Origin of the sequence: Streptomyces sp. NPDC058459 (genome assembly GCF_042721685.1) — a bacterium.
In the GTDB taxonomy this organism is placed as follows: Bacteria; Actinomycetota; Actinomycetes; order Streptomycetales; family Streptomycetaceae; genus Streptomyces.
The window spans coordinates 1-44,547 of the sequence record NZ_JBHXLV010000029.1 but is presented as its reverse complement, the minus strand read 5'-3'; the positions used below and the strand labels follow the sequence as shown (position 1 = coordinate 44,547).

41 protein-coding genes and 2 pseudogenes are annotated in these 44,547 nt (G+C 72.5%); 14 read left to right on the top strand and 29 right to left on the bottom strand.

Annotation, left to right across the window (positions count from 1 at the left end; genetic code table 11):
- Positions 1-95: 95 nt before the first annotated feature.
- The 6 genes and pseudogenes from mmsB to ACFWN1_RS08685 form a co-directional block, all read right to left on the bottom strand.
- Positions 96-1,328 (bottom strand): multiple monosaccharide ABC transporter permease, encoded by a 1,233-nt coding sequence (gene mmsB / locus ACFWN1_RS08710; RefSeq protein WP_384359397.1) that lies wholly within the window; start codon positions 1,326-1,328, stop codon positions 96-98.
- Positions 1,325-2,875, bottom strand: coding sequence for a multiple monosaccharide ABC transporter ATP-binding protein (gene mmsA, locus ACFWN1_RS08705; protein ID WP_384359396.1), 1,551 nt, complete (start codon positions 2,873-2,875; stop codon positions 1,325-1,327). Before mmsA ends, mmsB begins: the two co-directional genes overlap by 4 nt.
- Before the next feature lie 32 nt (positions 2,876-2,907).
- On the bottom strand, positions 2,908-4,026 hold the full coding sequence (gene chvE / locus ACFWN1_RS08700; RefSeq protein ID WP_384359395.1) for a multiple monosaccharide ABC transporter substrate-binding protein: 1,119 nt from the start codon (positions 4,024-4,026) through the stop codon (positions 2,908-2,910).
- A gap of 67 nt (positions 4,027-4,093) precedes the next feature.
- A pseudogene (locus ACFWN1_RS08695) lies at positions 4,094-5,063 on the bottom strand (hypothetical protein).
- Between the two features lie 86 nt (positions 5,064-5,149).
- Positions 5,150-6,139, bottom strand: coding sequence for a zinc-binding dehydrogenase (locus ACFWN1_RS08690; protein WP_384359394.1), 990 nt, complete (start codon positions 6,137-6,139; stop codon positions 5,150-5,152).
- Positions 6,136-6,327: pseudogene (locus tag ACFWN1_RS08685) on the bottom strand (mandelate racemase/muconate lactonizing enzyme family protein); the annotation flags it as partial. The pseudogene ACFWN1_RS08685 and the gene ACFWN1_RS08690, both read right to left, overlap by 4 nt.
- 272 nt (positions 6,328-6,599) lie before the next feature.
- Between ACFWN1_RS08685 and ACFWN1_RS08680 the strand changes: the two are divergent.
- The gene (locus ACFWN1_RS08680) at positions 6,600-7,391 is read left to right on the top strand and encodes a hypothetical protein (RefSeq protein WP_384359393.1); all 792 of its coding nucleotides are present in this window, start codon (positions 6,600-6,602) and stop codon (positions 7,389-7,391) included.
- Positions 7,392-7,678: 287 nt separating this feature from the next.
- A complete protein-coding gene (locus ACFWN1_RS08675) occupies positions 7,679-8,842 on the top strand; it encodes a serine hydrolase domain-containing protein (protein WP_384359392.1) in 1,164 nt (387 codons plus the stop codon).
- Between the two features lie 90 nt (positions 8,843-8,932).
- On the opposite strand, the gene ACFWN1_RS08670 is transcribed toward ACFWN1_RS08675, so the two are convergent.
- Positions 8,933-9,955: an NADP-dependent oxidoreductase gene (locus ACFWN1_RS08670; protein ID WP_384359391.1), complete on the bottom strand. Its 1,023-nt coding sequence runs from the start codon at positions 9,953-9,955 to the stop codon at positions 8,933-8,935.
- A gap of 95 nt (positions 9,956-10,050) precedes the next feature.
- Here ACFWN1_RS08670 and ACFWN1_RS08665 point away from each other — a divergent pair, with 95 nt between their 5' ends.
- Both ACFWN1_RS08665 and ACFWN1_RS08660 read left to right on the top strand, forming a co-directional pair.
- Positions 10,051-10,503: a MarR family winged helix-turn-helix transcriptional regulator gene (locus tag ACFWN1_RS08665; RefSeq protein WP_384359390.1), complete on the top strand. Its 453-nt coding sequence runs from the start codon at positions 10,051-10,053 to the stop codon at positions 10,501-10,503.
- Positions 10,504-10,532: 29 nt separating this feature from the next.
- Positions 10,533-11,354: an EI24 domain-containing protein gene (locus ACFWN1_RS08660; RefSeq protein ID WP_384359389.1), complete on the top strand. Its 822-nt coding sequence runs from the start codon at positions 10,533-10,535 to the stop codon at positions 11,352-11,354.
- A gap of 152 nt (positions 11,355-11,506) precedes the next feature.
- On the opposite strand, the gene ACFWN1_RS08655 is transcribed toward ACFWN1_RS08660, so the two are convergent.
- Both ACFWN1_RS08655 and ACFWN1_RS08650 read right to left on the bottom strand, forming a co-directional pair.
- Entirely contained in the window at positions 11,507-12,478 is a 972-nt protein-coding gene (locus ACFWN1_RS08655; protein WP_384359388.1) for an aldose epimerase family protein, read from the bottom strand.
- Between the two features lie 15 nt (positions 12,479-12,493).
- Positions 12,494-13,375 (bottom strand): SGNH/GDSL hydrolase family protein, encoded by an 882-nt coding sequence (locus tag ACFWN1_RS08650; protein WP_384359387.1) that lies wholly within the window; start codon positions 13,373-13,375, stop codon positions 12,494-12,496.
- 266 nt (positions 13,376-13,641) lie between these two features.
- Here ACFWN1_RS08650 and ACFWN1_RS08645 point away from each other — a divergent pair, with 266 nt between their 5' ends.
- Positions 13,642-14,136: a DUF3145 domain-containing protein gene (locus ACFWN1_RS08645; RefSeq protein ID WP_384359386.1), complete on the top strand. Its 495-nt coding sequence runs from the start codon at positions 13,642-13,644 to the stop codon at positions 14,134-14,136.
- A gap of 82 nt (positions 14,137-14,218) precedes the next feature.
- Here the strand turns inward: ACFWN1_RS08645 and fabF are convergent, their stop codons facing one another.
- The 14 genes from fabF to ACFWN1_RS08575 all read right to left on the bottom strand — a co-directional run bounded on the left by fabF (position 14,219) and on the right by ACFWN1_RS08575 (position 29,158).
- A complete protein-coding gene (gene fabF, locus ACFWN1_RS08640) occupies positions 14,219-15,481 on the bottom strand; it encodes a beta-ketoacyl-ACP synthase II (RefSeq protein ID WP_384359385.1) in 1,263 nt (420 codons plus the stop codon).
- An 83-nt stretch (positions 15,482-15,564) separates the two neighbouring features.
- Entirely contained in the window at positions 15,565-15,813 is a 249-nt protein-coding gene (locus tag ACFWN1_RS08635) for an acyl carrier protein (protein ID WP_225839890.1), read from the bottom strand.
- A 91-nt stretch (positions 15,814-15,904) separates the two neighbouring features.
- Positions 15,905-16,936 (bottom strand): ketoacyl-ACP synthase III, encoded by a 1,032-nt coding sequence (locus tag ACFWN1_RS08630; RefSeq protein WP_384359384.1) that lies wholly within the window; start codon positions 16,934-16,936, stop codon positions 15,905-15,907.
- A 16-nt stretch (positions 16,937-16,952) separates the two neighbouring features.
- A complete protein-coding gene (locus tag ACFWN1_RS08625) occupies positions 16,953-17,891 on the bottom strand; it encodes an ACP S-malonyltransferase (protein ID WP_384359383.1) in 939 nt (312 codons plus the stop codon).
- 89 nt (positions 17,892-17,980) lie between these two features.
- Positions 17,981-19,189, bottom strand: coding sequence for a PucR family transcriptional regulator (locus tag ACFWN1_RS08620; RefSeq protein ID WP_384359382.1), 1,209 nt, complete (start codon positions 19,187-19,189; stop codon positions 17,981-17,983).
- Positions 19,190-19,341: 152 nt separating this feature from the next.
- A complete protein-coding gene (locus ACFWN1_RS08615; protein WP_384359381.1) occupies positions 19,342-20,175 on the bottom strand; it encodes a PIG-L deacetylase family protein in 834 nt (277 codons plus the stop codon).
- A complete protein-coding gene (locus ACFWN1_RS08610; RefSeq protein WP_384359380.1) occupies positions 20,172-21,497 on the bottom strand; it encodes a glycosyltransferase family 4 protein in 1,326 nt (441 codons plus the stop codon). The genes ACFWN1_RS08615 and ACFWN1_RS08610 overlap by 4 nt, the downstream gene beginning before the upstream one ends.
- The gene (locus tag ACFWN1_RS08605; protein ID WP_384359379.1) at positions 21,494-22,399 is read right to left on the bottom strand and encodes a sugar phosphate isomerase/epimerase family protein; all 906 of its coding nucleotides are present in this window, start codon (positions 22,397-22,399) and stop codon (positions 21,494-21,496) included. Before ACFWN1_RS08605 ends, ACFWN1_RS08610 begins: the two co-directional genes overlap by 4 nt.
- On the bottom strand, positions 22,396-23,868 hold the full coding sequence (locus tag ACFWN1_RS08600) for a YcaO-like family protein (RefSeq protein WP_384359378.1): 1,473 nt from the start codon (positions 23,866-23,868) through the stop codon (positions 22,396-22,398). The genes ACFWN1_RS08605 and ACFWN1_RS08600 overlap by 4 nt, the downstream gene beginning before the upstream one ends.
- Positions 23,865-24,695, bottom strand: a complete 831-nt coding sequence (locus ACFWN1_RS08595) for an MBL fold metallo-hydrolase (protein WP_384359377.1) — start codon at positions 24,693-24,695, stop codon at positions 23,865-23,867. Before ACFWN1_RS08595 ends, ACFWN1_RS08600 begins: the two co-directional genes overlap by 4 nt.
- A complete protein-coding gene (locus tag ACFWN1_RS08590; RefSeq protein WP_384359376.1) occupies positions 24,692-25,831 on the bottom strand; it encodes a Gfo/Idh/MocA family protein in 1,140 nt (379 codons plus the stop codon). The genes ACFWN1_RS08595 and ACFWN1_RS08590 overlap by 4 nt, the downstream gene beginning before the upstream one ends.
- The gene (locus ACFWN1_RS08585; protein ID WP_384359375.1) at positions 25,828-26,982 is read right to left on the bottom strand and encodes a class I SAM-dependent methyltransferase; all 1,155 of its coding nucleotides are present in this window, start codon (positions 26,980-26,982) and stop codon (positions 25,828-25,830) included. Before ACFWN1_RS08585 ends, ACFWN1_RS08590 begins: the two co-directional genes overlap by 4 nt.
- Positions 26,979-27,947: a hypothetical protein gene (locus tag ACFWN1_RS08580; RefSeq protein WP_384359374.1), complete on the bottom strand. Its 969-nt coding sequence runs from the start codon at positions 27,945-27,947 to the stop codon at positions 26,979-26,981. The genes ACFWN1_RS08585 and ACFWN1_RS08580 overlap by 4 nt, the downstream gene beginning before the upstream one ends.
- The gene (locus ACFWN1_RS08575) at positions 27,944-29,158 is read right to left on the bottom strand and encodes an inositol-3-phosphate synthase (protein ID WP_384359373.1); all 1,215 of its coding nucleotides are present in this window, start codon (positions 29,156-29,158) and stop codon (positions 27,944-27,946) included. The genes ACFWN1_RS08580 and ACFWN1_RS08575 overlap by 4 nt, the downstream gene beginning before the upstream one ends.
- Positions 29,159-29,392: 234 nt before the next feature.
- On the opposite strand from ACFWN1_RS08575, the gene ACFWN1_RS08570 reads away from it, so the two are divergent.
- The gene (locus ACFWN1_RS08570) at positions 29,393-30,046 is read left to right on the top strand and encodes a pirin family protein (protein ID WP_384359398.1); all 654 of its coding nucleotides are present in this window, start codon (positions 29,393-29,395) and stop codon (positions 30,044-30,046) included.
- Here ACFWN1_RS08570 and ACFWN1_RS08565 read toward each other — a convergent pair.
- Both ACFWN1_RS08565 and ACFWN1_RS08560 read right to left on the bottom strand, forming a co-directional pair.
- Positions 30,043-30,864 carry a serine hydrolase domain-containing protein gene (locus ACFWN1_RS08565; RefSeq protein WP_384359372.1) on the bottom strand — a complete coding sequence of 274 codons (822 nt, stop codon included), beginning with the start codon at positions 30,862-30,864 and terminating at the stop codon, positions 30,043-30,045. The genes ACFWN1_RS08570 and ACFWN1_RS08565 overlap by 4 nt on opposite strands.
- A gap of 19 nt (positions 30,865-30,883) precedes the next feature.
- The gene (locus ACFWN1_RS08560; RefSeq protein ID WP_384359371.1) at positions 30,884-31,354 is read right to left on the bottom strand and encodes a GNAT family N-acetyltransferase; all 471 of its coding nucleotides are present in this window, start codon (positions 31,352-31,354) and stop codon (positions 30,884-30,886) included.
- 112 nt (positions 31,355-31,466) lie between these two features.
- On the opposite strand from ACFWN1_RS08560, the gene ACFWN1_RS08555 reads away from it, so the two are divergent.
- Together ACFWN1_RS08555 and ACFWN1_RS08550 are read left to right on the top strand one after the other, a co-directional pair.
- Entirely contained in the window at positions 31,467-31,922 is a 456-nt protein-coding gene (locus ACFWN1_RS08555; protein ID WP_384359370.1) for a MerR family transcriptional regulator, read from the top strand.
- A complete protein-coding gene (locus ACFWN1_RS08550; protein WP_384359369.1) occupies positions 31,919-32,938 on the top strand; it encodes an aldo/keto reductase in 1,020 nt (339 codons plus the stop codon). The genes ACFWN1_RS08555 and ACFWN1_RS08550 overlap by 4 nt, the downstream gene beginning before the upstream one ends.
- Before the next feature lie 23 nt (positions 32,939-32,961).
- On the opposite strand, the gene ACFWN1_RS08545 is transcribed toward ACFWN1_RS08550, so the two are convergent.
- From ACFWN1_RS08545 to ACFWN1_RS08535, 3 genes are all read right to left on the bottom strand, one after another.
- Complete coding sequence (locus ACFWN1_RS08545; protein ID WP_384359368.1) at positions 32,962-33,795, bottom strand: DUF4429 domain-containing protein; 834 nt, start codon at positions 33,793-33,795, stop codon at positions 32,962-32,964.
- 66 nt (positions 33,796-33,861) lie between these two features.
- Positions 33,862-35,082, bottom strand: a complete 1,221-nt coding sequence (locus ACFWN1_RS08540; RefSeq protein WP_384359367.1) for an alpha/beta hydrolase — start codon at positions 35,080-35,082, stop codon at positions 33,862-33,864.
- 126 nt (positions 35,083-35,208) lie between these two features.
- Complete coding sequence (locus tag ACFWN1_RS08535; RefSeq protein ID WP_384359366.1) at positions 35,209-35,835, bottom strand: TetR family transcriptional regulator; 627 nt, start codon at positions 35,833-35,835, stop codon at positions 35,209-35,211.
- 121 nt (positions 35,836-35,956) lie between these two features.
- Between ACFWN1_RS08535 and ACFWN1_RS08530 the strand changes: the two genes are divergently transcribed.
- Positions 35,957-37,573: an MFS transporter gene (locus ACFWN1_RS08530; protein ID WP_384359365.1), complete on the top strand. Its 1,617-nt coding sequence runs from the start codon at positions 35,957-35,959 to the stop codon at positions 37,571-37,573.
- 117 nt (positions 37,574-37,690) lie between these two features.
- On the opposite strand, the gene aceE is transcribed toward ACFWN1_RS08530, so the two are convergent.
- Positions 37,691-40,447 carry a pyruvate dehydrogenase (acetyl-transferring), homodimeric type gene (gene aceE, locus ACFWN1_RS08525; protein WP_384359364.1) on the bottom strand — a complete coding sequence of 919 codons (2,757 nt, stop codon included), beginning with the start codon at positions 40,445-40,447 and terminating at the stop codon, positions 37,691-37,693.
- A 417-nt stretch (positions 40,448-40,864) separates the two neighbouring features.
- Here aceE and ACFWN1_RS08520 point away from each other — a divergent pair, with 417 nt between their 5' ends.
- The 5 genes from ACFWN1_RS08520 (at position 40,865) to ACFWN1_RS08500 (ending at position 44,477) form a co-directional block, all read left to right on the top strand.
- Positions 40,865-41,305 carry a DUF3052 domain-containing protein gene (locus ACFWN1_RS08520; protein WP_018545328.1) on the top strand — a complete coding sequence of 147 codons (441 nt, stop codon included), beginning with the start codon at positions 40,865-40,867 and terminating at the stop codon, positions 41,303-41,305.
- A 137-nt stretch (positions 41,306-41,442) separates the two neighbouring features.
- Positions 41,443-41,901 carry a peroxiredoxin gene (locus ACFWN1_RS08515; protein ID WP_384359363.1) on the top strand — a complete coding sequence of 153 codons (459 nt, stop codon included), beginning with the start codon at positions 41,443-41,445 and terminating at the stop codon, positions 41,899-41,901.
- Positions 41,902-42,001: 100 nt separating this feature from the next.
- Entirely contained in the window at positions 42,002-42,577 is a 576-nt protein-coding gene (locus ACFWN1_RS08510) for a TerD family protein (protein ID WP_384359362.1), read from the top strand.
- Between the two features lie 100 nt (positions 42,578-42,677).
- Positions 42,678-43,256 carry a TerD family protein gene (locus tag ACFWN1_RS08505; RefSeq protein ID WP_384359361.1) on the top strand — a complete coding sequence of 193 codons (579 nt, stop codon included), beginning with the start codon at positions 42,678-42,680 and terminating at the stop codon, positions 43,254-43,256.
- A 75-nt stretch (positions 43,257-43,331) separates the two neighbouring features.
- Entirely contained in the window at positions 43,332-44,477 is a 1,146-nt protein-coding gene (locus ACFWN1_RS08500; RefSeq protein WP_384359360.1) for a DUF475 domain-containing protein, read from the top strand.
- Positions 44,478-44,547 lie beyond the last annotated feature (70 nt).

The window sequence follows — 44,547 nt, the reverse complement described above, 5'->3', positions numbered from 1 at the left end:
GCGCGGGGGGGCGCGGGCCACCCATGCATACGGAGGACTCCGGGATGGTGTTCAACTCACCGCCGCTGTGACCTCCCTCACCCGGCGTACGCCCCTCACGTCTCCGACCTGCGCTTGTTCCACACGTCGAAGCCGACCGCCAGCAGCAGCGCCAGCCCCTTGATCACCTTCTGCCAGTCGGTGCCGACGCTCAGCAGGTTCATCCCGTTGTTGAGCACCCCGAGGACGAGCCCGCCGATGATCGCGCCGAGGACCGTGCCCACCCCGCCGCTCATGGAGGCCCCGCCGATGAACGACGAGGCGATGGCCTCCAGCTCGAAGTTGACGCCCGCCTTCGGCGAGGCCGCGTTCAGCCGGGCCGTGACCACCAGTCCGGCGAGTGCCGCGAGGACGCCCATGTTCAGGAAGACCAGGAAGGTGACCTTCTTGTCCTTCACCCCGGACAGCTTCGCCGCGGGCAGGTTGCCGCCGATCGCGTAGATATGGCGGCCGAACACCGCGTTGCGCATCAGGTAGCCGTAGCCGACGACCAGGGCGCCCAGCACGATCAGGATGATCGGGGCGCCCTGGTAGCTGGCGAGCAGCAGGGTCAGGGCGAGGATCGCGGTGACCAGCGCGGCCAGCTTCAGCGCGAACAGCTTGAACGGCGGCACCAGGAGCGCGAACTCCTCCTGCCTGCGCCGCCCCTGGACCTCCTGCCAGACCACGGCCGCGATCAGCGCGAGGCCCAGCAGCAGCGTGGGATTGTGGTAGTCGGTGTCGGGGCCGAACGAGGGCAGGAAGCCGTTGCCGATCTTCTGCAGCCCGTCCGGGAACGGCCCCAGGGTCTGCCCCTTCAGCAGGATCTCCGTCAGCCCCCGGAACACCAGCATCCCGGAGAGCGTCACGATGAACGAGGGGATACCGAGGTAGGCGATCAGATACCCCTGCGCCGCCCCCGCCACCGCGCCCATCAGCAGGCACAGCACCAGCGCCAGGGGCCAGGGCACGTCGTGCCGTACGTTCAGCACCGCCAGGAACGACCCGACGAACGCGGTCAGCGAGCCCACCGACAGATCGATGTGCCCCGAGATGATCACCATCATCATCCCGATCGCCAGGACCAGGATGTAGCTGTTCTGCAGTACCAGGTTGGAGACGTTGCGCGGCAGCAGCAGGTCGCCGTTGGTCCACACCGCGAACAGGACCACGATCAGGCCGAGCGCGATCACCATCCCGTACTGGCGCATGTTGCGGCGCAGGCCGTCCAGTACCAGCCGGGGCAGGCCCGGCCCGGCGGGCGGTCCGCCGTGCTCCGGCGGGGCCGGGGCCGTCACGTCCGCGCTCATGGCGTCACCTCTTCGTCTCGGGTCATCAGGCGCATCAGCGCTTCCTGCGTGGCGTCCGCCCGTGGCACCTCACCGGTCAGCCGGCCGGCGGCCATGGTGTAGATCCGGTCGCACATGCCGAGCAGTTCGGGCAGCTCGGAGGAGATGAAGACCACCGCCCGGCCCTCGGCCGCGAGCCGCCCGATCACGGTGTAGATCTCGTACTTGGCGCCCACGTCGATGCCCCGCGTCGGCTCGTCCAGGATCAGCACGTCCGGGTCCGCGAAGATCCACTTGCTGAGGACGACCTTCTGCTGGTTGCCGCCCGAGAGCCGGCCCACCGGCTCCAGCACGGTCGGCGCCTTGATGTTCATGGCGGTACGGAACCCCTCCGCCGCCCGCCGTTCGGCGCGCTCGTCCACGATTCCGCGCCGGGCCACCTTGCCGAGCGCGGTCAGCGAGACATTGCGGTGCACGGTGTCGATGAGGTTCAGCCCGTAGTGCTTGCGGTCCTCGGTGACGTACGCGATCCCGTGCCCCACCGCCTCCGCCACGGTCCGGGTACGGATCTCCCGGCCGTCCTTCAGCACCGTGCCCCCCGTGTACCGGCCGTAGGAGCGGCCGAACACGCTCATCGCCAGCTCGGTGCGGCCCGCGCCCATCAGCCCGGCGATGCCGACGATCTCCCCCCGGCGCACCTCGATGGACACGTCGTCGACGACCTTGCGCTGCTGGTCGATCGGATGCCGGACGGTCCAGCCGCGCACCTCCAGCGCCGGGGCCGCACCCGACTCCGGCTCATGCGGGGGGCGCTGGGGGAAGCGGTGGTCGAGGTCGCGGCCGACCATGCCCGCGATGATCCGCTCCTCGGTGGTCTCCGCCGCCCGTACGTCCAGCGTCTCCACCGTGCGTCCGTCCCGCAGCACGGTCACCGAGTCGGCGACCCGGCGGATCTCGTTCAGCTTGTGCGAGATCACGATGCAGGCGATGCCCTGGGCCTTCAACTCCAGGATGAGGTCCAGGAGTTTGCCGCTGTCCTCGTCGTTCAGGGCCGCCGTCGGCTCGTCCAGGATCAGCAGCCGCACCGACTTGGCCAGCGCCTTGGCGATCTCCACCAACTGCTGCTTGCCGACCCCGATGTCCGCCACCCGGGTCTCCGGATGCTCGTCAAGACCCACCCGGCGCAGCAGCTTCGTGGCGTGCCGCAGGGTCTCGGTCCAGTCGATCAGACCGCGCCGGGCGTGCTCGTTGCCGAGGAACAGGTTCTCCGCGAGGGAGAGATAGGGCACCAGTGCCAGCTCCTGGTGGATGATGACGATGCCCTGCCGCTCACTGGCCCGGATGTCCCGGAACCGGCACTCCTCGCCCTCGAAGCGCACCTCCCCCTCGTAACTGCCGTACGGATGAACGCCGGAGAGCACCTTCATCAGGGTGGACTTCCCGGCGCCGTTCTCCCCGCAGATGGCGTGCACCTCGCCGGGCAGGACGGTCAGGGTGACGTCGGCGAGGGCCTTGACACCGGGGAAGGTCTTGACGATCGAGCGCATCTCGAGCACGGGTCCCGTCATGGCCGCGCCTTCCAAGTCGTGGGAGCCGGCCATCACTTGAGCTGGGACTCGGTGTAGTAACCGCCGTCGACCAGCACCTTGCGGTAGTCGTCCTTGTCGACGCTGACCGGCTGGAGGAGGTAGGCGGGCACGACCTTGGCACCGTTGTCATAGGTCTTGGAGTCGTTGACCTCGGGCTTCTTGCCACGCAGGGTGGCGTCGACCATGTTCGCGGCGACCTCGGCGAGCTTGCGGGTGTCCTTGTAGACCGTCTGCGTCTGCTCCCCGGCGATGATCGACTTCACCGAGGCCAGCTCCGCGTCCTGCCCGGTGACGACCGGCAGCGGCTTGCCCTTGCCGCCGTAACCGTCCGACTTCAGCGCGGACAGGATGCCGATGGAGATGCCGTCGTACGGGGAGAGCACCGCGTCCACCCGGCCGGACCGGTAGGCGGAGGTCAGCACGTCCTCCATGCGGTGCTGGGCGGTGGTGCCGTCCCAGCGCAGCGTGGTGACCTGGTTGAGCGCGGTCTGCCCGGACCACACCACGAGCTGCTTCTTGTCGATGTACGGCTGGAGCACCTTCATCGCGCCGCCGAAGAAGTACTTGGTGTTGTTGTCGTCGTTGGACCCGGCGAACAGCTCGATCGAGAACGGCCCCTTCTTGCCGCTGTCCAGTCCCAGCTTCCGCACGATGTAGGTGCCTTGCAGCTCGCCGACCTTCTCGTTGTCGAAGGAGGCGTAGTAGTCCACGTGACTGCTGCCGAGGATCAGCCGGTCGTAGGCGATGACCGGGATATGGGCGTCGGCGGCCTCCTGGAGCACGTTGTCCAGGGACTTGTTGTCGATCGCCGCGACGATCAGGCCCTTGACGCCCTGGGTGATCAGGTTCTCGATCTGGGCGACCTGCTGGTCCGGGTCGTCCTCGCCGTAGACCAGCTTGGTCTTGTACCCCTTGGCGCGAAGGTTCTTGACAACGTTGCCACCGTCCGCGATCCAGCGTTCGGACGACTTGGTCGGCATGGCGACGCCGATGGTGCCGCCCTTGCTGTCGCCGCCCTTGTCCTCAGCTCCGCCCTCCCCGCTCTGCCCGCAGGCGGTCAGGGTGAGGGCGAGTACGGCGGTCGCGGCGAGGGCGACTCTGCGGGGGCGTGTGGTGTACCGGTCGCGCATGGAGAACCGTCCTAGTTCGTCTCGGTGTTGAGCAGGTCGGGCCGTGCGTGGTGCGGGGTCGTACGGGTCACGCGGTCGTGGGGAAGCGGCGCAGGGGGCCGGGGAGGCGGGTGCCGAGCGGGGCCGTGCCGCCGTCGGCTCCGTGCCGGGCCAGCAGGTCCAGCGCGAGCCGGCCGCGCCGTACCCGCTCGCGCGCGGTGTCCAGGGTGACGCTTCTGAGGTGGGCGCCCCACGGGTGGACGCCGGGCGCCTTCGACAGGCCGAACTTCGGATACAGCGGGGCGCCTCGCCGGATCAGCTCGGCCACCTCGTACATCCGTACCTGGCCGCCGAGGTCGTCCGGCGCCTCGATGTACAGGTCCATGGGGGCGCCGGACACCCGGCGGATCTCGGTGAGATGGTCCAGGGTGAGATCGCCGGGCACGTTGATCGAGTCGGCGCCCAGGCGCTCGAACACCGCGTAAGGAGACCGGGTTGACCGGGCCGATCTGCGCGGAGACCTTCAGCGTGGTGTCCGCCGGGAGCACCCCCGACTCCCGCGCCCGGTGCAGCGCCCACAGCACGCCCTCGTCGGCCACCAGCAGGCAGCGCACGCCCAGTCCGGTCGCGCGTACCACGTCCTCGACACAGCCGGCCACCGCGTCGTGGCCCCGGGCGCGCGGGCCGCCGCCGCGCGAGTCGGAGCGCACCGCGCCGCCGGTGTCCCAGGTGCCGCGCGGCCCCGTGAACAGGCACAGCTCGATGCCGCGTTCCCGGGTCGCCCCGGCCGTCTCGGTGATCTCGGCGTCCGTGAGCATCCAGACGCCGCTGCCCCGGCTGATCCGGTGCACCGGCACGTCCAGCCGCGCCGCCTCGGCCAGCACGACGGCCGGCGCCTCCGGCCCCTCGCACGACGGGATCTCGGTACGCCAGCTGCCCCCGCCGGGAAAGCGGTGCGGGGAGGCGTCGGCCGGGTCGGGGGCGGGCGCGCCGAGCCCCAGAGCGGCGAGCGCCTGCTCACCGGGCCTGCGGACCGCCGGAGCGGAAAGGTCGGTCACGGACTGCCTTTCGTGTTCGGTGTGCCGGACAGGGTGTGGATCTCCGGTCGGCCCCAGGGACCTCCCAGGGGTCGCGTACGCGCAGGTCAGGGCAGCAGCAGCACCTTTCCGGGCCCCGTTGTCCCGACCGCCCGCGCGAACTCGGTCAGCGGCAGCCGGTGCGTCACCAGGGGCAGCGGGTCCAGCAGTCCGGCCCCGAACAGCCGGACCGCGTGCGCCCAGGCCGCCGCGGGCGCCCCGAAGACCGTGCGCACCTCCAGGCGCCGCACGACGAGGTCGGCCGGGTCCAGGCCGACAGCACCCGGCGCCGGGATGCCGGTCAGCACCAGGCGCCCGCCGCGCCGGAGCAGTGCGGCGGCCGTACGCACGGCCTCGGCGGAGCCCGCGGCCTCGATCACCACGTCGTGGCCGCCGGGCAGCTCGGAGCCGCTCACGGCGAAGTCGGTGGCACCGAACTCCTCGGCCAGTTGCTCCCGTTCGCGATCGAGGCCCACGACCAGCAGCCCGGCGGGCGAGACCGCCGCGAGGAACCGCACCGCGAGCATCCCGAGCGTCCCCGTGCCGACCACCGCGACTCGCTCGCCGGGCCGGACGTCGGCCAGCAGAGCGGCGGCCGCGACACAGGCGGCCGGCTCCAGCAGGGCGGCCGCGGTGAGGTCGGCGTCGTCGGGCAGGGGGTGCAGCAGCCGGGCGGGCAGCGTGAGGGTCGGCGCCATCGCGCCGGGGCGGGTGAAGCCGGTCTCGTCGTACCCCGCCTCGCACAGCGTGGTGTCGCCCGCGTGGCAGCGGGCGCACACCTGGCAGTTGCGGAAGCCCTCGCCGGCCACCTTGCGGCCGACCAGCTCCGCCGGCACCCCGGCACCCACCTCACGGACCGTGCCGGACCACTCGTGGCCCGGGACCACGGGGTAACGCACGTACTCCGGAGGCCGGTTGCCCCGGTACAGCTCTCGGTCGCTGCCGCAGACCCCCACCGCGTGCACGGCGACCAGCGCCTCGCCGGGGCCGGGCGTACGGGGCGTGTGGGGTTCGAGCCGGTGCGCGCCGGGCGCCCGCACCACCACCTGGACGCTCACCGGGTCTCCTTCGGCCGCCGCCGCTCCCAGCCCTCGGCCCACAGGTCGAACCGGGCCTGCCGCTGCGGGAACTCGGCCGCCGCGTCGGTGTCCAGCTCGACGCCGGGACCCGGGGCCTCGGAGAGGTGGAAGTCGCCGTCGACCACCTCCGGGGCGCCCTTGACCACGTTCTTGATCTCCGCGTCCGTGTGGACCCGCGCGTAGGTCAGATTGCGCCAGGGCGTGCCGACCACATGGGTGCTGATTCCGGTGATACGCACGCCCGTCCACCCCTCGGTGTTCGAAATTTCGTCATGCGTTCGAAATACTGGCGCGACAGTAGGGAGGTGGTGCGGGGGGTGTCAATGGGGCGAACACATGACGGTCCCGGCGAAGGCGTGTTCACGGCAGCTCTCCCGCACGAAACCTTCACAGTGGCACCTGGGAACGTGACCCGCGCGGAATCTAGTCTTCCCGCGTCATGGACTATTGCCACCCGTGCCGACGGCACCTCAACGGCGCCCTTGCCTGCCCCGGCTGCGGCGCGCCCGCCCTGACAGCCGTCGCGCCGGTCGACACCGTCCCCGCGGCGGCGGACCCCCACGGTTGGAACACCCCCGCACCCCCGGCGGAAGCCGCCTCCGCACCGCCGAGGGTGCCGCGGCGGCGGGACCGGCGCGGCGTCTACGAGCCGCCCGCCGTGCCCGCCGCACCCGTGCCCGCCGCGCCCCACCCCGGTGACGACGCCCCGGACCCCGCCCTCGACGGCAGCCGCCGCGAACGCAAGGCAGCCGCCAACCGCCGCCGCGGGCGCCGCACCCTTCTGGTGGTGACCGCGCTGGTGCTGGCGGCGGCCGCGCTGGGCCTCGCCGAAGTCGGCACCGGCGCGCCCGTCTCCTCCGACCCGCCCGCCGCCTCCGGCGACGCCTCCCCGGACGACGGTGCCGCCTCCGCCTCCCCGGCCCCGGCCGGCGCCCCGGCCGCCACCGGCTCGCCCGGCGCGTCCAGCACCCCCGGCACCCCGGCCGCACCGTCGGACTCGCCCTCCGCTTCGCCGTCCGGGCCGGCCCCGGAGAAGGCGTCCGGGTCCCCGTCGTCCGAGCCGGTCACCCCGCGCCCCGCCACCACCCCCCGGACCCCGGCCCCGGCCCCCGCCGGCCCGGCGCCCGCCCAGCCCACCCCCACCCCCACGGCGGCCCCCACCAGCGCGAAGCCCACCCCGGCCCCCACCCCCACCAAGCCCTGCGACCGCTTCCTGTGGTGGTGCGCGTAGGGGGTGCCGGGCCTCCCGCGGCGTCCCGGCGGATGACGTGTGGTGGACGCCCGGGTGCCGGGTAGGCGGACCCCGACGAGACCAGCCGCCCAGGTTCCGGTTGCCGGCCCTGTGCCGCTCCGGCCGCCGTGTCATCGGCCGTCCGGAGCGACGGTGACACCGAGCGGGCCGCGCGGCGGTTGAGTCGAACACGTACATCTCGCCGTACACGACCTCGGAACCACGTCGGCCGGACCCGGCGCCGTGCGAGGAGGAGCAGCGAGCAGCGGCTCAGTTGAGGAGAACGGATGAGGCAGAACAGCACCGTCCAGGGCACGGTCGCCGAGGGATTCGAGGCGGTACGCGAGGAGTTCACCGCCTTCGTCACCGGTGAACAGCCGGACTACGAAGGCCAGTTGTGCGCCTATGTGGACGGCCGCCGGGTCGTCGACCTGTGGGCCGGTGAGGATGTCAACGGCGGCTCGCTGTACGGCGTCTTCTCCTCCACCAAGGGTGCCGCGCACCTGGTCACGGCGCTCCTGGTCCAGGACGGCACACTGGAACTGGACCGCAAAGTCACCTACTACTGGCCCGAGTTCGGCGTCGAGGGCAAGGGCGTCCTTACCCTGCGCGAGCTGCTCGCGCACCGTGCCGGACTGGTCGGCACCGACACCGGCTTCAGCGCGGCCGAGCTGGCCGACGACCGGGCGATTGCCGAACGCCTCGCCGACCAGCGCCCGTTCTGGCGCCCCGGCAGCGCCTTCGGCTACCACGCGCTGACCATGGGCGCCCTCACCGGCGAGGTCGTCCGCCGGGCCACCGGTCACACCGTCCAGGAGCTGTTCGAGGAGCGGGTGCGCGTCCCCTACGGGCTGGACTTCCACCTCGGGCTGCCCGCCTCGCGCGAGCCTCGCTTCCGCGCCACCCAGCCGATGGTGCCCACCCCGGCCCAGCAGGCGGAGGCCGAGCTGCGCCGCACCGGCCCCCACAGCCTCCCCTCCATCGCCCTCAACCAGCACGCCCCGGACCCCACCGACCTGCGGTCGCTGCCCAACGACCGCGCCGTCCGCGCGAGCGGCCCCGCCTCCGTGGGCGGCGTCGCCTCGGCGCGCGGTCTGGCCGGGATGTACGCGGCGATGATCAGCGAGGTGGGCGAGAAGGCGCCGCTGCTGAAGAGCGACATCCTGGCGGAGTTCGGGCAGCCGCACTCGGTCGGCCATGACCTGGTGGACCGCGCCCACGGGGTGTTCGGTCTCGGCTTCGAGTGCACGGCCGACGTCCGGCACCCGTTCCTCGGCGCGGGCACCGTCGGCCACAGCGGCGCGGCCGGCTCGCAGGCGTTCGCCGACCCGCGCGCCGGGCTCGCCTACGGCTACACCCGCCGCCGCTTCGCCTACCCGGGCGGCGCGGCCCAGGAGAACGACCGGCTGGCCGCCGCCGTGCACCGGGCGGCGCTCGCGGCCAGGTCATGACCCGGCGGAGGCCGCACCCCACGTCCAGGGACGCGGCCTCCGCCAGGACCGGCGACCGGCACCGGCCTCACGTCACCGGCGGGTCCGGGATCAGAGCCTGACGATCATCTTCCCGGTGTTGTCGCCGCGCAGCACCCCGAGGAACGCCTCCAGCGTGTTCTGGATGCCGTCCACGACCGTCTCGCGGTACTTCAGCCTGCCCGAGGCGACCAGGGGCGCGATCTCGCGGACGAACTCCGGCTGGAGGTCGTAGTGGTCGCCGACCAGGAAGCCCTCGATGCGGCCGCGGGTCTGGATCAGCCGGGTGAGGTTGTTCGGGCCGGGGGCGGGCTCGGTGTTGTTGTAGACCGAGATCGCGCCGCAGACGGCGATCCGGCCGTGCAGGTTCAGCTCGGCGACGGCGGCCTGGAGGTGGTCGCCGCCGACGTTGTCGAAGTACACGTCGATGCCGTCCGGGGCGGCCTCGCGGAGCTGCTCGCCCACCGGGCCGTCCTTGTAGTTGAACGCGGCGTCGAAGCCGTACTCGTCGACCAGGAGCCGGACCTTCTCGTCGGACCCGGCGGAGCCGATGACCCGCGAGGCGCCCTTCAGCCTGGCGAGCTGCCCGACCTGGCTGCCCACCGCTCCGGCCGCGCCGGAGACGAAGACGATGTCGCCCTCATTGAACCCGGCGGTGCGCAGCAGACCCGCGTACGCCGTCAGCCCGGTCATGCCGAGCACCCCGAGGTACGTCGACAGGGGCGCGGCGTCCGGGTCGACCCTGACGGCCTTCTTCGCGTCCACCGCCGCGTACTCGCGCCAGCCGAGGAAGTGCAGCAGGTGGTCGCCGGGCTCGATGCCGTCCACGTCGGAGGCGACGACCACGCCCACCGCGCCGCCCTCCATCGGCGCGTCCAGCTCGAAGGGAGCCGAGTAGGACTTCGCGGCACTCATCCGGCCCCGCATGTACGGGTCCACCGAGAGGTACTCGTTCCGTACCAGCACCTGGCCCTCGCCCGGCACCGGCAGCGGGACCTCGGCAAGCGTGAACTCCTCGGGCTTCGGCCAGCCCACCGGACGCCGCAGCAGGTGCCACTCACGGCTCACGGCGGGAAGGGCGGGGGAGTCGGACATATGGGGAGCCTTCTCTCGTCACATTACTTCAGTACCTGAAACAACCATGCGCCTGAATATTTCATCATGTCAAGTAACCCCGTATCCTGGACGGCATGTCCACCCCGCCGCCGCGTCCCCCCGTGCGTCACCGCGCCGCCGATCCCCTGACCATGGAGGTCGTCGAGCTGATCGGCGACGTCGTGGCCCGCTTCTACGCGGACTACGAGGAGGCCGCGGCCTCCCACACGCTCACCGGACCCCAGGCCCGCCTGCTCAGTCTCCTTGCCCTGGAGCCGCTGCCCATGCGCAAGCTCGCCCAGCGGCTGAAGTGCGAGCCGTCCAATGTGACCGGGATCGTGGACCGGCTGGAGACGCGCGGCCTGGCCGAGCGCCGCCCCGACCCCACCGACCGCCGGATCAAGCTCGCCGCCGCCACCGACGAGGGCCTGCGGGTCGCCCGTGAGCTGCGCGAGGGCCTGCGCTTCGCCCGCGAACCCCTCGCCGGCCTCTCCACCGCCGAACGCTCCTCCCTGCGTGACCTGCTGCGCCGCATGCTCGACGCCTGAAGCACGCGGCTGCGGGTAGAGTCCCCGCCATGCGCGATCTCGGGGTGGGGTTCCGTCATCTCCTCAACGGCCAGCGGTGGGTGGCCCAGCACGGCCGGCAGTACGGCTTCGGGCTGCTGCCCGGCCTGATCACCCTCGTCCTCTACGCGCTGGCGCTAATCGCGCTCGCCCTGTGGGGCACGGACGCCGTCTCCTGGGCGACCCCGTTCGCCGACGACTGGTCCAGCCCCTGGCAGGGCGCGTTCCGGGGCTTCCTCACCGTCGTCCTGTTCGCCCTCGGCCTGCTGCTGGCCGTCCTCACCTTCACCGCCGCCACCCTGCTGATCGGGCAGCCCTTCTACGAGAGCCTCTCCGAGCGCACCGACGCCGACGTCTCGCCCGACGGCAGCGCGCCCAGCTCCGGCCGGCCGATGTGGCGCGAACTGTGGATCTCGGCCCGCGACAGCCTGCGCGTCCTGGTGCGCGCCTGCGTGTGGGGCGTGCTGCTCTTCGCGCTCGGGTTCCTGCCCGTCGTCGGGCAGACCGTCGTCCCGGTCATCGGCTTCTTCGTCACCGGGTTCTTCCTCACCGAGGAACTCACCTCCGTCGCCCTCCAGCGCCGGGACGTCGACCTGCGCGCCCGCCTCGCCCTGCTGCGCTCCCGCAAGACGCTCGCCTGGGGCTTCGGCGTCCCGCTGGGCCTCGCCTTCCTGGTCCCCGTGGTCGCGGTGTTCCTGATGCCCGGAGCGGTCGCGGGCGCCACCCTCCTCGCCCGCGACCTGCTCGGCGAACCCCTCGCCGGGGAGCGGCCGGAGAGCGACCGGCCGGTCATCGCCCGCCCCCGCCCGGCGCCCGACAAGGCGAACTCGTGACACGTCCGTGAAAAGTTGGTACGAGAACCCGCCCGGACCCGCGAACCGGCGGCTCGGGCCGCCCCGCACGGATTACGGTCGACACCGGCCCCGGCCCCGGAACCTGACCTCCGGACCGGGGCCGGATACCGTCCCGGCGAGGTCCGGCCCGCTCAGCGCGTCCCGAAGCCGTACACCGTCTCCGAGCGGTACACCTCGCCCGGCTCCAGCCGCGTGGTCGGGAAGTCCGGGCGGTTGGGGGAGTCCGGGAAGCGCTGGGTCTCCAGCGCCACCCCCTCACCCGGCGCGAACGGCGCGCCCAGATGGTCGGCGGTGTACAACTGCACGCCCGGCTCGGTCGTGGCCACCGTCAGCACCCGCCCCGACGCGGGGTCGTGCAGCTCGGCCATCTCCTCGGCCGTCGCCGTGACGCCCTTGTCCAGCACGTAGTTGTGGTCGTACCCCGAGCCGATCTTGCGGGAGGCGCGGAAGTCGAAGCGCGAGTCCGCCACGTCCAGCGGTTCGCCCACCGGGATCAGGGTGTCGTCCACCGGCGTGTACCGCGACGCGGCCAGCCGCAGCTCCTGCCCGCCCGCCTGCCCCGAACCGCCCAGGTTCCAGTACGAGTGGTTGGTCAGGTTCACGACCGTGGGCGCGTCCGTCACCGCCTCGTAGGCGATCCGCAGCGCACCCCGCTCGTCCAGCGTGTACGTCGCGGAGACCTCCAGGCGCCCCGGAAAGCCCTCCTCGCCGTGCGGACTGACCCGGCTCAGCCGCACCCCGTGCGGTACCGGCTCCGCGTCCCACACGTACCGGTCGAAGCCGCGCTCACCGCCGTGCAGCGAGTTGGGCCCGTTGTTCGGCGCCAGCCTGTAGGTGCGCCCGTCCAGCGCGAAACGGGCGCCCGCGATCCGGTTGGCGTACCGGCCCACCAGCGCGCCCAGATACGGCCCCGGATGATCCACATAGCCCTCGACGGACGGGAACCCCAGCACCACGTCCGCCGTGCGCCCCGCCCGGTCCGGCACCTCGGCCGACTGCACGATCCCGCCGTACGACAGCACCCGGACCCGCACCCCACCGCGCCCGAGCGTCCAGCGGTGCACCGGGGTCCCGTCGGAAAGTGTGCCGAAAAGTTCGCCCATGTGGGAAACCTTAGGTCACGGTGCGCTCTGCGTGACCGTCCGGTAGGCGATCTCCGCGAGCCTCGCCTGCCCGTCCCGGCTCGGGTGGAACCAGTCCCACTGGCTCAACTGCCCGGTGCCGAAGCGGTAGTCGAAGACCGCGTTGCCGTCGGAGCGGCAGCGCTCGTCCTTCGCGCACACCTCGGCCAGCACCGCGTTGTACGCCTGCACCCGGTGCTGGACCGCCTGCCGGCGCACGGTGGCCGCCTCGGTCAGGTCGTCGGCACCGCGCAGCATGGAGGGGCAGACGCCCAGCTTCCACACCTCCTTGCCCAGCGGATCGGTCCGCCCCTGCGACCACAGCCGCAGCAGGTTCGGCACGCTCGCCACGTACACCTGGGTCCTCGGCAGTGCCTTGCGCAGCGTCGCCATCGAGCGCTCGAAGTCCGCACGGAAGTCCGCCACCGGGGTCATCGCCGACACCGAGGGCCGGCAGGCGTCGTTGGCGCCCACCATCACCGTCACCAGCTCGGGCCGGCGCGCGGCCGCATCGGCGACCTGGCCGGGCAGGTCGGCCATCCGGGCGCCGGTCACCGCGTAGTTCCAGCCCCGCTCGGCCGCGCCCCGCCGCCCCAGCAGCCGCACCGCCAGGCTGTCCACGCCGGTGTCCGCGCCCGTCGCCCACGACACCTCGGGGCAGTCCGCCAGCACCTGGCAGGCGTCGAAGCCGCGGGTGATGGAGTCGCCCACCGCCGCGACCGAGTCCGGGTGCGCGTTCCACACCGGGGAGGGCCTGGCGGAGGGGCGGGACACGCCCGTACCCCCGTCGTCGCTCCGGACGGCGTCACACCCGCTCGCCAGCACGGCCGCCGTCAGCACGGCGAGGACGGCCCGCGCCCGATGGCCTGGTCTCCGCATCCCCGCAGGTCTCCTCGTTCTTCCGCGCACCGACCGCCGGTGCGCCCACCCACTACAACGTGCGGGAGTTCCCGTCCGCCCCCGCTGGAACGGCACACCCCCGTACAAGCGTCCCCCTGGGTGAATGGCGAAGGTTTCCTGGCACCGGGACCGACGGTACGTCACACTCCTTGCATCCCCGCAAGGTAGCCTCGCCATCAGGGCGGCCGACGCGTCATGGCCGCTCGACCAGCCCGCAAGATGTCCCGCTCAGCCCGGAGGTTCCGGTGACGACACGTGGAGTTCTGTACGTGCACTCCGCGCCGCGCGCGCTGTGCCCGCATGTCGAGTGGGCCATCGCCGGGGTGCTGGGCACGCGCGTCAGCCTCGACTGGATCAGGCAGCCCGCCGCCCCCGGCACCTGGCGCTCGGAGTTCTCCTGGCAGGGCGAGGCGGCCACCGCCTCCAAGCTCGCCTCCGCGCTGCGCGGCTGGCAGCTGCTCCGCTTCGAGGTCACCGCCGAGCCCTCCGCCGCCGCCGAGGGCGAGCGCTACAGCTGCACCCCCGAGCTGGGCATCTTCCACGCCGTCACCGGCATCCACGGCGACATCCTCATCCCCGAGGACCGCCTGCGCGCCGCCCTCCAGCGCAGCCGCCAGGGCGAGACCGACCTGGAGGCCGAACTCGCCAAGCTCCTCGGCAAGCCCTGGGACGACGAACTCGAGACCTTCCGCCACGCGGGCGAGGGCGCCCCCGTCCGCTGGCTCCACCAGGTGGTCTGAGCCGCCGTGACGCGTCGGTACGCGAGGAAGGCCCCCACCGGTCGGTGGGGGCCTTCCCCGTGCTGTGCTCAGGTGCGTCGGATCAGACCGACCGGAACGCCAGTACCACGTTGTGGCCGCCGAAGCCGAACGAATCGTTCAGCGCGGCGATGCGGCCCTCGGGCAGAGCCCGCGGCTCGCCCACGACCACGTCCGCGTCGACCTCCGCGTCCAGCTCGGTGATGTTGATGGTCGGCGGAGCCTTGCGGTTCACCAGCGCCAGGATGGACGCGACGGACTCGATACCGCCCGCACCGCCCAGCAGGTGACCCGTCATCGACTTGGTCGCGGAGATGGCCATGTGGTCGACGTCGTCGCCGAAGACCTTCCGCAGCGCCTTGATCTCCGCCACGTCACCCTGGGGCGTCGAGGTCGCGTGCGCGTTGACGTGCACGATCTCGGCCGGCTTCAGGTCGGTGGCGTCCAGCAGGTTCTGCAGGGCCTGCGCGATGCCGTTGCCCGACGGCTCGGGCTGGGTGATGTGGTGCGCGTCGGCGGAGATGCCCTGGCCGATCGCCTCGGCGTAGATCCGGGCACCGCGCGCCTTGGCGTGCTCCTCGGACTCCAGCACGAGCACACCGGCGCCCTCACCGAGCACGAAGCCGTCACGGCCCGAGTCGTAGGGGCGGGACGCGCCCTCGGGGTCGGCGTTGTTCTTGGACATCGCCATCATGTTGCCGAAGGCGACGATGGGAAGCGGGTGGATGGCGGCCTCGGTACCACCGGCCACGACCACGTCCGCACGCCCGGTGCGGATCATCTCGATCGCGTACCCGATGGCCTCCGCGCCCGAGGCGCAGGCCGAGACCGGGGTGTGCACACCGGCGCGGGCACCCAGCTCGATACCGACGTTGGCCGCCGGCGAGTTGGGCATCAGCATCGGCACGGTGTGCGGGGAGACACGGCGTACGCCCTTCTCCTTCAGTACGTCGTACTGGTCGAGGAGGGTCGTGACACCGCCGATGCCGGAGGCGATGACCGCGCCGAGGCGGTCGGGGTTCACGGACTGGTCCTCACCGGCCCTGGCGGTGAAACCGGCGTTCTTCCAGGCCTCCTGGGCGGCGATCAGCGCGAACTGCGCGGACCGGTCCAGCTTGCGGGCCTGCGGCCGGGGGAGGATCTCACCCGGCTCTACGGCGATCTGCGCGGCGATCTGGACCGGCAGCTCGGCCGCCCACTCCTGCGGGAGGCGGCTGACGCCGGACCGGCCGGCCAGCATGGCCTCCCAGGTGGAAGCTGCGTCGCCACCCAGCGGTGTGGTTGCGCCGATACCGGTGACGACCACGGTGCGATTGGTCGGGCTCACGGGAATTCTTTCTCCAACAGATGCGGGATCTACGGCGCCACCGCCGGGTGGCGGGGCCTAGCAGCCTATGGCCGAGGGGTGACTCAGCCCTGGTTCTTGAGGATGTAGTCGGTGGCGTCACCGACGGTCTTGAGGTTCTTGACGTCCTCGTCCGGGATCTTCACGTCGAAGCGCTCCTCGGCGGCGACGACGACCTCGACCATGGACAGGGAGTCGACATCGAGGTCGTCCGTGAAGGACTTGTCGAGCTGGACGTCCTCGGTGGGGATGCCGGCGATCTCGTTCACGATCTCGGCAAGGCCCGCGACGATCTCTTCCTGGGTGGCGGCCATGTCAGGCGCTCTCCTTCTTCGATTTCTTCGGTGTTCAGACAATTGACGGCATTCTTCCCCGCGTCGGACCTGATGGTCCGGCACGGAGTGCCTAGGGGAGGGTAACGACCGTGGCGGCGTAGACCAGACCCGCCCCGAAACCGATGACGAGCGCCGTGTCGCCGCTCTTGGCCTCGCCGGTCGCCAGAAGCCGCTCCATCGCGAGCGGGATCGACGCGGCCGAGGTGTTGCCGGTGGTGCGGATGTCACGGGCGACCGTGACATGATCCGGCAGCTTCAGAGTCTTCACCATCGAGTCGATGATCCGCACATTGGCCTGGTGCGGGATGAAGACGTCCAGGTCGTCCGAGGAGATCCCGGCCGCGTCCAGCGCCTGCTGGGCGACCTTCGCCATCTCGAACACGGCCCAGCGGAACACCGCCTGGCCCTCCTGCGTGATCGCGGGGAACTTCACGTTCCCCGCGCTGTCCAGGGGGAGCCGGGAGACGTCCCCGGCCGCGAAGTGGTCCCACGGCACGGTCTGCTTGATGGTGCCGGCCTTGTCGCCCTCCGAGCCCCACACCGTGGGGCCGATGGCGGGCTCCTGGGACGGGCCGACCACGACCGCGCCCGCGCCGTCGCCGAACAGGAAGGCCGTCGCGCGGTCCTCCAGGTCGGTCAGGTCGCTGAGCCGCTCCACACCGATGACGAGCACGTACTCGGCGGAACCCTCCACCACCAGGCCCTTGGCCAGGGTCAGGCCGTAGCCGAAGCCCGCGCAGCCCGCCGAGATGTCGAACGCGGCGGCCTTGTCGGTGCCCAGCTTGTCCGCGATCTCCGTGGCCACGGCCGGGGTCTGGCTGAAGTGCGACACGGTGGAGACCACCACGGCGCCGATCTGCTCGGCGGCGATGCCCGAGTCGGCGATCGCCTTGCCGGCCGCCTCGATCGACATCGCGGCGACCGTCTCGTCCGGGCCCGCCCAGTGCCGGGTCTCGATGCCGGAGCGGGAACGGATCCACTCGTCGGAGGAGTCGATCGTCTCCAGGATCACCTCGTTGGGCACCACCCGGGTCGGGCGGTAGCCACCGACCCCGAGGATGCGCGCGTACGGGGCGCCCTTGCTGGGCTTGATCTTCGCCATGGGGATGGGCTCCTTGTCAGGCGCCCGCCGCGTCAGCGGCAGGACTCGCGGTCTCGGCGATGAGCGCGCGCGCCGCGTCGAGATCCTCGGGGGTCTTCAGGGCGAGCGTCCGTACACCGGGCAGCGCGCGCTTGGCCAGGCCGGTCAGCGTGCCGCCCGGACACACCTCGATCAGCGCGGTGACGCCCAGTTCCTTGAAGGTCTCCATGCACAGGTCCCAGCGGACCGGGTTGGCGACCTGGCCGACCAGCCGCTCCAGCACCTCGGTGCCGGACGCGACCGTGCGGCCGTCCTTGTTGGAGACGTAGGTCAGCTTCGGGTCCGCCGGAGCCAGCGAAGCCGCGGCCTTGACGAGCGTCTCGACGGCGGGCGCCATGTGACGGGTGTGGAAGGCACCGGCCACCTTCAGCGCAACGACCTTGCGGACGCCCTCCGGCTTGTCCTCGTTCAGCGCGGCCAGCTGCTCCAGCGTGCCCGCGGCGACGATCTGGCCCGCACCGTTGATGTTGGCCGGGGTCAGGCCCAGCTTCTCCAGGTGCGCTACGGAGACCTCGGGGTCGCCGCCGAGCAGCGCCGACATGCCGGTCTCGGTGATCGCGGCGGCGTCGGCCATGGCCAGACCCCGCTTACGGACCAGGTTCAGGGCGGAGACATCGTCCAGCACCCCCGCGAGGACGGCGGCGGTGATCTCGCCGACACTGTGCCCGGCGACCGCGCCCGGCGCGATGTCACCCAGTGCCGCGGCGGACAGCAGCCCGGCCGCGACCAGCAGCGGCTGCGCCACGGCGGTGTCGCGGATCGCGTCCGCGTCTCCTTGCGTCCCATAGTGGACGAGGTCCAGTCCGATGGCGTCGGACCACGCGGCGACGCGGTCGGCGGCACCGGGGAGTTCGAGCCAGGGGGTCAGGAAGCCGGGCGTCTGGGCGCCCTGGCCGGGAGCGACGAGTACGAGCACTCTCACACTCTCTCTTGGAGACGGCCGATGCCGCCCGTGGGGACAAGGACGAAGAACACGGAAGGCTTTTGTGGGCCCCCGACAAAAGGCTAGGGCTGGGACTCCCCATCGGTGAGCCGCCCCAGGATCAGGGCGATCCGCAGCGTGAACGCGGATCGTACATCGGAGGGCGACCAGCCGGTGACGTCAGTCACACGTCGGAGCCGGTAGCGCACGGTGTTCGGGTGAACGAAGAGCATGCGCGCCGCGCCCTCCAGACTGCTCGCCTGTTCCAGGTAGACACTCAGAGTCTCCAGCAGCGCCGAGCCCGCTTCCTCCAGCGGTCTGTAGATCTCCTCCACCAGCTGCTCGCGCGCGCTCGGATCACCCGCGATGGCGCGCTCCGGAAGCAGGTCGTCCGCCAGCACCGGCCGGGGCGCGTCCTGCCAGGCCGTACACGCCTTCAGCCCCGCCGCCGCGGCCTGCGCGGACCGGGTCGCGGCCTGGAGGTCGTGCATGACCGGCCCCGCCACCACCGGCCCCGGCGCGAACGGCCCGATCAGCGACTTGGCCACGGTCAGCGGCTGCACCGAGCTGCCGCCCGCGATCACCACCAGCCGGTCCCCGAGCACTCCGGTGAGCACCTGGAGCTTGGCGTGCCGGGCGGCCCGCCGGATCGCCTCCACGGTCAGCTCGCTGTCCCCGTCCGGGGCGGTGCCGAGCACCACGCAGACGTGCTCCGGCGAGTTCCAGCCCAGCGCGGCCGCCCGGCTCACGGCGCCCTCGTCGGCCTCACCGCTGAGCACCGCGTTCACCACCAGGGACTCCAGCCGGGCGTCCCAGGCACCGCGTGCCTCGGCGGCCTGGGCGTAGACCTGGGCGGTGGCGAAGGCGATCTCCCGCGCGTAGACGAGCAGCGCCTCACGCAGCACGCGCTCGTCGCCTGGCGCGGCCACCTCGTCGATGGCGCTCTCCATGACCTCGATGGTGGTGCGCACCATCTCCACGGTCTGGCGCAGCGTGATCGCGCGGGTCAGCTCGCGGGGCGCGGTGCCGAAGACGTCGGTCGAGATGGCCTGGGGTGCCTCGGGGTGCCGGAACCACTCGGTGAAGGCCGCGATGCCGGCCTGGGCCACGAGCCCGATCCAGGACCGGTTCTCCGGGGGCATGGCCCGGTACCACGACAGGGTGTCGTCCATCCGCGTGATGGCCTGCGCGGCGAGACTCCCGGAGGACTTCTCCAGCCGCCGCAGGGTCGCGGGGTGCGGGTGGACGACGTGTACCGCGGGGTCGCTGTCGTGGGATTCGGGTTCGGGCACGGGGACAAGACTGCCTTATCGGGACGCGCGCCTGTGCCGCCGGGTCCTCCCCGGCCCTCCGCACGGCTGGACGCCGGCACGGGACCCCACCCGGCGGCACGATGCCCGCTGGCCGGCGACGACGATCAGGTCCCCCGCCGCGAAGCCGACGATCAGGTGCCCTGCCGCGAAGCCGGGGTCCGGTCCGTGTACGCGAGTGCCCGCAGATGCGCCGCGGCCTGCCCTCCCGCGAGGAGCCGCTCGGCGTGGCGTGCCGGGCCCGCCGCCGCGACGGCGTCGCCGCGCGCCGCCGCGCGCACCGCACCGGGTACGTTCTCCTCGCCCCCGAACTGGAAACCGAGTTGGGTGGCGTAGGCGAGGACCGCGTCCACCTTGGCGGTCAGATGCTCCGTCACGTCGAGGGACACCTCCGTGAGAGCCGCCGTCCGGCGCACCGTGTCGTCGGGCCGGGCGTCGGGGCACCGCACGGCGTACGGTGCGTCCCGCCACAGCGCCAGCCGGGGCAGCACACCGCTGGCCAGCAGGGCGCGGGTGGTCAGCCGGTGGTCGACGTGCGCGCCGAGGGCCTGCGGCCCCAGCACGAGGTCGGCGTCGCGCAGCAGGGGCCGCAGGTGCGCGGCCAGCGCGTGGGTGAGGCCGTCCTCCGGGAGCGGGTCCCCGAAGAGCGCCACCGGGCTGTGGTAGCCGCGGTGCGGGGCCTCCGGCAGGGGCAGGTGCACCGGCCGCCGGGTGCCGAGCCGCCGCTGCGCCTCCCGGTCCTCGGCGCGCCGCAGGGCCATGTAGTCGATGTCCGCGCCGAGTCCCTTGTCGAGCTGGGTGCTGAGGGCGAAGCCGGTGGGGTCGGGCACCGAGGCGGTGAAGCAGGTGACGACGCGGACCCGCCAGCCCGCCGCCACCAGCGCCCGCAGGGTGCCGCCGGCGGAGAAGACGGCGTCGTCCAGATGGGGGCCGACGGCGAGAGCCGTGCCCGGACCGGCGCCGGTCACAGCAGGTGCGGGGCGAGGCGGAAGCGGCACACCGAGCCGGCGGCGGCCCGCGCCTGCCGGAGCCCGCCGGGGTCGTCGCCTTCCGGGGCGGACGCCACCGCGCCGCCCGTGCTGCCGGTGCTCCGGGTGTCCCGTGCCGTCCCCGGTACGGTGACGGACCGGTAGACGTCGGTGATCCGGGCCGCCGCCACGGGCCAGGACCAGCGGGTGCGTACGTGCTCCAGCGCGGTGGCGGCCAGGCGGGTGCGCAGGGAGCCGTCCGCCAGCAGCCGGTCGACGGCGTCGGCGAGCCCGGCGGGGTCGCGGGCGTCGGTGAGCAGGCCGTTGACGCCGTCCTCGACGCAGTCCACGACTCCGACCACGCGGGTGGAGACCACGGGCAGGCCGGTGGCCATGGCCTCCAGGATCGTGTTGGAGAACCCTTCCGCCCAGGTCGGGCTGACGAACAGGTCACCGCCGCGGTAGACCGCCGGCGCCCGGTCGTACGGCACGGGGCCGGTCACCTCGACGAGCCCGCTCGGGCCCGTGGTGCGGGCCAGCTCCCGCACCGCCTCCAGGTCGGGCCCGGCCCCGGACATCGCCAGCCGCAGGCGGCGGCCCCGCGCGGCGAGCAGGCGTACCGCCTCCAGCAGGTCGAACACGCCTTTGCGGCGGTCCATGCGGCCGTGGTAGAGCAGCACCGGCGGGTCACCGAGGTCGCCCGGGGTCCGGTCGGGGCGCGGGTGGAACAGGCGGGTGTCGGTGGCGCCGTCGACGACGGTGAAACGGCCGGGTGGCAGGTCATGGCGGGCGGCTACCTCGCGGGCGAAGGACGGCGAGCCGATGAGCAGCGCCGGAGCCTCACGGAAGACGCGCCGGATCGCCACGCGGTGGTCGTCGCAGCAAGTGCCCACCCAGTGCCCGTCGCCGCCCTGGACGGAGACCACGGCCGGCACCCCGGTGAGCGCCGAGGCGTCGAGTGCCGCCAGCCCCGTCGGGTAGCCGTACTGGGCGTGGACGACGTCCAGCGGGGCACGCCGGTGGCAGTCGAGCACGGCGTCGCGCAGCGCCGCCACGTCCGCCTCGAAGTCGGCGGGCCGGCCGCGGGTGACGGCCTGTTCACCGAGCGCCTCCACCGCCGCCACCCGCACCCCGGCCGGTACCCGGTCGGCGGGGGGCGGGCCCCCTCCGTAGACGGCGCGGCCCTCGGGGTCCCCGCGGTACTGCGAGACGAGCGTCACCTCGTGGCCGTCGGCGACCAGGTGCCGGAGCAGGTTCTCGGCGTAGGCGCTCATGCCGGAGACCGCGGGCCAGTAGCGGCGCGAGACGAAGCAGATCCTCATCGCCCCTCCACGGTCGCGGCCGGCCGCGGGGCTCCGGCCGCGTGCTCGGCGGCGCGCAGGGCGGCGAGCGCACCGGGCACCAGGGTGTCGGCCCGGTGCGCGTCGCGGGACAGCTCCAGCGACACCAGGCCCCGGTGGCCCACGGTGCGCAGCGCGCTGAGAACGGCGGGGAAGTCCATGTCCCCTTCTCCGGGCGCGCGGTGCTCGTGGCGGCCACGCGGCATGTCCTCCACGGCGACCGCGCCCAGCGACGCCCCGTACCGCAGCACCGCCTCGTCCGGCGCCAGGTCTCCGGTGACCAGGCAGTGACCGGTGTCCAGGGCCAGCCGGAGCCCCGGCACGCGGCCGGCGAGCACCTCCCAGCCGGCGCAGTCCTCCACCAGCATGCCGGGCTCCGGCTCCAGAGCCGCCACCACCCCGCGCCGGGCCGCGTGGGCACAGACCTCGCCCACCCCTGCCTCCAGCCACCCCCACGCCGGGCCGCCCGGCTCCGCCGCCTGACCGGCGCGCGGCACGCCGGCCCAGAAGGAGACCGCCTCGCTGCCCAGCTCGGCGGCGATGTCCACGCAGGTCCGCAGGAACGCCACCCGCCGCGCCCGCCCCTCGGCGTCGGGCGTGATCAGGGTCGGCTCGTGCTTGCGGCGCGGGTCCAGCAGGAAGCGCGCCCCGGTCTCGACGGTGGTGGCCAGGCCAAGCCGCTCCACCCGCCGCCGCAACTCCCGGGTGCGGCCCGGCAGACCGGGCGCGAACGGGTCGTGGTGGAGCACGTCCACGGTGAGGGCGACGCCGTCGTACCCGGTGTCCGCCAGCAGACCCAGGGCGTCGGTGAGGCGGTGCGAGGTCATGCCGTTGGTGTTGTAGGCGTAGCGCAGCGCGCGGCCGGCCTCCTCGGTGATGGTCATCGTCCCTCCGATACACGTACGACCGCGTGGCGGTCCGGTTCGCGGTAGAGCGGATACAGGTCCCCGACCATGCGGTCGGCGAGGGCGGTGTCGAACCAGGCGGCGCCGCCCAGCAGTTCGGCCTCCCGCTCGGTGAGGAGCACCGGCAGCGCCCCCCTGTGCGGCGGCGCTCCCGGCCCGGCAAGGCCGAGTCCGCGCTCCAGCAGCCGCCGCACGCCCCGGCCGCCGATCCGGTGGTACGACATGGTCTCCACCTCCAGGCCCGGCACCAGCACCTTCACCGCGTGCACCCCGTCCCCGTGGGCCATGACGGCGAGGACATCGAACTCGGCGAGCCGGTCCAGCAGTTCGGCGAGCAGCGCCTCCGGGTCGGTCAGCGACCCGGGCGGCACGGTCGGCAGGGCGGAGAACGGCACCGAGGAGCGTTCGGCGAACACGGTGGGTGCCAGCAGCGCGGCGAGCGCCGGCGCGGACAGCCGGGTCCACGCCGTCATCGCGGCCAGGGCACGCGGCTCCTGGGGCGCGACCGGCACGGAGAGTTCGCGGTCGAGGTATCCGGCGGGGGCCAGCCGCTCCGCCAGTTCCAGGGGACCGTGGGAGAAGACCTTGCGGGCCCGCGAGTTGGTGTACTCCAGGAGTGCCTTGCGCAGCGCGGTCTCCCGGTCGGGGTGGGCGGCCTCCCCGCAGGCGGTCAGCAGCAGCGGTGAGGCGTCCGGGTCCGAGTCGACCCCCACCACGTGCAGGCCGGCCATCCGGAACTGGTCGTCGGCGAGCTTCACCACCACCCGCACGCCCGCGGCGTCCAGGTCGGCCAGTACGGCACGGGAGACGGGGTCGCGAGCCGCGTCCGTGTCGATGACGACGCCTCGGTCCATCGCCCGGTGCGCCGTGGCGTTGCCGTCGCGCTGGATGAGCTCCAGCAGGCCGTGGGCGAGGGCCCGCGCACGGGTGTCCCCGGCGCCCAGCCCATTGGTGACGGGGGTGATCAGCCAGCCCGTACCCGGCGGCGGGTCGGCGGTGCGGCCGTCGCACAGCGCGAACTCCAGCGGGACGAGCACCTCCTCACCGGTCCGTATCCGCTCGGCCGCCACCCAGGTGAGGGGCTGGTCCGGCCGGTGGCCGGAGCCCGCCTCCAGCACCAGCGACACCGGGTCGGCGACGCGGTCGGCGCCCCGCTCGGCGACCAGCTCGCGGTAGGAGCCGTGGACGCGGGCGGCGGTGGTCAGGTGGCGGGTGAGCAGGACCCCTTCGGCCAGCTCGCCGAGTGCCCCCAGCAGGGCGGCGTCCTCGTCGGCCCCGTAACCGCAGCCGTTGCGGCGCAGGGGTGTGGGGAGTGTGGAGTCGGTGTGCTCCACCGAGATGGCCGGGCGGCCGAGGCGGTCGGCGGGCCCCATGTCGAAGGGGATGCCGCAGCCGGGGGCGACCGCCGCGCGGTACGCCTCGGCGACGGCGAGGGACGACGGGCTCATGAGCGGCTCCCGAGGGGCAGGGCGTCGGTGTGGGCGCGGCCTTCCAGCAGCCGGTCGATGAGGTGCAACACATCGGCGGTGGTGACCGGCGCCGCGTACTCGAAGGGGGTGGCGATCGCCGTGAACGCGAGCGGCGCGAGGATCTCCCGGTAGCGGCTCAGCTCCGCCCGCGACAACGGGATGCGGGCGTGGAACGCCTTGTGGCAGGACAGGCCCACGGCCCGTCCGGAGGCGTCGAGTTCGGGTTTCAGCGCGTCCCCGCAGAACAGCACGCCGCGGCCGGCGTCGTGCAGCACGCAGTGGCCGGCGAAGTGCCCGCCGGTGCGGTGGACCGTCAGCCCCGGCGCGATCTCCATGCGCTCGTCGACGGGGCGGGTGACCCGGAAGGTCTTGGTCCAGGTCAGGTCCTCGGTGCCGACGACGACGTCGGGGGGCGCGAAGTGGTCCTGGAGCTGCCAGAGCGCGCCGTAGCCGTGGACGTGGCTGGAGCCGAGCACGGCTACGCCGCCGAGCCGCTCGATCCTCCCCAGCGCCTCGGGCCCGTAGTGTCCGGTGGCCTCCCAGCAGACGTTGCCGAGTCCGGTCTCGATCAGCCAGCCCACCGAGCCCAGGCCGAGGACCGGCCGCGTGGAGAACTCCGTCACCCCCGGCAGCACCCGGCGCCACACGGTGCGGTGCGCGGCGGCGACGTCCGGTTCGGCGCGCAGGTCCCACCCGTCCTCGGGCAGGGCGTTGCGCACGTCGGAGCAGACGGGGCACGACGGGGGAGGGGCGAACCACCGCTGCCAGTGGCCGCAGTGCGCACAGGTCCACAGGGACAGGGTCATGGCGACGTGCCCTCCGACTCCAGGACGTGGTGTCCGTGTCCGGCACGCTCCGCGGGACGTTCCGCCTCCGCGAGGGCGGCCAGCAGCATCCGGTGCAGCATCAGGTCCCGCTCCAGCGGCCAGGCCCAGCGGCGGCCGGTGTCCGCGGGGCCGGCCATGACCGCCGCGGAGAACGCCCGTACCTGCGCGGTGAACGGCGAGGTGACCGCGTCGAACGGCACCTCCGTGACCCGCCCGGCGGCGTCCCGCAGCTCCAGGCGGCCCCCCGCCTCCTGGCCCATGGTGTCGGTCGCCGTCAGCTGCCCGTCCGTCCCGACGATCTCCAGGCGCCGGCGCGGCAACCGCTCGCGGGTGTTGTACGACACGTGCGCCGAGACCAGCACCCCGTCACCCGTCACCGCGGTCAACAGCCCCCCGTCGTCCACCGGGTAGCGGTGCACCCGCCGCTGCGGCACCACCGACAGCCGCACCGTGTCCCGCCCCAGCACCTCTCCGGCCAGGTCCAGCACGTGCGGGGCGAGGTCCAGCACGGCCCCGCCGCCGGCCCGCGCCGGGTCGGCCCGCCAGTTGTCGTACCCGCCCGCCCGCTCACCGGGCGGGGACCACTCCGGCGGCAGCCAGCAGCCGTAGACGATCCGTACCGCGGTGACCCGCCCGAGGCGTCCGGCCCGCACGAGTCGGCGTGCCACCCGGTGGGCCGGATGGAACCGCTGGTCGAAGGCGGTACCCGCGACGACCCCGGCCCGGCCGCAGGCGTCCGCCACGGCCGCCGCGTCCGCCACGCCCGCGGCGAGCGGCTTCTCGCACAGCACGGCGAGCCCGGCCCCGGCCGCCGCCTCGACGACCTCACGGTGGGCGTGGTTGGGGGTGGCGACGTACACGGCGTCGGCGCCGCCCCGCGCCAGCAGGGCCGCGGTGTCGCGGTGGACCGGCACCCCGCCGGCCGCGCGGGACACCGCCGCCGCGGCGTCCGCGTCGCGGTCGACCGCCGCCACGACACGGGCCCGTCCCCACGCGCCGGCCGCGCTCGCGCGCACCCCCGGCACGAAGTGGTCCCGGGCCACCCAGCCGCAGCCCACCACCGCCCACCGGCACACCCCGTCCGGCGCGCCGCTGCCCGGACGCCGGGCGCTCACCAGTGCTCCGGGAGGTCCACCAGCACACGCCGCCGGGCCAGTTCACCGACCTCGGGCGTCATCCGGCCGGCACGGGCGTCGGCGAGCACGGCGGCGGGCACCTCGATCCGCTCGGGGAGGTAGGCCATCGCCGGTCCGTACTCGCCGCGCCACCGCTCACCCGGCCAGACCAGGCGACCGCGGTCGTAGAGCGGGTTCAGCCGCAGCGGACGGCCCGCGGGCAGGTCGACGTCGCTGACGCCGCCCGGAGCGCGCACCAGCGCCACGGCCTCCTCGCCCGTCACCTCGCGCGCCTCCACCGGCCGGGGCGCGCGCCGCTCCAGGTAGGCGCGCGTCAGCTCCCCGTCGCCGTAGAGGACGCAGCCCGGCAGCAGGTCGCGCCAGGCCGGCGCGGTCAGCGGCAGTCCGGCGCTGGGCGCACCGGTGCCCGCCACATGGCAGTGCCCCAGCACGACGGCGCCGCCCGGCCCGGCGTGCCGCACGGCCCGGCGCACCACCGCCTCCTTGTCGCGGACGAAGTACAGGGCGTCGTGGCAGGCGACGTAGCAGTCGCCCCGCGCGGGCAGCGGCCACGGCCGGCTGATGTCGGCGCAGACCAGCCCGGCGGTGGGGCAGACGAAGCGGCGGGCCAGCCAGAGCTTGGCGAACACCACGTCCACTCCGGTCACCCGCCGGGCGCCGGCCAGCTCCAGCTGACGCAGCAGGTGACCGGCGCCGCAGGCGAGTTCGACCACCGGCAGGCCGCCCGGCGGGTGGTGGCGGGTGAGCGCCAGCAGGGCGAGCCACGACGGGTCGCTCCACCGGTGCAGGAAGTAGTCCCCCACCCGGCCCATGCCCAGCGCCGCCACCGCCCGGCGCATGGTGGTCGCCCACAGCGCCTGGCGCAGCCGCTCCCGGTGCGGCGGCTCCTCGTCCCACCAGTCGTCGCTGTCGGCGAGCAGGGCGAGCGCGGCCTCCTCCTCCGCACCCGCGGCCAGCAGCGCCACGGCGCGTTCCCGCAGCTCCTCACGGCCGGCCCGGAGCCAGGGGATGCCCTCCACCACCGGCCACAGCCGCTCCCCGTCGTCGAGCAGTCCGCGGCTCCAGGGCACCAGGGGTGCCCCGTTCTCCGGGCTCAGCAGCGCTCCGCGGGTCCCGCTCGCGCCGCTCACCCGAGCCCCGCCGCGTCCAGCACCGCGGTGTGGAAGGCCGACACCGGGGAGGCGTGCACCAGGTGCAGGTCGTCCAGCGCCGTGACCGCGCTGTAGGCCGCCGCCCGCTCGTGGTGCAGCACCTGAAGGATCCGGTCCAGGACGTCCGCCGCGTGGAAGGCCCGTGCGCTCGCGTCGTCGGCGGACCCCCGCCCCGCCAGCAGCCCGGCCAGCCTCTCGGCGAGGGCGCCCGGCATCCGCGCGAGCTGCTCGCGCGTCAACCGGTCCACGATGGCGGTCAGTTCGTCGCCGAGGAGCATCTCCCCGGCGAACCCCGCGTCCGGCAGCACCACGTTGTGCAGGTGGTGGCCGAGGCCCAGCAGGAACGCGTCCGCCGGGTCGGCGTCGAAGAGGTCGGCCAGGAGGGCGCCGTAGACGGCCACCGCCCAGCAGTGGTCGCCGTGGCTCTCCGGCGGCTCGGCCATCACCCGCGCCCGGCCCGGACAGGTCGCGCCCGCCCGTGGCTGGTCGCACAGCACCTCGGCGAACCGGGGTGCCACGCCGGACTGCCGGATGCCCTGCGACGCGGCGAGCGGTACCGCCGACAGCAGCCGCCCGAGCGTCCGCTCTCCGAGCGCCCCGGCGTGCTCGGCCACCGAGCGGCGCAGCACCGCCCGCGTCGCCCCGGGGCTCAGCCCGCACCGCCGCAGCACGCGCGCGTCCACGCCCGCCAGCCGGGCGCCGGCTACGGCCGCCGCGCACTCCCGGTCGGCGATCTCCCGCACCGGCGCGCCCCGCACCAGGTCGGCCCAGGCCCCGCGGAAGGCGCGCTCGGCGACCGAACCGCGCCAACCGGCGCCCCGCACCCGCTTCAGGTCGCCCACCTCGCGCAGTACCGGGACCAGGTGCGCGAGGCGGCCGGGCACCGTGTGCGACGGCGGGGCCGGCGGGGCCGGCGGGGCGGGGGACGGGTCGAGCACGTTCACCGCCGCGCGATCCCGGCGTCGAGCCACGACAGCAGCCGCCGCTCCTGCTCGTGCAGCGCGTGCTCGGGCTCGGTGCCGTCCGCGGTCATCGGGGCCTTGAAGAAGTAGCCCAACTGCTCCTGCACACCGCCTTCGCCGCGCCGGTGCGCCTCCGCCATGACCCGCACCAGTTCCAGCACCAGCGGGGCGGCGAGGATGGAGTCGCGGCACAGGAAGTCGATCTTCAGCTGCATGCGCCGGCCCAGGAAGCCGACGAGGTCGACGTTGTCCCACGCCTCCTTGGCGTCGCCACGGGGCCGGTAGTAGTCGATCCGCACGATGTGGTCCTCGACCGGGTAGCCGAGCATCGCGTCGAGCACCGATCCCTTGGTGCCGATCTTGCTGGAGAGCGAGTCCGGATCGTCCAGCGCCCTGCCGTCGCGGTTGCCCAGGATGTTGGTGGAGTACCAGCCCTCCACCCGCAGCGCGCGGGACCGCAGCGCCGGGGCGAGCACCGTCTTGATCATCGTCTGGCCGGTCTTGCCGTCCTTGCCGGCGACCGGCACGCCCTCCCGCTCGGCCAGCTCCACCAGCGCGGGGGCGTCCACCGACAGCGACGGGGTGAAGTTGACGTACGGCATGCCCTCCCGCAGGGCCGCGTAGGCGTAGACCATGGCCGGCCCGACCGACTCGTCGTCCTCGTCCAGCGCCCGCTCGAACGCGGCGGCGGAGGCGAGGGCGGGGCTGGCGGGGTCCGGCCACCGCTCGGTGGAGGCGAGGTTGACCACCACCACGGTGTCCAGGTTCTCCTCCGCCCGGAAGACCCGCAGGTCCTCCCGGAGCCGCTCGGCGCGCGCCCGCAGGCCGGCGACCGGCATCACGTTCGCCCCGGTGATGTTGCGGCAGTACTCCGGGTCGGCCACCGCCGGCCAGGGCCGTATCAGCTGCAACCGCGGCGCGACCGCCTCCAACTGCTCCTGCTCCAGCACCTGGTGCACCTGTGCGGCCTTGGCCAGGTCGTCCGGCGAGAGGTCCCAGCCGCCGAAGACGAGGCTGTCGTACGGCACCAGGTCGTCGCGTCCGGCGAGCGGCAGCCCGTCGGTCGCCGTCGTCCCCAGCCGCAGCGCCTCGACCCCCGCCACCGCGGTGCTCGCCACCGCGCCGCCCAGGCCGATGACCGCGACCCCTACCCGCCGCTGTCCGGGTTCCGCACGCTCCACTGTGTCCGCCATGAGGCGCCCCTTCGGTCGCTGTGCCCGGTTCTCACCCGTTCGCGGACGCCGAGTGGCCCGTCCGCGAACCGATTTCCTTCCTTTCCCTTGTACCGGCCGCCGCCGGGAGCGGCCCCCGCGCGAAGGGCTAAACGGGCCATTCGGGTGTTTTCGAGCCGCGATGGTTCAGGAACCGCACACCGGCCGGTACATGCCTGTGGCACGGGCACCACGCGCACTACCGTGGGTGCCGTGATGGAGGTACGGCGCGCCGCTGAGCGTTACCACGGAGGAGACCCGGAGGCGGGCATCGACTCCCGGCACGCCCTGTCGTTCGGGCCGCACTACGACCCCGGGAACCTGCGCTTCGGCGCGGTGCTCGCCTGCAACGAGGAACGGCTCGCCCCCGGCGCCGGCTTCGACGAGCACCCGCACAGCCACACCGAGATCGTCACCTGGGTCGTCGAGGGCGAGCTGACCCACCGCGACTCCGCCGGCCACGCGAGCGTGGTCCGCCCCGGCGACCTGCAGCACCTCAGCGCGGCCGCGGGCGTCCGGCACGTCGAGCGCAACGACGGCACGGTCCCGCTGACCTTCGTGCAACTGTGGCTCGCCCCGCTGAAGCCCGGCGGCGAGCCGTCCTACGAGGTCGTCCCGGGCATCGCCGACTCCACCCCGTACGCTCTGCCCGGGGCCGGGGCGACGCTGCACGTACGGCGGCTCGCGGCGGGGGAGCGGACGGCACTGCCGGACGCGGCGCACCTCTACGTCCATGTGGTGCGCGGCGAGGCCGGCCTCGCCGGCGAGACCCTCGGCCCCGGCGACTCGGCCCGGATCACCGGCGCGGAGGGCCTCGCGGCGGTGGGGGTGACGGCGGCCGAGCTGCTGGTGTGGGAGATGGGGCCCTAGCCGCGCGCCCCGGCCAGCACCGCGTCCGTGAACACCGGCCACGCCTCGATCGCCCAGGGGCCGAAGGCGCGGTCGGTGAGGGCGACGGCAGCCAGGCCCGCGTCCGGGTCGGTCCACAGGAAGGTGCCGGACTGTCCGAAGTGGCCGAAGGTGCGCGGGGAGGACGAACTCCCGGTCCAGTGCGGGGACTTGGTGCCCCGGATCTCGAAGCCGAGGCCCCAGTCGTTGGGGTTCTGGTGCCCGTATCCCGGTAGCACGCCCTTGGTACCCGGGTACTGCACGGTCATCGCCTCCGCGACCGTCCGGGGGTCCAGCAGGCGCGGCGCCTGCACCTCGGCCGCGAACCGCAGCAGGTCCGCCACCGTGGAGACGCCGTCCCTGGCGGGCGAGCCCTCCAGCGAGGTCGACGTCATGCCCAGCGGCGCCAGCACCGCCTGCCGCAGGTACTCGGCGAAGGGGATGTCGGTGGCCTTGGCGATGTGGTCGCCGAGCTGCTCGAACCCGGCGTTGGAGTACAGCCGCCGCTCGCCCGGCGCCCCCGTCGTGCGGTGCTCGTCGAAGGCCAGCCCGGAGGTGTGCGCCAGCAGGTGGCGGACCGTGGCCCCGGGCGGTCCGGCGGGCTCGTCCAGCTCGACGGCGCCCTCCTCGTACGCGACCAGCGCCGCGTAGGCGGCCAGCGGCTTGGTCACCGAGGCCAGCGGGAAGCGGTGGTCCACCGGACCGCGGGTGCCCAGTACGGTCCCGTCGGCGCGGACGACGCCCGCGGCGGCGGTGGGGACGGGCCAGTTCTCGATCAGTGCCAGGCTCTGCGACGACATGCCAGGGAGCCTATGCGGGTCACAGCCGCAGCTCCATCAACGGGTCCGGCTTGGGCCTGAACCCGAGCGCCTCGTACAGCGGCCGGGCCTCGGCGGACGCGGTGAGCTGGACCTGCCGGGCGCCCCGCTCGCGGAACCAGGCCAGCAGCCCGTCCACGCACGCGCGGGAGTAGCCCCGGCGGCGGGTGCCGGGGTCGGTGGCGACGCTGAAGAGGTAGCCGACCGTGCCGTGCGGATTGCTCTCCCGCCCGATCCGGTACTCGACCGTCCCCGCCGCGAGCGCGGCCAGGACCCCCGGCCGCTCCGGGTGGTTCACCACGAAGGCGGCGAAGGTGCCCGCGGGCTCGGCCAGCCGGGCGCGCAGCGCAGGCAGCGACCCCTCGTGCCAGGCCCCCGCGTCACCGCCCCCGGAGACCGAGTCCAGCATCACCTGGCGCAGGCGCAGCACTTCCCGCGCGTCCTCGGGCACGGCCCGGCGTACGAGACTCATACGCGGCACGCTAGCGTCCGGACCAGGCTCCCGTCGCCGCCATTTCCGTCCGGGCCGTTTCTGCCGGACACCGCTTGCCTGGAGTGCGCTCGAAGGTCTTAGCGTTGGGGGCATGACGGTGACGCAGACCACGCAGGCGGTGTCGGCCGGCCAGGACGACTGCTCCGGCCCCCCGCCGCGCCATCCCCGGCCGGACGGCCAGGACCGGTACACGATCAGTGAGGTCGTCGCCTTCACCGGACTGACCGCGCACACCCTGCGCTGGTACGAGCGGATCGGCCTGATGCCGCACGTCGACCGCTCGCACACCGGCCAGCGCCGCTATACCAACCGCGATCTGGACTGGCTGGTCTTCGTGACCAAGCTGCGGCTCACCGGCATGCCGGTCGCCGACATGGTCCGGTACGCCGAGCTGGTGCGGCAGGGGGAGAGCACCTACGACGAACGGCGCGAGCTGCTGGAGTCGACCCGCCGGGACGTGCTCGGCCGGATCGACGAGCTGCGCGACACGCTCGCCGTGCTCGATCTGAAGATCGGTTTCTACGCCACGGAGGGGACCACCCGATGACCGACCGCACGATGCCGGCCGTACGCCTGGGCGAGACCGGCCCGGAGACCGGCGTCCAGGGCCTCGGCTGCATGGGCATGAGCTTCGGCTACGGCCCGGCGGACACCGGGCAGTCGCGGGCCGCGCTGGAGCGCGCCTTCGACCTGGGCGTGACGCTGTACGACACGGCGGACGCCTACGGCGCCGGGGACAACGAGCGGTTCCTCGCCCCCTTCCTCAAGGCGCACCGCGACGAGGTGGTCATCGCCACCAAGTTCGCGCTGTCCATCCCGCCGGACGACCCGAGCAGGCGGATCATCCGCAACGACGCCCCCTACATCCGCCAGGCCGTCGAGGACAGCCTGAAGCGGCTCGACGTCGACGTGATCGACCTCTATTACATGCACCGCCGCGATGTGAACGTGCCCTTGGAGGAGACCGTCGGCGTCATGGCCGACCTGGTGCGTGAGGGCAAGGTCAAGCACCTGGGGCTGAGCGAGGTCACCGCCGGGGAACTGCGTACCGCGCACGCCGTCCACCCGATCGCGGCCGTGCAGTCCGAGTGGTCCCTGTTCAGCCGGGACATCGAGGCCCACGTCGTTCCGGCCGCCCGCGAGCTGGGCGTCGGCCTGGTCCCCTACTCCCCGCTGGGGCGGGGCTTCCTCACCGGCGCCTTCACCGATGCCGCCGAGGAACTGACCGAGGGCGACTTCCGCCGCTCCCAGCCCCGCTTCACCGGCGACAACGCGACCGCCAACGCGGCCCTGCTGGAGCCGGTGCGCCAAGTGGCCGAGGCGCACGGGGCGACCCTCGGGCAGGTCGCGCTGGCCTGGGTGCACCAGCGGGCCGCGGTGCACGGCCTCGTGGTCGTGCCGATCCCGGGCACCCGCAAGGCGGACCGGGTCACCGAGAACGCCGGTGCCGCGCACCTCGTCCTCACCGCCGGGGAGCTGGACCTGCTGGAGCCGATCGCCGGGCAGGTCGCGGGGGACCGGTACGCCGACATGACGTTCACCTCGGCGGGCCGGGAGCGGTAGGAGCGGGCCGGGAGCGGTAGGAGCTACAGCTCGGCCTTCTTCGCGGCGAACTCCTCGTCGGTCACCAGACCGGCCCGGTGCAGGTCACCGAGGCTGCGGATGCGCTCGGCGACACCGGCCGGGTCCCGCCGGGGCGCGGCCGGCACCGCCGGTACGGCACCCCGGGTCCGTACCGCCGCGAGGACGGCCGCCGCGAACGGCAGCGACTCGTGCACCGGCCCGTAGCCGAGCCCGAAGACCACGGTCGCCGCGTCCTGGTCGGGCGGGACCGGATCGGCGGCGGGGTCGTTCGGCAGCAGCCGCAGATACCCCTCGAACGCCTCCGGTGAGCGCCACTCCACCCCGCCGAGGTCCGTGACCGCGAACCTCTGGTCACCCGCCTTCCACTTCGCCGAGGACGCACCCGTCCACGACCAGCGGAACCGCACCGAGGTCCCGTCGAAGGACGCCTTGCCGTCGTACGCCTTGAACCGCTGCGGCGCCTCGGGGGCGGCGATCAGATGCCGGTCGGCGGGACCGGACTCGGTCAGCGCGGCCGTCAGCTCGTCGGCGTAGTACTCGGCCAGCGTCTCCCGCTCGGCGGGCAGGACCAGCCGGTAGGGGTCCAGGCCGTCGGGGAGCTGGCCGGCCGCCGCCTCCAGCAGCGGGTCGGCCCCGGCGCGCGGCTGAAGGCGCAGTACCACGGTGCCCCGCCTGCCCTCGGCCAGGCTCACCGCATCGAGGGCGGCGAGCGGCACCCGTCGTCGGCCGAGTGCCTGGAAGAGTTTCGGTGTGCGTATCCCCCGCTCGTAGCGGATGAGCACGGAGTCGGAGTCGAACTCCCAGACGGCCTGAAAACCCGCCAGTACGTCACCCATGTGGCTCATCGTATGCGGCACCTGTCCCTCCGTCGCCACCCGCGCCGACCGCACTTCCTGCTGTCTCTACGCGCGTCCCCCGGCGGGCGCGTCCGGCACCCCGGCCCGGCACGCCTCGTCCCCCCGGGCGCAGGTCACCGAGCCGTACGCCCCCACGCCGACCTCGGCGAGATTGCGCAGGCTGTCCGTGCCCGGCTGGAAGTAACCGGCGTGGCCCCGCGCGTCGCGCGAGGACAGCACCCGGGCGCCGAACGCGCGGGACACCGGGTCCGCGCCGTGCCCGAGCCCGCCGACCTCCAGATACGGCACGTCCTGCACCCAGTCGGTGGCGTCCCGCATCGCCCACACCCGGGCGGTGGGGTTCAGGTGGGCGGCCCTGGCCGCCCGCATGCCGGGGCTCGCGGCCACCGCGATGTCGCTGACCCGGCGGGGCATGCCGGGCGCGGCGACCCCGCAGACCACCGAGCCGTAGCTGTGGCAGAACATCGACACCTCGGCCCGGCCGGGCAGCCCGCGCAGCAGGGCGTTCAGCCGGACGGCGCCGTCCGTCGCGCGCATCGCGGTCGCCGCGTCCACCCCGAGCCCGGCGGGCGCGGTGTAGTCGGCCCAGGCGATCACGGCGGTACGGGTGGCGGGCGCCGCCTGCCGCTCGGCCGAGTAGAGCGCCTTGGCCATGCCGACCGGGGCGCTGTACGGACGGTGGGACCTCTCGAAGGTGATCAGGTCGGTGTCGACACCGGGCACCACCACGGAGATCCGCTCCGCCCGGCGCAGGTCGCCGAAGACCTCGGCGATCCGGCCCGAGCCCTCGGGGTCGAAGGCGAGGATGTGCCGCTCGGGCCGCATGAGCGCCTCGTACCGGTGCAGCCTGCGGGAGGCGTCCTGCTGGCCGGCCGTACTGAGCCGGTTGTCGTGCGTGCGCCGGGACTCCACGTCCCGCTCCCGCTCCAGCGCCACCCGGTTGGCCTCGTAGCGCAGTGGGACGGGGGCGCCGTTCATGTTGCCCACCGCCAGCGGGTGGCGCCGGGCCAGGTCGTGGCGGTCGTGGGCGGTGAGTGAGCCGAAGAAGCGGGCCAGCCGGTCCGGGGCGGTCTTCGCCGGGTCCGGCAGCGGCTTGCCGTGCAGGCTGTCGCGCACCCACCGGGAGAAGGAGGACCGCAGCGCGGCCGACTCGCGGTGGCTGTGCAGCGCGGTCCAGCCGGTGGTCGCGAGCATCACGAACACGACGGCCGGCGCCAGGAGTGCGCGCCATGCGTTGAGCTGGGGAGAGGTGCCGAAGGAAGTCACTGGGAGGACACACTAGGAGAACGGAAGGGTCTCGGGGCAATCGAGTGGCCGGTATCACGTTTCGCGGGCCGGAAGCCGGTCCAGGGGCGGTCTTTCGCGACGATCTCCCCTGGTCCGCCGACGATTTCAGGCCGCGCGCCAGTTCCCCGTCAGTGCCGGGCCCACCTGATCGAGGTACGCCTCCGTGAGCCCCCGGATGGCCGCCGGACTGAAGTCGTCACCGGTGCTCCACTGCCGCTCGGTGACCCGTATCACCCCGGCGAACACGGCCACGGTGAGCCGGGGGCGGGGGTCGGTGTCCAGGTCGACGCCCTCGCGTTCCGCGAGCAGCCGGGCAAGGGTCTCCTCGGTCGCCGCCGACCGGCGCAGATGCGCGGCGAGCAGCGCCGGGGTGGACTCGATCATGCGGTACATCCGCAGATACAGCCCGACCGGTACGACCGACTCGACGGTCTCCCGTATGTCGTCCCAGCCCTCCAGCATGGCCTGCCGGAGCGCCTCCATCGGCGGTTCGTGCGGCGGCCGGGCCCGTACGGCGGTCACGAAACGGGCCTCCGTCACCTCCTGCACGGCGAAGGCCGCGTCCTCCTTGCCAGCGAAGTAGCGGAAGAAGGTGCGCTGCGACACATCGACGGCCTCGGCGATCTCGTCGACGGTGGTGCGCTCGTACCCCTGGGTGGTGAACAGTTCGAGGGCGGCGCGTACCAGCGCCTCGCGGGTACGCCGCTTCTTGCGTTCGCGCAGCGTCTCCATGGCCTCTCCCGGTGCGTCCTTCCAGCTCAGCCTATGCGCTCGGGTGAAGGGCGGTCGGATGTCGGCCACTGACCGGGGAAGGTGTTTGTCAAGTGTCAGTGACTGTCACTAGCCTTATTACATGACTAGTCAGACCACCATCGACAAGACGGGACCGGAGGACGGGTCACCCGCCGACGTGTCGCCGCCCGCTCCGGCGGGCCTGCGCGGGCACCCCTGGTTCACCCTGATCACCGTCGCCGTGGGCGTCATGATGGTGGCCCTCGACGGCACCATCGTGGCCATCGCCAACCCGGCCATCGCCAAGGACCTGCACGCGAGCTTCTCCGACGTGCAGTGGATCACCAACGCCTACTTCCTCGCCCTCGCGGTCGCCCTGATCACCGCGGGCAAGCTCGGTGACCGCTTCGGGCACCGGCAGACCTTCCTCATCGGTGTGACCGGCTTCGCACTGGCCTCCGGTGCCATCGGCCTGTCCGACAGCATCCCGGGGGTCGTCACCTTCCGGGTCCTCCAGGGCCTGTTCGGCGCGCTGCTGATGCCGGCCGCGCTCGGCCTGCTGCGGGCCACCTTCCCGGCCGAGAAGCTCAACATGGCGATCGGCATCTGGGGCATGGTCATCGGCGCCTCCACAGCGGGCGGCCCGATCCTCGGCGGTGTGCTGGTCCAGCACGTCAACTGGCAGTCGGTGTTCTTCGTCAACGTGCCCGTCGGCCTGCTCGCCCTTCTGCTCGGCACCCTGATCCTGCTCGACCACCGCGCGGAGAACGCCCCGCGCTCCTTCGACCTGCCCGGCATCGCGCTGCTCTCCGGCGCCATGTTCTGCCTGGTCTGGGCGCTGATCAAGGCTCCGGCCTGGGGCTGGGGCGACGGCCGGACCTGGGGCTTCATGGGCGCCTCGGCGCTGCTCTTCGTGGTCTTCGCCTGGTGGGAGACGAGGGTCGCCGAACCGCTGATCCCGCTGACCCTGTTCCGCTCGGTCCCGCTCTCGGCGGGCGTGGTGCTGATGGTGATGATGGCCATCGCCTTCATGGGCGGCCTGTTCTTCGTGACGTTCTACCTCCAGAACGTGCACGGCCTCCGCCCCGTCGACGCCGGTCTGCATCTGCTCCCGCTCACCGGCATGCTGATCGTCGGCTCCCCGCTGGCCGGCTTCGCCATCACCAAGCTGGGCCCGCGCATCCCGCTCGCCGGCGGCATGACGCTCACCGCCGTCGCCATGTACGGCATGTCCACCCTCAAGGCGGACACCGGCAGCGCGACCATGTCGGTCTGGTTCGCGCTGCTCGGCCTCGGGCTCGCCCCGGTCATGGTGGGCGCCACCGAGGTCATCGTGGGCAACGCCCCCATGGCGCTCTCGGGCGTGGCGGGCGGTCTCCAGCAGGCGGCCATGCAGATCGGCGGCAGCCTCGGCACCGCCGTACTGGGCGCCGTCATGGCCTCCAAGGTCGACAGCGATCTGGCAGGCAACTGGACCGGCGCGGGCCTGCCCCCGCTGACCCCCGCTCAACTCGCCCAGGCGTCCCAGGCGGTCCAGGTCGGCGTGGCCCCGGTGACCCGGCAGACGCCCCCGCCCCTGATCGCCAAGATCACCGACGTCGCCCATGACACCTTCATCTCGGGCATGAGCCTCGCGTCGCTGGTGGCGGCGGGCGTGGCGGCGGTGGCCATCCTGGTGGCCCTGCTGACCCGCCGAGGCGTGAACGCGGAGGCGGGCGCAGGGGTGGGCCACATCTGAGACCGGCCGGCTTGCGAGGGGCGCGGGGAACCGCGCGACAAGCCACGACGGCCCCGCGGCCGCGCGATCACCGAAGCGAGAACGGTGATCGCGCGGCCACACTCGGGCCGCGCGGCGCTACGCGTCTCCTCCGGCCGCGCCGGGAGCCGCCGCCTTCACATCCAGCAACTGGTACCGGTCGATGGCCTGCTTCAGCGCGGACCGGTCGATCTTCCCCTCCTTCGCCAGCTCCGTCAGCACCGCCACCACGATCGACTGCGCGTCGATGTGGAAGAACCGCCGAGCCGCCCCGCGTGTGTCCGCGAACCCGAACCCGTCCGCACCGAGGGACTGGTAGGGACCGGGCACCCACCGCGCGATCTGGTCCGGCACCGACCGCATCCAGTCGGACACCGCCACGAACGGCCCCTGCGCCCCCCCGAGCTTCCGGGTCACAAACGGCACCCGCTGCTCCTCCTCGGGGTGCAGCAGGTTGTGCTGCTCGCAGGCCACCGCCTCCCGGCGCAGCTCGTTCCAGGAGGTCGCCGACCAGACATCGGCCCTGACGTCCCACTCGTCGGCGAGGACGCGCTGCGCCTCCAGCGCCCACGGCACCGCGACACCGGACGCCATGATCTGCGCCGGGACCGAGCCGCCGGTGCCCTCCTTCAGCCGGTGGACACCCCTGAGGATGCCCTCGGCATCCACGTCCGCCGGTTCGGCCGGGTGCTGGATGGGCTCGTTGTAGACGGTGAGGTAGTAGAAGACGTCCTCGCCGTGCGGGTGCTCCGGGTTCTCTGCGGACCCGCCGTACATCCGGCGCAGCCCGTCCTCGACGATGTGCGCGATCTCGTACCCGTACGCCGGGTCGTAGGCCACGCACGCCGGGTTGGTCGAGGCGAGGAGCTGGGAGTGGCCGTCCGCGTGCTGGAGGCCTTCGCCGGTCAGGGTCGTGCGGCCGGCGGTCGCGCCCAGCACGAAACCTCGCGAGAGCTGGTCGGCCATCTGCCAGAACTGGTCGCCGGTGCGCTGGAAGCCGAACATCGAGTAGAAGACGTACACCGGGATCAGCGGCTCGCCGTGTGTGGCGTAGGCCGAGCCGGCCGCGATCAGTGAGGCCGTGCAGCCCGCCTCGGAGATGCCGTCGTGCAGCATCTGGCCGGTCGGGGACTCCTTGTAGGCGAGCAGCAGCTCCCGGTCCACCGACTCGTACTGCTGACCCAGCGGGTTGTAGATCTTCGCGCTCGGGAAGAAGGAGTCCATGCCGAAGGTGCGGTACTCGTCCGGCGCGATCAGCACGAACCGCTTGCCGATCTCCTTGTCCCGCATGAGGTCCTTCAGCAGTCGTACGAACGCCATCGTGGTGGCGATGGACTGCTGCCCCGACCCCTTCTTCACACTCGCGTACGCCTTCTCGTCGGGCAGCGCGAGCGGCTTCGAGCGCACGACGCGCGTCGGCACGTAGCCCCCGAGCGAGGAGCGCCGGTCGTGCATGTACTGCATCTCCTCCGAGTCCCGGCCGGGGTGGTAGTACGGCGGCGCGCCGGACTCCAGCTCCCTGTCGGTGATCGGCAGGTGCAGCCGGTCGCGGAAGCCCTTGAGGTCGTCGACCGTCAGCTTCTTCATCTGGTGGGTGGCGTTGCGGCCCTCGAAGTTCGGGCCCAGCGTCCAGCCCTTGATCGTCTTGGCCAGGATGACCGTCGGCTGGCCCTTATGTTCCTTGGCCGCCTTGAACGCCGCGTAGATCTTGCGATGGTCGTGGCCGCCGCGGCCCAGGTGCAGGACCTGGTCGTCGGTCATGTTCTCCACCATGGCGCGCAGCCGGTGGTCGTCACCGAAGAAGTGGTCCCGGATGTAGGCACCGGACTCGGTGGCGTACGTCTGGAACTGGCCGTCCGGGGTGGTGTTCATCCGGTTGACCAGCACGCCGTCCCGGTCCTGGGCCAGCAGCGGGTCCCAGCTGCGGTCCCACACCAGCTTGATCACGTTCCAGCCGGCGCCGCGGAACTGCGACTCCAGCTCCTGGATGATCTTGCCGTTGCCGCGCACCGGGCCGTCGAGCCGCTGGAGGTTGCAGTTGACCACGAAGGTCAGGTTGTCCAGCCCCTCACGGGCCGCGATGGACAGCTGGCCGAGCGACTCCGGCTCGTCCATCTCGCCGTCGCCGAGGAACGCCCACACGTGCGAGTTCGAGGTGTCGGCGATGCCGCGCGCCTCCATGTACCGGTTCATCCGGGCCTGGTAGATCGCGCCGAGCGGGCCGAGGCCCATGGAGACGGTCGGGAACTCCCAGAAGTCCGGCATCGAGCGCGGGTGGGGGTAGCTGGACAGGCCGTCCGGGAACCTGGAGTGCTCCTGGCGGAACCCGTCGAGCTGGTTCTCCGAGAGCCGGTCCAGCAGATACGCGCGGGCGTAGATGCCCGGCGAGGCGTGGCCCTGGAAGAAGACCTGGTCGCCGCCGTCACCGCCGTCCTTGCCCCGGAAGAAGTGGTTGAAGCCCACGTCGTACAGGGAGGCGGAGGAGGCGAAGGTGGCGATGTGGCCGCCGACGCCGATGCCGGGCCGCTGGGCGCGCGAGACCATCACGGCCGCGTTCCAGCGGGTCGCGTTGAGGATGCGGCGCTCGATCTCCTCGTTGCCGGGGAAGAACGGCTCGCTCTTGGTGGGGATCGTGTTGACGTAGTCCGTGCTGCGCATCTCGGGCACGGCCACGCGCTTCTCGCGGGCTCGTTCGATCAGCCGCAGCATCAGATACCTGGCCCGCTCCCGGCCACGCTCGTCCACGGCGGCGTCGAGGGAGTCGAGCCACTCCTGCGTTTCCTCGGGATCGAAGTCAGGAACCTGACTCGGAAGGCCGCCAATGATGATCGGATTGCGATCGGAACCGGAAGCCACGCTGTTCCTTACCTGTCGGAGGGACCTGCCTACACCGTTACCCATCGTGTACCTGGGGAACGTGGTACGTCATCCACTGGTTCCCCCCGTTCCTGTCGCCGGACAGCTCAAATCATGACGATACGCCCGGGGTGTGACGGGCATGGCAAAGTTGTTCGATGGGCGTATCGGCGGATGATTCCGAAGTGCGCATAAGGGGCACATCGGTGTGATGTGGTTCTCCGGGAAACGGGATACGGTGCCATGAAGGGCGGTGCGGGGCGGTGCGGGGTGCCGAAGCGGCCCGGAACGTCACCGTTTCGGCGGTCAAGAAGGCCGGGTACTTGCGCGATCCGCCCCGCCCGTGTGGACTACGGCCAATGCTTCGCGCACGCGCGTGGCTCAGTTATTCACCAAGACATGATCAGGAGGCAACCCGTGAGCGCGACCGCGGACCACGCGGAGGAGCGGACGAACCCTGCCGCCAGGCTGGGGTTCCAGCCCGGACAGGTGGTCCAGGAGATCGGCTACGACGAGGACGTCGATCAGGAGCTCCGCGAGGCCATCGAGGAAGCCGTCGAAGGCGACCTGATGGACGAGGAATACGACGACGTGGCCGACGCCGTTGTGCTGTGGTTCCGTGATGACGACGGAGACCTCACCGATGTACTCGTGGATGCCACCACGTACATCGAAGAGGGCGGCGCCATCCTGCTTCTGACGCCGAAGACCGGCCGTACGGGGTACGTGGAGCCGAGCGACATCTCGGAGGCCGCAACCACCGCAGGGCTGACCGCTTCGAAGAGCGTCAGCGTCGGCAAGGACTGGAGCGGCTCGCGTCTGGCGACGCCGAAGGCCGCCAAGTCCGGCAAGCGTTAGGAAGAACGCGTCATCGCCGCGCCGAGCGGGCCGGGACTCCCCGGTCCGCCCGGCGGTCCCGGCGTGATCGCTGCGTAGGGTGGAGACCGGGCGAGTGACCCGCTCACCCGTACGGCTCAGCGAAGGGATGCAGGACGATGGCGCTCCAGGTCGGCGACGAGGCACCCGACTTCGAACTGAAGGACAACCACGGCCGCACCGTGCGGCTCTCCGGCTTCCGGGGCGAGAAGAACGTGGTGCTGCTCTTCTACCCCTTCGCCTTCACCGGCGTCTGCACCGGCGAGCTGTGCGAACTGCGTGACAACCTTCCGCAGTTCACCGACCGGGACACCCAGCTGCTCGCCGTCTCCAACGACTCCATGCACACCCTGCGCGTCTTCGGCGAGCAGGAGGGCCTGGAGTACCCGTTGCTCAGCGACTTCTGGCCGCACGGCAACGTGAGCCGGGCGTATGGCGTCTTCGACGAGGACAAGGGGTGCGCCGTCCGGGGCACCTTCATCCTCGACAAGACGGGCACCGTGCGCTGGACCGTGGTCAACGGCCTGCCCGACGCCCGTGACCTGACCGACTACGTGAAGGCGCTCGACACCCTGTGACCGGCCCGCGCTTCGCGGGAACCCGTCACTAGGATCGGCACGTTGATCCCGTATCCGATGCACTACGGGGCTGTCGGCCCCAGGACCACATGGAGGACCCGTGGGAGTCAGCCTCAGCAAGGGTGGCAACGTCTCGCTGACCAAGGAGGCTCCCGGCCTGACCGCCGTCATCGTCGGTCTGGGCTGGGACGTGCGCACCACGACCGGCACCGACTTCGACCTCGACGCCAGCGCGCTGCTGGTGAACAACGCCGGCAAGGTGGCCAGCGACCAGCACTTCGTCTTCTTCAACAACCTCAAGAGCCCCGACGGCTCGGTCGAGCACACCGGCGACAACCTCACCGGTGAGGGCGAGGGCGACGACGAGCAGGTCAAGGTGGACCTCGCCACCGTCCCGGCCGACGTGGACAAGATCGTCTTCCCGGTCTCGATCTACGAGGCCGAGAACCGCCAGCAGTCCTTCGGCCAGGTCCGCAACGCCTTCATCCGCGTCGTCAACCAGGCGGACGGGCAGGAACTCGCGCGCTACGACCTCAGTGAGGACGCCTCCACCGAGACGGCCATGGTCTTCGGCGAGCTGTACCGCAACGGCCCGGAGTGGAAGTTCCGCGCCATCGGACAGGGGTACGCCTCGGGCCTGCGCGGCATCGCCCAGGACTTCGGCGTCAACGTCTGACGACGTCGTACGGCTCGCACCTTCCTCCGGCGCCGTTCCGCGTTTGCGGGCGGCGCCGGAGGCGCAGGAGAACCAGGTAACACCACAGGGGAGGACCAGCATGGGTGTCACGCTCGCCAAGGGAGGCAATGTCTCCCTCTCCAAGGCCGCGCCGAATCTGACCAACGTCTCGATCGGGCTGGGCTGGGACGCCCGCTCGACCACCGGCGCCCCCTTCGACCTGGACGCCAGCGCGCTGTTGTGCGGCGCCGGGAACCGGGTGCTGGGGGACGAGTGGTTCGTGTTCTACAACCAGCTCACCAGCCCCGACGGCTCGGTCGAGCACACCGGCGACAACCTCACCGGTGAGGGCGAGGGCGATGACGAATCGATCCTGGTCGACCTCTCCCGGGTGCCTCCCCAGTGCGAGAAGATCATTTTTCCGGTCTCGATCCACGCCGCCGACGAACGCGGCCAGTCCTTCGGCCAGGTCGCCAACGCGTTCATCCGCGTCGTCAACCAGGCGGACGGCCAGGAACTCGCGCGCTACGACCTCAGTGAGGACGCCTCCACCGAAACAGCCATGATCTTCGGCGAGCTGTACCGGTACCAGGGCGAATGGAAGTTCCGTGCGGTCGGACAGGGGTACGCGTCCGGACTTCGGGGCATCGCTCTAGACTTCGGAGTCAACGTTTCGTAAAGCCGGGTACGGCAAGGGGGAAACCCTCTCCCAGATGCGGTCTGGGGGGACCCCCGGAAGATGATGGGGTAGCCAGTGCTTCTGAAAACCTTCGGCTGGTCGTTCGCGGTGACCGCGCTCGGCCTGGTCGCGGCGGTCTTCTACGGGGGGTGGCAGGGCTTCGGCATCGTGGCGATCCTCACCATCCTCGAGATTTCGCTGTCCTTCGACAACGCGGTGGTCAACGCCGGAATCCTGAAGAAGATGAACGCCTTCTGGCAGAAGATCTTCCTCACGGTCGGCGTGCTCATCGCGGTCTTCGGTATGCGGCTGGTCTTTCCCGTCGTCATCGTCGCCATCACCGCGAAGAAGAATCCGCTCGACGCGGTCGACCTCGCCTTCACCGACAAGGACCTCTACCAGCAGCTCGTCACCGACGCCCACCCGGCGATCGCCGCGTTCGGTGGCATGTTCCTTCTGATGATCTTCCTCGACTTCATCTTCGAGGACCGGGACATCCAGTGGCTGCGCTGGATCGAACGGCCGCTGGCCAAGCTCGGCAAGGTCGACATGCTGTCGGTCTGCATCGCCCTGATCGTCCTGCTGATCACCTCCTTCACCTTCGCCACCCACGCCCACCAGCACGGCGGCACCCATGTCGACAAGGCCCAGACGGTCCTGATCGCGGGCATCGCGGGTCTGATCACCTACATGGTCGTCGGCGGCCTCTCCGGCTACTTCGAGGACAAGCTGGAGGCCGAGGAGGAGCGTGAGCACGAGGCCGAGGAGGAGGCCACCCGCACCGGCAAGCCACGTTCGGCGGTGCAGCTCGCCGGCCAGGCCGCGTTCTTCATGTTCCTCTACCTGGAGGTCCTGGACGCGTCCTTCTCCTTCGACGGCGTGATCGGCGCCTTCGCCATCACCAACGACATCGTCCTGATGGCGCTGGGCCTCGGCATCGGCGCGATGTACGTCCGTTCGCTGACCGTCTACCTGGTCCGCCAGGGCACCCTCGACGACTACGTCTACCTGGAGCACGGCGCCCACTACGCGATCGGCGCCCTCGCGGTGATCCTCATGGTCACCATCCGTTACGAGATCAACGAGGTCATCACCGGCCTGGTCGGTGTCGTGCTGATCGCCTGGTCCTTCTGGTCCTCGGTGCGCCGCAACCGCGCGCTCGCGGCCGCGGGGGGCGACGCGGGGTCCAGCGAGAAGACGGAGATCTCCTCCGGGGTCTGACGGCGGGGCCTGACGGCGGGGTCTGACGGTCCCCTAGGGGCAAGATCAGGGACGCGGCGGGGTGTGGCAC

Bases quoted from the DNA above. Each gene is read 5' to 3' on its own strand.
- chvE (WP_384359395.1), bottom strand. From the start codon at position 4,026: ATGCGCGACCGGTACACCACACGCCCCCGCAGAGTCGCCCTCGCCGCG.
- ACFWN1_RS08630 (WP_384359384.1), bottom strand. From the start codon at position 16,936: ATGGCGAAGATCAAGCCCAGCAAGGGCGCCCCGTACGCGCGCATCCTC.
- ACFWN1_RS08635 (WP_225839890.1), bottom strand. From the start codon at position 15,813: ATGGCCGCCACCCAGGAAGAGATCGTCGCGGGCCTTGCCGAGATCGTG.
- ACFWN1_RS08560 (WP_384359371.1), bottom strand. From the start codon at position 31,354: ATGAGTCTCGTACGCCGGGCCGTGCCCGAGGACGCGCGGGAAGTGCTG.
- ACFWN1_RS08680 (WP_384359393.1), top strand. From the start codon at position 6,600: ATGGACTATTGCCACCCGTGCCGACGGCACCTCAACGGCGCCCTTGCC.
- mmsB (WP_384359397.1), bottom strand. From the start codon at position 1,328: ATGAGCGCGGACGTGACGGCCCCGGCCCCGCCGGAGCACGGCGGACCG.
- ACFWN1_RS08550 (WP_384359369.1), top strand. From the start codon at position 31,919: ATGACCGACCGCACGATGCCGGCCGTACGCCTGGGCGAGACCGGCCCG.
- ACFWN1_RS08505 (WP_384359361.1), top strand. From the start codon at position 42,678: ATGGGTGTCACGCTCGCCAAGGGAGGCAATGTCTCCCTCTCCAAGGCC.
- ACFWN1_RS08565 (WP_384359372.1), bottom strand. From the start codon at position 30,864: ATGTCGTCGCAGAGCCTGGCACTGATCGAGAACTGGCCCGTCCCCACC.
- ACFWN1_RS08530 (WP_384359365.1), top strand. From the start codon at position 35,957: ATGACTAGTCAGACCACCATCGACAAGACGGGACCGGAGGACGGGTCA.
- ACFWN1_RS08600 (WP_384359378.1), bottom strand. From the start codon at position 23,868: ATGAGCCCGTCGTCCCTCGCCGTCGCCGAGGCGTACCGCGCGGCGGTC.
- ACFWN1_RS08650 (WP_384359387.1), bottom strand. From the start codon at position 13,375: ATGCGGAGACCAGGCCATCGGGCGCGGGCCGTCCTCGCCGTGCTGACG.
- ACFWN1_RS08535 (WP_384359366.1), bottom strand. From the start codon at position 35,835: ATGGAGACGCTGCGCGAACGCAAGAAGCGGCGTACCCGCGAGGCGCTG.
- ACFWN1_RS08610 (WP_384359380.1), bottom strand. From the start codon at position 21,497: ATGAGGATCTGCTTCGTCTCGCGCCGCTACTGGCCCGCGGTCTCCGGC.
- ACFWN1_RS08595 (WP_384359377.1), bottom strand. From the start codon at position 24,695: ATGACCCTGTCCCTGTGGACCTGTGCGCACTGCGGCCACTGGCAGCGG.
- ACFWN1_RS08605 (WP_384359379.1), bottom strand. From the start codon at position 22,399: ATGACCATCACCGAGGAGGCCGGCCGCGCGCTGCGCTACGCCTACAAC.
- ACFWN1_RS08515 (WP_384359363.1), top strand. From the start codon at position 41,443: ATGGCGCTCCAGGTCGGCGACGAGGCACCCGACTTCGAACTGAAGGAC.
- mmsA (WP_384359396.1), bottom strand. From the start codon at position 2,875: ATGACGGGACCCGTGCTCGAGATGCGCTCGATCGTCAAGACCTTCCCC.
- ACFWN1_RS08555 (WP_384359370.1), top strand. From the start codon at position 31,467: ATGACGGTGACGCAGACCACGCAGGCGGTGTCGGCCGGCCAGGACGAC.
- ACFWN1_RS08570 (WP_384359398.1), top strand. From the start codon at position 29,393: ATGGAGGTACGGCGCGCCGCTGAGCGTTACCACGGAGGAGACCCGGAG.
- ACFWN1_RS08655 (WP_384359388.1), bottom strand. From the start codon at position 12,478: ATGGGCGAACTTTTCGGCACACTTTCCGACGGGACCCCGGTGCACCGC.
- ACFWN1_RS08665 (WP_384359390.1), top strand. From the start codon at position 10,051: ATGTCCACCCCGCCGCCGCGTCCCCCCGTGCGTCACCGCGCCGCCGAT.
- ACFWN1_RS08670 (WP_384359391.1), bottom strand. From the start codon at position 9,955: ATGTCCGACTCCCCCGCCCTTCCCGCCGTGAGCCGTGAGTGGCACCTG.
- ACFWN1_RS08660 (WP_384359389.1), top strand. From the start codon at position 10,533: ATGCGCGATCTCGGGGTGGGGTTCCGTCATCTCCTCAACGGCCAGCGG.
- ACFWN1_RS08575 (WP_384359373.1), bottom strand. From the start codon at position 29,158: ATGGCGGACACAGTGGAGCGTGCGGAACCCGGACAGCGGCGGGTAGGG.
- ACFWN1_RS08675 (WP_384359392.1), top strand. From the start codon at position 7,679: ATGAGGCAGAACAGCACCGTCCAGGGCACGGTCGCCGAGGGATTCGAG.
- ACFWN1_RS08545 (WP_384359368.1), bottom strand. From the start codon at position 33,795: ATGGGTGACGTACTGGCGGGTTTTCAGGCCGTCTGGGAGTTCGACTCC.